Genomic DNA, 52,001 nt, shown 5'->3' on the forward strand with positions numbered 1-52,001 from the left:
GTCCGGAGGGGTGGGCGTGCGCGGGGACGCGACCGCCCCTCCTCCGGAGGAGGGGCGGTCGCGGGTCAGCCGCGCGGCGGGGGGCAGCCGGCGATCTCGCCGTGCGCGTTCGTCCCCCACGAGCTGAGCCATCCGTTCGTGCCCGAGGCGCGCTTGGTCAGCAGCTGCCGGGTCGGGTACGCCGCGGCGGCGCGCGCGCGGGCGCGGCTCAGCGGAGGGAGGGTCAGGGGCACCGCACCAGGGTACCGGTGGCACCCGCGAGGGGGCCGGGTGTGCACGAGCGCTCGGAGGAGGAGCCGTCTCTCCCGCTGCCGAGCCTCCCCGCCCCGTCCGCTCAGGGGACCTCGTGCCCCGGGCCCGACTGCCCGCCGAGCAGCGGGCGCAGCGCGGTCGCGACGGCGTCGGCGCGCTCCTCGCCGCCGAACCACGCGTTGCCGGCCCGCACGAGCGGGTAGGCGGCCGCGAGGAGGTCGCGCCCCGCCGGGGTCAGGGCGATCCGGGAGTGACGGCCGCGGCCGCGCTCGGCGCCCCGGTCGAGCAGGCCCCGCTCCGCCAGCCCGGCGACCAGGGCGGTCATGCTCTGCGGGCGGACGCCGACGGCGCGGGCGAGGTCGGCCTGCGTCAGCCCGTCGGCCGCCGAGAGCTGTGCCAGCACGCCGAACTCGACCGGGCTGAGCCCGACCGGCGCGAGCGCGTCGCCGACCCGCCTCGCCAGGTCGCGGGCGGCGCGGATGACCGTCCAGGCGGCGATCGCGTCGACGTCGTCGCGGGTCAGGGAGAACTCCGAGGACATGGACCGAGCGTAGCGGCGTAGTCTTCGAGTATCAGTTAGTTGATACCTAGGAGGAATCATGAGCGATGTGATCGCGATCACCGGAGTCACCGGCGACGTCGGCGGCAAGACCTTCGAGCGGCTCGTGGCGGCCGGCGCGCCCGTCCGCGCGATCGTCCGCCGGCCCGAGCAGGCGGCGGCCCTCGCGGCCCGCGGCCTCGACGCACGGATCGCCGACCTCGGCGACGGGGCCGCGCTGACCGCCGCCCTCCGGGGCGCCGACCAGCTCTTCCTGGTCACCGCCGCCACCCCGCGCCAGGCCGAGCACGGCGCCACCGCCGTCCGCGCCGCCCAGGAGGCGGGCGTCCGCGCGCTCGTGCAGCTCTCCGGCGGCGACGCGGCCGAGCACTCGCCGCTCCCCTGGGGCCGCGCGATCTGGCGGACCGACGAGCGGGTGCGCGCCTCCGGGCTGCCCGCGACGATCCTCCACGCCTCGGGCTTCCTGACGAACCTCGAGCCCTCGGCGCCCGCGATCTCGCGCGGTCTGCTCCCGCAGACGATGGGGCGCGGCGTCATCCCGTGGATCGACACCGCCGACATCGCCCGGGTCGCCGCGCACGTCCTCGAGGCGGGAGGGCACACCGGCGCCGAGCCCGTCCTCACCGGACCGGCCCTGCTCGACGGACCCGGCGCCGCCCGCGAGCTGACCGCGGGCCTGGGGCGGCGCGTCCGCTACCTGCACCTGCCCAGCCGCGTGTTCGCCGGGGTCCTGCGCCTCGCCGGCATGTCCGCGTGGCAGGCGGAGGGGCTCCGTCGGCAGTTCGGAGTCGTCGCCCGCCGCGGCCTGGACGGCGTCGACGTGCTCACCGACGAGGTCGAGCGGATCACGGGGACGCCGGCCCGCTCGACGGCCGACTGGGCGCGGTCCCGCCGCTCCGTGCTCCTCGGACGGGAGCAGCCGCGACCCCTGCACGCTCCACCCGGCACCGGTACCCCTACCCGTGGATCCGCCGCAGGCGCATCGTAGGGCTGTGAAGCAGATCCAGTACGCCGGCGCGACCTTCCAGGTGGGGGACGCGGTCGCCGACGCACTCGTCTCCTACGCCTCCGGGCTCGCCGCTCACGGCCGCACCGACAGTGTCGAGCTCCCCGTGCTCGGCGGCGACGGCCACGCGACGGTCGTGACGCTGCTGCTCAACTCCGCGACGAGCCTCTTCGTCTCCGGCGCCGCAGGCCTCCTGCCCGGGCTCGACGAGAAGGCCGTCGCCGCCGACCTCCGCCAGCGGACGCAGTGGCTGGACGCGGTCCCGGCGGTCACCGCCGTGGAGCCGAGCGCTCCGGAGGACCTGATCTGGCTCGAGTTCCCGGAGGTCGCGGCCCTGATGGATCCCGAGACCGGCGCCCGCTCCCCCGCGACGCTCCACCTCGTCGAGCACTCGCCGCGGCGCGACTCCCTCGTCTTCACCGTCGTCTACGTCAGCACCCTCGACCGCGACCTGGGCTCGGGGGAGATCCGCCGGCTGCTCGAGACGAGCCGCCGCAACAACGTCGAGCACGGCGTCTCGGGGATGCTCGTCTTCCGCGGCCGCCGCGTGATGCAGCTGCTCGAGGGCGAGGAGTCTGACGTGCGCTCGCTCTACGCGCGGATCCTCGCCGACCCGCGGCACGAGGGCATGGTCACCGTCTGGACCAGCGTGCACGAGCAGCGCCGCTTCCCGGACTGGTCGATGGGCTTCGACGAGCTCGACCTGCCCGTCGAGCGGCCCGCCTCCTGGCCCGAGCCGGACCTCCCCGAGCAGTCGATCGACGCCGTGGCGGACGACTACCTCCGCCGCCGGTCGGAGGCGCTGCGGAGCGCGCTGGTGAGCAGCGACCCCCTCGTCGCGAGCCTCGCCGTCATCCTGCACGGGCACCGCCCCGAGCGCGTCCTCGAGGGCGGCGCCGGAGTGCGGCTGCGCTGCGCCGAGTGCCGCGCCTTCGACGCCCACGACGGGTACGACTCCTACCCCTGCGCGACCGCGAGGACCGCGATCCAGGCGCTCGAGGCGGCCTGACGCGAGCCGGGCGGCCGTGCGGGATCACCGTCCCTGGGCCCTCCTAGCGCACCCCCCTTCCGCGGGTCTGCGCAAGCCCGTCCGCTCACCCCGGCGCGCCCCTAGGGTGAGGCCATGACCGATCCCGGCGCGGCCCGCCACGACGTCCTCATCATCGGCGGCGGCAACGCCGGACTCTCGACCGCGGGACGGCTGCGGCGCTCCGGAGTGGACGACGTCGCGGTGATCGAGCCCCGGTCGACCCACGTCTACCAGCCGATGCTCTCCCACGTCGCGGGCGGCACCGCACCCGCCTCCGCGGCGACCCGGCCCCAGGGCTCGGTGACGCCGAAGGGAGTCGTCTGGATCCAGGACCGCGTCGAGACGATCGACCCGGTCGCGCACACGGTCACCCTCCTCTCCGGCCGCACCGTCGGCTACGGGCAGCTCGTCGTCTGCCCCGGGATCCAGAAGGACTGGGCCGCGGTCCCCGGGCTCCAGGAGGCGATGGACTCGCCGTTCGGAGTGTCCAACTACGAGTACGAGTACGCCCGCAAGGCGTCGCAGGTGCTCCGCGAGGTCCGCTCCGGCACCGTCGTCTTCACGCAGCCCGGCGGCCCCGGCACCTGCTCCGGCGCCTCCCAGAAGCCGATGTACCTCGCCTGCGACTACTGGCGCGCGACCGGCGTCCTCGACCGCATCCGCGTCGTGCTCGTCGTGCCGACCCCCACGCTGTTCGGGATGCCGCTGATCGACTCCGAGCTCGAGCGGAAGGTGGCGGAGTACGGGATCGAGGTCCGCTACGGCCGCGAGCTGGTCGAGGTCGACGCGGCCGAGCGGCGGGTCGTCCTCGCCGTCGACGAGCGCGCGACCGCCCTCCCCGGCCCCGACCGCGCGCGGCGCTCGACCGACGGCCCGCGCGAGACGCTGTCGTACGACGTGCTGCACGCCGTGCCCCCGCAGTCGGCCCCCGACTGGCTGGCCGGCACCGGACTGGCCGCCGAGGGCGACGAGGGCGGCTTCGTCGAGGTCGACCCGCTGACCCTGCGGCACCCGCGGTTCCCCGACGTGTGGTCGCTCGGCGACGCGGCGGCCACGGTCAACTCGAAGTCCGGAGGAGCACTGCGCCAGCAGACCACCACGCTCGCGAAGAACCTCGTCGCCGCGCAGAAGGGCCGCCCGCTCCCCCGCGTGTACAACGGCTACTCCGTCTGCCCCTTCGTGGTCTCGCGGTCGAGCGTGGTGTTCGCCGAGTTCGACGACCGCTACCGCCCGAAGCCGACCGTCCCCTTCTGGACGGGCCTGGCGAAGGAGCGGCGCCTCACCTACCTCGCCGACCGCCGCGTCCTGCCGTGGGTGTACTGGAATCTGATCCTGCAGGGACGGGCCTGAGCGTCCTCTTCCGGACATGTCCGGAAGAGGCGCTTGCCGCTGCCGGAGGCGCTCCCGAGACTGAGGGGTCGGCACCACCGTCCGACGTGCCCCCTCGTCTCCTGGAGGACCCGATGCGGCCCAGCCCGACTCCCGACCGCTCCGGCACCGCGCGATGACGACCGCGCAGGACTGGGGGCCCTCGACCGACGCGGACTCCGCCGGCGGTCCGCCCGCGTCGCGGAGGCAGCGCGTGCGCGCCTGGATGCGCGGCGGCTCCTTCGGGCCGACCGGCCTCACCCGGCGCGGCTGCCTCCTGGTGCTGGCGTCGGTGCTCGTGGTGGCGGTGCCGGTCGTCGCGCTGACGCTCGCGCATGTCGATCCGCACGCGTCGCTCAAGGTCTGGATCCTGGCGATCACGCTGATCGCGCTGGTCGGAGCGCTGCTCCGGGTCGTCGCCGACGCCGGTCCGGACCCGCAGGCCGACCTCGACCGCGCGGGCAAGGCGGTCGGAGCAGTGGCCGCGGCCTACACGGCGCTGGCCGTGATCATCGACTGGGGGATGCTGCACCTCTGAGGCGCGGTCAGCGGGCCTCGTCGCGCGGGTCGTCCGTGCCGTCGGGAGCGCTGCCGATCACGTCCGGTGTGCCGCCGGTGCCGCCCTGCGCGCTCCCGGTCCCGCCCTGCGCCGCTCGCTCGTCCTCGCGCCGGCTGAGCCAGCCCGGGCCCTCGCGCCGCAGCCGCTCCGCCTCCGGACTCGGGACGGGCGGCGCCGCCGGCCGCCGCAGGAGCCGCACCTGCCGGACCGCACCGAGCACCACTCCGGCGCCGAACAGCGGCAGGCCGAGCAGGAGCACCAGCCACAGCGGCGCGTGCCGGCGTCCGCCGCCGACGACCGCGCCGAGATCCCAGCCCGCGTCCGCCGCCAGCCAGAGCATCCCCGCCACGAAGACGGCGCTCACCAGCGAGAGCGCCCAGGGCTGCGCGAGGAGGAGCGCCTGCGTGCGCTCCGTGCGGAAACCCTTCGCCATGCGCCGATCCTAGGCGGGCGTCAGCCGGCGAGGATCCGGTCGACCAGCCCCTGCGCGTCGCCCTCCGCGGGAACGATCTGCACGGTGTCGCCCTCGATCGGCTGCATCACGGAGAGCGCCGACTCGACCCGGTCGCCCACGCGGAGGAGGAGCCGGGCGTCGGCCCCCTCGTCGATGGCCGCCTGCGAGCCGCGACGCAGGAGGGCGGCGCCCGCCTCGTCGAACCGGACGTCGACGACTCCCGTGCTCGGATCGGCCTCGACCGCGGCGACGCCCGCGCGGGTGAAGTCCTCGGGATCGACGAGGACGTCCTGCCCGCCGACCGGGACGCACTGCGGATCGGAGCCGGGCTCGCAGAGCGCCGAGACGGCGACCCCGAGGCCGCCGACGGGCTCCGGAGTGGCGGACGGGGACGCCGCGGGCGACGACCCGGCGGAGCAGCCGGTCAGGGCGAGCAGGAGGAGCGCAGCGGCTCCGGGGGCGGTGCGGCGGATCACGGGATCTCCTCGGGTCGCGTCGGAGCGCGCCACGATACCGAGGCTCCGGCGCTGCGGCCACTCGGCGGCACGGCTCGGGCGGAGCAGCTGCGGGCGGAGCGGCCGGTCCGCGGCACGGCGGGGCAGGCGGCGGCGACCCGCCCCTCAGAGCCGGACGACCAGCTTCACCGCCGACACACCCTCGTGCAGCCGGTCGAGGGCGGGCTGGAGCGCGGCGAGCCCCTCACCCACCACCTCGGGCGCCGGGGCGCAGACGTGACGGCCCTCGGCGAGCGCCGCCGGCAGGTGGTCGCGCCACAGCATCGGCCCCACCTCGTTCGTCGTCAGCGAGCCGCCCCAGACGAAGCGGGCGCGGATGCCGCGGCGACGGGCCGCGATCTGCAGCGCCGCGGTGCCGCCGACCAGGCGCAGCATCGTCCGCACGAAGGCGGCGCTGACACCGCGCCGGCGCGGGAGCGAGCCGAACGAGACGGAGGGGCTGGCCAGGGCGACGCGTCGCGCTCCGGTGCCCGCGGCCACCGCCACCGACGGGGCACCGGAGCCCGTCCCGATCGCGAGCACCCCCGCGACCTCGTGGCCCGCGAGCGCCGCCACCAGGTCGGCGACGACGGTGGGGCTGCGGTAGTCGAGCACGATCTCGGCGCCCAGCTCGCGCATCCGATCGTGGTTGCGGGGGGACGCGGTCGTCGCCACGCGGTGCCCGGAGGCGACGGCGAGCTGGATCGCGTTGCTCCCCACGCTCGTCGTCCCGCCCCAGACCACGACCGTCCTGCCCGTCGGCCGGACCGGGACGCTCGGGTGCGGCAGGGCGAGGTGGTCCCGCTGGAACAGCGCCGTCGCCGCCGTCGAGACCGCGAGCGGCAGCACCGCCGCCTCCTCGAAGCCCAGCCGGTCGGGGATCGGCGCCGCCAGGTCCTCGCGCACGACCGTGTACTCCTGGAAGGCGCCCTCGTCGCGGTTCCGCCGCCCGCGCTCCATCCCGACCGCGTACGCGACGACCCGGTCGCCGACGGCGAAGCGCGTCACTCCAGGGCCGACCGCCTCGACCACTCCGGCCACGTCCTCCCCGAGCACCGCCGGGTACGGCACCCACCGGAACATCAGATCGCCCGTCCACTGCTTCATCTCGTCGACCGGATTCACGGCCAGGGCGCGGTTGCGCAGCAGGACCTCCCCCGGACCGGGGACGGGCATCGGAGCGGGGCGGACGACGAGGTCGGCCCGCGGGGCGGTCAGCAGGGCGGCGGCGTTCTCGGGCACGGGCGGCTCCAGTCGGAAGTGATGGCAGGACGTGTCGTCACACTACTCCCGATGACACGTCGTGTCGTCAGCTATCCTGGGCGGATGTCACGCTGGGCCCCCGACGCCGCCCTCCGCCTCGAGCAGGCGGCGATGGAGCTCTTCGCCGAGCACGGCTACGCGGGCACCACCGTCCCCGCGATCGCGGAGCGCGCCGGGCTCACCACCCGCACCTTCTTCCGCCACTTCGCCGACAAGCGCGACGTCCTCTTCCTCCGCGAGCGCGAGTTCCCCGAGATCGTCGGCCGCCTGCTCGCCGGCGCCCCCGCCGGCCTCGCGCCGATGGACCTCGTGATGCACGGCCTCGAGGCGGCCGCCTCGGGCGACCTCCAGACCTGGCGCGCTCCGATCGCCGCCCGCCGTGCCGTCGTGCGCTCCGAGTCGCAGCTGCGCGAGCGCGAGCTCCTGAAGTCGGCCGCCCTCGCCGAGAGCATGCGCGCCGCCCTCGTCGACGCCGGAGTCGCGCCGGAGGACGCGGCCCTCGCCGCCCTCGCGGCCTCCGCCCTCTTCGACCTCGCCCTGGAGCGCTGGCTCGCCGCGCCCGAGGGCTCCCTCCTGGTCGACGTCCTCCGCGCCGAGCGCGCACGCCTCGGCGCGCTGCTCGCGCGCTGACCCGCACGACGCTGTCGAGGCGTCGCGAACGGTCGTCCTCCGCGGCGGGAGGCGACCGTTCGCGACGCCTCGGACCGGCGAGCGGGGGACGATCCGCTCAGAGCGCCCAGGGGAAGGCGGGGGCGTTCGAGCGGGCGCCCTGCGCGGCCTTCGAGCGGCCGGGCTCGCCGAGCTCGGCGAGCAGCGCCTCCGACTCGCCGACGAGGACCGCGAGCGCGCCGGGCGTGAACCAGTCGGGGCGCAGGGCGAACAGGAGGTCCTCGGTCGCCGTGTTGCCGCTGGCGCCCGGTGCGAAGGGGCAGCCGCCGAGGCCGCCGAGCGCGCCGTCGACCACCGCGGCCCCGGCCTGCACGGCGGCGATCGCGTTCGCGACGCCCGAGCCCCAGGTGTCGTGGCCGTGGAACACGATCTCGCGGGGCGGGGTCTCCGCGGCCACGCGTGAGACGAGCGACGCCACCTGGCCGGCGTGCGCCTGACCGAGCGTGTCGCAGACGACCACGTCGGCCGCTCCCTCCGCTCGCGTGTCGCGCGCGATCGCGAGCACGCGCTCCGGATCGACCGGGCCCTCGAACGGGCAGGTGAAGGAGGTGGCGATGCACAGCTGGATCCGCCCGCCGACGCTCTCGGCGAGCGCGACCGCCTCCGGCATCGCGGCCATGCTCGCCTCGGTCGGCCTGCCGACGTTGGCGAGGTTGTGCGAGTCGGACGCCGAGAAGCAGTACTGGAAGCGGCGCGCCCCCGCGGCGGCCGCACGCTCGACGTGGCGCGGAGTCGCGACCCACACCCAGCACCGCTCCAGCTCCTCGGGAGTGAGCGCGGCGATCACGTCGAGGGTGTCGGCCATCGGAGGGACGAGGTCGCCGCGCGCGAGCGAGCCGATCTCGAGCTCGGGCACTCCCGCGGCGAGCAGCGTGCGCGCGAGGTCGACCTTGTGCTCGGTCGTCAGGAGCTTGCCGGTGAGCTGCAGGCCGTCGCGGAGGGTGACGTCGCGCAGGCGCGCGGAGGCGAGCGCGGTCACCGGCCGGCCTCCTCGGCAGCGGCGGCGGAGGGAGCAGCAGCGGCCCCGTCGGCGGAGGGAGCAGCGGGACCGGTGCGCCGGAGCATCCCCAGCACCTCCTCGGTGTCCTGGCCCAGGTCGGGCGCGAGCGAGCGGATGGGGAGGGAGCGGCCGCCGAGCACCGGCACGATCCCCGGGAAGCCCACGCCGCGCAGAGTGCGGCCGGCGTCCTCGACGTCGAAGGCCTGGATCATGTCGCGCGCCGCGTACTGCTCGCTCGCGCTGATGTCGGCGGCCGTGTAGATCGGGCCGGATGGGACGCCCTCGTCGTCGAGGACCGCGAGCGCCTCGGCGGCGGTGCGGCCCGCCGTCCACGCGCCGATCGCCGCGTCCAGCTCGTCGCGCCGGGCCCAGCGCTGCTCGTTCGAGGCGAGCGCCGGGTCCCCGCCCAGGTCGGCGCGGCCGATCACCGCCATCAGCCGCTGGAAGATCGCGTCCGCGTTCCCCGCGATCACGATGCTCGCCCCGTCGGCGCAGGTGTAGGCGTTGGTCGGGGCGATGCCCTCCATCCGCCCGCCGACGCGCTCCCGGACGATGCCGTGCGCCTGGAAGTCGGGGATCAGCGACTCCGTCATCGAGAACATCGCCTCGTGCAGCGCCACGTCGACGACCCGCTCCGCCAGCGGTGCCGGATCCAGCCCGGCGGAGCGGCGGGTCTCGCGCTGGAACAGCGCCATCATCACTCCGTAGCCCGCGTACAGCCCGGCGATCGAGTCGCCGATCGAGACGCCGACGCGCACGGGCGGCCGGTCCGGGTCGCCGACCAGCTCGCGGAACCCGCCCATCGCCTCCGCGACCGCCGCGAACCCGGGCCGGGCCGACAGCGGGCCGGTCTGCCCGAACGCGGAGATGCGGCCGATCACGATGCCGGGTCGGGCCTCGTCGAGCACGGCCGGCCCGATCCCCCAGCGCTCGAGCGTGCCGGGCCGGAAGTTCTCGAGCACCACGTCGCACTCGGCGACCAGGCGGCGGACGGCGTCGCGCCCCTCGTCCGTGCGCAGGTCGAGCGCGATCGAGCGCTTGTTGCGGTTGATCGTGTGGAAGAGGAGCGAGGTCTCGGACCCCTCGTGCAGCCGCCAGCGGCGCAGCTCGTCCCCCGTGCCGGGCCGCTCCACCTTGATCACCTCGGCGCCGAAGTCGGCGAGCAGCCTGCCCGCGGTGGGCGCCGCGATGAAGTTGCCGAGCTCGAGGACGCGGACGCCCGCGAGCGGGAGGGGTGCGGTCATGGCACGGCCTTTCGCTCCCGTCGAGGCTAGCGCGGAGGACGGCGCCACCCCCTGCCCTCACGCGGACGCCCGACCTACACTTGCCGGACATCATGCGCAGACACACCCTCACTCCGCGACCGGACTGGCGAGCCCGCTGCGACGAGATCGGCTTCAGCTTCTACGACCTCCCCTCCGAGGGCGGCCGCCCCTACTGGAACGAGTCCGCGGCCTACTCCTTCGAGCCCGCCGAGATCGACCTGCTCGAGCGCACGACCTCGGAGCTCTTCGACCTCTGCATGGAGGCGTGCGAGCTCGTGGTGCGGAAGGGCCGCTTCGCCGAGTTCGGCATCCCGCCCCGCTTCCACGACCTGGTGCGCACCTCGTGGGACGAGGACGACCCCACGGTCTACGGCCGCTTCGACCTCGCCTACGACGGCGCGGGCGCAGTGAAGCTGCTCGAGTTCAACGCCGACACCCCGACCTCGCTGGTCGAGACCGCCGCGGCCCAGTGGCAGTGGCTGGTCGAGACGAAGGGGCCCGACGCCGACCAGTTCAACAGCCTGCACGAGCAGCTCGTCGAGCAGTGGCGCCACCTCCGCCTCGAGCGCTGGAGCCTCGACGAGGGCGCCCGGCTGCACCTCGCGTCGCTGCACGACTCCGGAGACGGCGAGCTGATCGTCGAGGACGCCGACACCGTCGCCTACATGGCCGAGACCGCGGCGCAGGCCGGCTTCGACCCCAAGCTGATCTTCGTCGAGGACATCCGCTACGAGCTCGACGGCGCCGGCTTCCTCGACGGCGACGGCGAGCCGATCCGCCACGTCTTCAAGCTGTACCCATGGGAGTGGATGCTCGGCGAGCAGTTCGGCGGCCTGCTCCTCGACCGGCGCGAGCGCACCCGCTGGGTCGAGCCGGCGTGGAAGCTCCTGCTCAGCAACAAGCAGCTGCTGGTGGTGCTGTGGGAGATGTTCCGCGGCCACCCGAACCTGCTGCCCGCCTCCGTGCATCCGCTGCCCGGCACCGCCCAGGTGCGCAAGCCGCGCCTGGGCCGGGAGGGCGCCAACGTGACGGTCCTCGACGCCGACGGCTCGGTCGTCGCCGAGAACGGCGGGAGCTACGGCGCCGAGGGCTTCATCCACCAGGAGCGCGCCGAGCTGGCCCGGGTCGACGGGAAGACCGTCGTCATCGGCAGCTGGATCGTCGGCGAGACCCCGGCCGGCATCGACGTGCGCGAGACGAGCGGCCTGATCACCGGCGACCTGGCGGAGTTCGTCCCCCACTACATCGAGGGCGGACGGAGCGACGGGGCCGCGACGGACGCGGACGCCGCGTCGGCCGCCTCCCACCCCGAGCACGGCGCCGCCCCCGCCTACGGCGCTCCCGCGCCCGGCACCCCCGCGCCCGAGTACGGCGCCCCCGAGCACGACCGGCCGCAGGACACCCGCGCGGCCCGCCCGCAGGACGAGGAGACCCGATGACGGACGACGACCGCACCCCCGGCGATTCCGGGACGCCGAGCTCCGGGAACGACTGGGGCAGCCGCGAGCCCGCGGCGGGCTCCGGCACGCCGAGCGGCGGAACGAGCGGCGGCACCGGCCGAGGCGACGGCTCCACCCGCACTGCTCCCCACCGCTCCCGGAGCGTCGGCATCAGCGGCATCGCGAAGAACCGCCGCGGCCTGCTCATCGGCGGCGCGGTGGCGGTCGGCGCGGTCGGACTCGCCGTCGCCCTCGCGAACGGCGGCCCCTCGACCGACGGCGTCGTCGCCACGGGAGCCGACGGCCAGGACTACGTCATCCCCGAGAACGCCGAGCGCCCCGTCTACGCGAGTCGTGAGGACTGCCTCGCCGACGTGCGGGAGCAGATCGCCCAGCTCCAGGCGCAGGGCGAGGAGGTCGGCGACGACCCCGAGCAGCTGTGCGAGGCGACCGACGAGTACCGCGGGCACTACGCCGGCGGCTTCTGGCTCGGCCCGCTGATCTTCGCGTCCTCGCGCTGGAACTCGACGCGGGCGACCAGCTGGGCGCCCGTCGCGTCCGGCGGCTTCGCGGCCCGCGGAGCGACCCAGCCCGACGTCGTGCAGCGCGCGCCGGCCGGCTCGACCGTCGGCTCGAAGGCGACCCTCTCCGGCGGCTTCGGCTCCTCCGGCAAGTCCGGCTTCGGCTCCACCGTCGGCGGCTGACCGCGGCGCACCTCGGCCCTCGCGCCCGAGACGCGCGGCGAGGCGTCCGTGTGTCGCCGAGACACCGCTCGCAGGCCGGCGTCTTGACGATCACGGGGACGGCTCGCCGCCGCTCCCGCTCTCAGGAGGAGGGCGTCGCGCTCGGGAAGAAGTGCCGCTCGACGGGATCGCCGTCGGCGTGGGTCAGCGCCGCCGCGCGGATCTCGCGGTCGCGGCCGGTGAGCCGCTGGGTCTCCTGCCGCCGGAACTCGCCCCACGAGGGCACCATGAACGTCTCCAGCTGCACGTCGGCCTCCTCCCCGCTCCGGTAGAGCGCCCACCGCGAGGCGCCGGTCCGGCGGCGGGAGCTCTCCAGCAGCCGCATGGCCGATCGGAAGTCCGCGAGGGAGTCGGGGCGGACCGTCCACGAGATCTGCACCATCACCGGCCCGTCCGTCGGCTCCGGCTCGAACACCAGCGTGGGCGTGGGCCACGACATCGAGATGCTGCGGTCGACGGTGCCCGTCCCCGGCAGCAGGGGCAGCACCCGCACGCTGGCCGCCACGAGGAGGAGCAGAGCGGCCGCCGCGGCGTACGCGGGCGCGGTGCCGAGCACCTGCGCGGCCAGGCCCCAGCCGATCGAGCCGACCGCCATGGTCCCCATGAAGACCAGGATGTAGATCGAGGCTCCGCGGGACCGCACCCACTGCGGCAGTGTGAGCTGCAGTGCCGCGTTCAGCACGGTGAGGGTGCCGATCCAGGCCAGCCCCGCGAGGACCAGCAGCAGCAGCGCCGGGACGAGGGGCAGGAAGGCCGCCGCGAGCGTCCCCGCCGCGAACAGCACGGCGCTCGCCCCGATGACGACGTCGTCCGAGAGCTTCCGGCGGGCGAGCGGCAGGGCGAAGACGCCGAGCACGGCACCCGCACCGAGGGCACCGAGGAGGAAGCCGTAGCCGCTGGAGTCGAGCTGGAGGCGCTTCGCGGTGAGCGGCAGCAGCGCCCAGAGCGCACTGGCCGGCAGGGCGAAGAGCGCGGAGCGGAGGAGGATCCGGCGGACGAGGTGCGCGGAGGCGACGTACCTGATCCCTCCCTTCAGCGCGGCGCCGAACTGCTCGCGGTCGTCGAGGCCGGTCTGCGCCGGCCGCTTCCACCAGAGCAGGGCGAGCACGGCGCCGATGAAGCTCAGGGCGTTGATGCCGAAGACCACCGGAGCGCCGAACGCCGAGAGGACGACTCCCGCCAGGGCCGGGCCGACCGCGCGGGCGCCGTTCACCGTCACGCCGCCGAGTGCCGACGACGCCGCGATCAGGTTCCGGGGCACGAGCTCCGGCTGGATCGCCTGCCAGGCCGGCGAGGTCAGGGTGGAGGTGATGCCGAGGAGGAAGGTGAAGGCCAGGATCGTCCACGGCGTCAGCGCGCCGACCGCCGCCACGACCGTCAGAGCGGCCGCCAGCAGCGCGCTGGCCGACGACCCCCAGATGAGCAGCCGCCGCCGGTCGAGCGAGTCGGCCAGCACGCCCGCGGGGAGGGCGACGAGGATCGAGGGCGCCAGGCTCGCCGTCTGCACGAGCGCGACGACCGCCGCGCCCGCGGCCGCCTCGACCAGGTACCACTGGGCTCCGACGGTCTGCATCCAGGTGCCGATGTTGCTGCCCAGCTGGGCGAACCACAGCACGCGGAAGGCGGTGATCGCCATGGGCGCCCAGGCCGACGGCTGCGCCGGCGCGGACGTCTGCGCCGGGGCGGCGGGAGCCGGAGCGACGTCCTCAGTCACGGGACACGGCCTGCCGCACCGAGAAGAGGTTGCCGAACGGGTCCAGCAGCTGGCACAGCCGCTCCCCCGTGAACACCGTCTTCGGACCGCGGTGGGCGACGGCGCCGTTCGCCGTCCAGTCGGCGACGACGGCGTCGACGTCGGGGACCGTCCAGTACGGGCTCGTGCCGTCGGGTCCGGGCCGGTTCAGCTCGTCCCGCTCGTGCAGCGTCAGGCGGGTGCCGTCCAGGTCGTAGGCCACGAGCGCCCCGCCGCGGACGACGGGCTCGCGCCCGAGCCGCGCCGAGTACCAGGCGATCGCGGCGTCGAGGTCGTCGACGAAGTAGAAGACGTTTCCGACTCCGGCGAACTCCGTCGTCGTCATGCTCGGGCCGGCGGGAGGGCGTCGCGGAGGAAGGCGAGCGAGGGGCCGATGGCCGCCTCCGTGTACCCCTCGGCGTGACGGGTGCCCGGGATCAGCTGCAGCGTGCTGGCGACTCCGACCGCGGAGAGCGCCGCCTGCATGGCCTGCGCGTCGCTCACGGGGACGAACTCGCCGAGCGAGTTGGCCAGGAACACCGGCCCGCCGTCCGGCGAGGCGTGGCGCGTCGTGGAGGCGGCGGTGAGCAGTTCGCGGTCGCCCCCGACCTCGTTGAGGATCGTCCAGCGCAGGAAGGCGTCGTTCCGGCCGGTCTGATTGATGTCGGCGCTCTTCATGGCGTCGAGATCCTGCGTCGTCGGCGTGGCCGGGAGGTCGTCGGTCGCCTCGACGATGCCGAGGAGGTCGAACATCCCCGACCAGCTGACGGCGGGCCGGCCGGTGGCGATCGCGGCCTCCACGACCAGGTTCCCGCCCGCCGATCCGCCGAAGAACGCCAGCCTGCTCCGGTCGAACGCCCACTCGGACGCGACCGCCCACCGCTCCGCGGCGAGCACGTCGTCCCTGCTGGCCGGGAGGACCGAGTCCGGAGCCTCGCGGTAGTCCGCCGCGAACACGAGGTAGCCGGCGTCGACCAGCATCGTCGCGAGCGCCCGCTCCTTGCTCTTGTCCCCCCGGAACCACCCGCCGCCGTGGATCAGCACGACGGCCGGCCGAGCAGCGTCCTCGGCCGGGGAGACCGACCTGCTGTACACGTCCAGCACCTGCGGCGACGACCCCCCTTCGACGTACGGAACCCCGATGCTCACTGACGGCTCGTCCGACACGGTGACCCCCTCCGGTCCAGATTCTCGACTGCAGTCAGACCGTAGGAGCCGGGGGCGGCGCGAGCCAGGCCCTGCCGGGGTCACCCAGGAGGGCGCCCGCAGGCCCGCCTCCCGCGGCGGCGCCGATCGCGACTAGCCTCGGAGGGTGTTCCTGACCGAGCCGTACGGCTTCCGCGACCGCTCCGCCCTCGACGAGCGCCGGGCCCTGCTCGAGGACGAGCCCTCGGTGCAGCCCCTCCGGGCGTTCCGCGAGGAGCTCCTCGCCCGGCGCATGCGCAGGCATCCGGGTGCCGTGGTGCCCGACTTCGACCCGGCCGAGGCCGGCGTCGAGGCGCGTGCGCTCATCGTGCTGGAGGCCCCGGGACCGATGTCGACCGGCCCCGACGGCTCCGGCTTCGTCTCGGTCGACAACGACGACGCGACCGCCGCCTCGACCTGGACCCTCCGCGACGAGGTCGGACTGCACGCCCGCACCCTGGTCTGGAACATCGTGCCGTGGCAGCTCGACGGCGCCCCCGACGCGGACGAGGTGCGGCAGGGCGCGATGGAGCTGCGCCGGCTCCTGCCGCTGCTCCCCGACCTGCGGGTCGTCGTCAACGCCGGGACCGCGCCGACCAGCGGCTGGAAGAAGAACATCGAGCCGTACCTGGTCGACGGCCCGACGGTCATCGACTCGTGGAGCCCCGGCCAGCGGGCGATGAGCCAGCCCCGCAAGCGCGACGAGCTGAAGCGCGCCTTCGAGCGCGCGACGCACCTGGTCGGCTGAGCCCCCGGGGCTCCGAGGCGTCACGAACGGTCGTCATCCGAGCCGGGAGGCGGCCCTTCGCGACGCCTCGACCGCCGGCGGGCGGTCCGCTCAGGCCGAGCGGGCGTCCCGCAGCGCGTCGGCCGACTGCTGCGCGGCGCGGCGGACGTCGCGGTCCGGGTCGCGGAGCATGCCCGTCAGGACGGCCTCGACGCTCGCCGCGAACTCGCCCTTCGCGTCGCGACCGGAGGAGATCCCCGCCAGAGCGGCCGCCACGAGAGCGCGCGCTCCTGCCGCGCGGACCCGGGGGTGCTCGTCGGTGGTCAGGCGGGACAGCTTCTTCTGCCCGCCCAGCACGCGCTCGGCGCAGACGCGGGCGCACATCTCGCGGACGCGCCAGGAGGGGTTCGCGAGTCCGGCGGTCACCGCGTCGGCGGCGTCGTCGTCCCAGACGTAGAGGAGCGCGCGGGCACCCCAGAGCTCGGGCCAGTAGAGGGAGGGCGCTCCCTTGAGGATCCCGTCGGCGTGCTCGCCGCCCACGGTGAGGAGGAAGGACTCGCCCTCGTACCCGCCGGTGAGCAGGGCCGCGGATCGCAGAGCGACGTTGCGCTCCCCCTCGCGGGCGACCTGCGCGCGCAGGCGCTCCTCGAGCGGATCGGTGAGGGTGACGGTCGGTTCGTTGTCGCGTGCCATGAGGCTCCCGAGAGTACCCGCCCGCCCCGCGCCTTCGAAGACCCGCAGCGTTCGGCGCCGCAGCGGTCGGCCCTCTCCGTCCTGCGGCGATGGTCCGATCAGCACTCGTGCCACCTGCTGGTCGAGTGGCGCCGCAGGGACCACGGCTGAGGGACGCCTGGTAGATTCGATCCGATCGACCCCCTCCCAAGCCTCTCCGCGATGCTCACATGGGAGGGGCCTTTTTCTTCGGCACCGAGGTACTGCGATGGCACGGAAACCGAGCCTGTCGTGGAAGCAGCAGGTCCAGCTCCTCCGTGACCGCGGGCTCGGCATCGCCGACGGGGAGGCCTGCACGAGCTACCTGGCCGCGCAGAACTACTACCGCTTCTCCGGGTACGCCCGCTACTTCCAGCGGGCTCCGCACGACGGGGACGACTCGTTCGCGGACGGAGTCTCGTTCGAGGACGTCCGAGCGGTCTGCGACGCAGATGAAGCGCTGCGGCAGAGCCTGCGTGCTCGACTGGCCCGTGCCGAGATCCTTCTCCGCAGCCGTACGGCTCATGTCATCGCTCGTGAGCACGGCCCGTACGAGTGCTCTCTCGAGAAGAGCTTCTACTCCGAGTCTCCGAACGCGGAGTCGACAGTCGATTCGTGCCTCCGCGACATCGAGCGCAGCAGGGAACGGCATGTCCTCCGCTTCACGGAGCTCCCCGGCGGCAGGGGCGCGGCCGCCTTCGGCGAGCTACCGGTGTGGTCGGCCGTCGAGGCCTGGTCCTTCGGAACTCTGTCGAGATGCATCGAGCGAGGGGCACGAGGATCGCTTGCGGGGGACGTCGCGTCCGGTCTGGGAGTCGCCCGAGCCGGTTTCGCCTACCGGGTCCGCGCACTCGTCTACCTGCGCAACCGGTGCGCTCACCACAGCCGGCTCTGGAACCACTCCGTGATCGATGCGGGCCCGACGCCCAACAACGTCCGCGCGAAGGCGAAACGTCTCGCCGGGCAGTTCACTCCGCGCTCGGTCGTGGACGTCATCGCTTCGTTGGACGACATCCTCCTACGAGGAGCGGACGCGGCCCCGATCCTTCCGGAGCTCGTCGCCGAGCATTCCCTGCACGACGTGTTCTGGCGAGGGCTCACGACGCCCCGGAGCCCCCTCGATCATCGAGGACCGCGGTGAGAGCGACGCGACCGGGACGGTCCCGCCCGCCCCGCGCCACGGCCGATCCGGCAGCGGAACGGACGATGCCCGCCCGCTCAGGAGGCGCCCACCGGGAGGTCGGCCCCGCCTGACTATGCTGGTGCCACCCCCGGCAGCCGAGCCCTCTGAGCCTCGTCCGCGCCGGGGTGGCGCGGCTCACCCGCCCGGGGAGCGGAGGAGGTCCTCTCATGGCCGATCGGCCGAACCTCCGCCATGTCGCGGCGGTCGCGGGCGTCTCGCACATGACCGTGTCGCGCGTGCTCAGCGGGCACCCCAACATCAAGGAGTCGACCCGCCAGAAGGTCCTCGAGGCGGTCGACGAGCTCAACTACCGGCCGAACATCGCCGCCCGCTCCCTCGTCACGCAGCGCACCGACCGCATCGGCGTGATGATCGAGAGCGGCGCCGAGTACGGGCCGTCGAGCACCCTCCGCGCGATCGAGCGCGCCGCCCGCGAGAAGGGGTACTCGATCACCTCCGTCGCGCTGCGGCCGGACCTCGAGATGACCCCCACCGACGCGATCGCCCACCTGATGGGCCTCGGGATCGACGCGCTCTGCGTGATCGCGCCGCGCTCCTCCTCCGTGGCGACCCTCCGCACCGTCGAGATCGGCGTGCCGACGCTCGTGGTGAAGAGCGACAAGGATCCGAGCTTCCTCACCGTCTCGGTCGACCAGCAGGCCGGCATGTTCCAGGCCGTCGACCACCTGGGCAACCTCGGCCACCGCGACGTGCTGCACCTCTCCGGCCCCCTCGACTGGCTCGACGCGCGCGCCCGCGAGCGCGCCTTCCACAGCCGCGCGAAGTCGTGGGGGATGCACGAGCGCCCCATCGTCATCGGCGACTGGACCCCGGACTCCGGGTACGACTTCGCCGCGAGCCTGCAGTCGGTGCCCGACTTCACCGCGATGGTCGTCGCGAACGACGAGATGGCGCTCGGAGTGATCCACGGCCTCGTCGAGCGCGGGATCCGCGTGCCCGAGGACATGAGCATCGTCGGCTTCGACGACCTGCCCACCGCCCGCCACTTCCTCCCGCCGCTGACGACGGTCCGCCAGGACTTCGACAAGCTCGGGACGACGGTCGCCGAGGTGATCCACGCGAGGATCCGCGGCCAGGAGATCCCGCAGCGCACCCGGATCCCCACGGAGCTGGTGATCCGCTCCTCCACGGCCGCTCCCCGATCGTGACCCTCCTGTTCCCGTCCCGCCGCATGCGCTCGCGTATCATCGGCGGCAGCCCCTGGCACGCCGGACCCTGACGGCGCGCCGCACACGAACCGAGGACGGCACGTGGCGATCTCATCGAGGACGACCCGGAGCTCCGCGGCACCCGTCGTCGAGATGACCGGCATCCGCGTCTCCTTCGCCTCCGGACCCGCTCTGAAGGACGGGAACCTGCGGCTGGTGCCGGGCGAGATCCACGGACTGATGGGCGAGAACGGCGCGGGCAAGTCCACGCTGATCAAGACGCTCACCGGCATCCACCAGCCCGACGCGGGCGAGATCCTCGTCGACGGCGTCGCCCGGCGCTTCAGCGGCCCGGCGGAGGCGAAGGCAGCGGGCATCACGGCCGTGTTCCAGGACGAGCGCCTCACCGACAACCTCAGCATCGGCGAGAACGTGATGCTCGGCCACGAGGTCCGCGGCCGCTTCGGCATCTCCTGGTCGCGCACCCACCACCGCGCGGCCGAGATGCTCGCCGAGCTGGGCCTGGAGGACCTCGATCCGCACCTGCCGCTGCGCTCGCTCTCGCCGGCGATCCGCCAGCTGGTCGCGATCAGCCGCGCGATGGTCGACCGTCCGCGCGTGCTCGTGCTCGACGAGCCCACCTCCAGCCTCGACCTCAGCGACGTGGCCCGCCTCTTCACGGTGCTGCGGAGGCTGCGCGACCAGGGCGTCGCGATCCTGTTCGTCTCGCACTTCCTCGAGCAGGTCCTCACCCTCAGCGACCGGCTGACGGTGCTCCGCGACGGCGGCACCGTCGGCGAGTACCCGGCGCACACCATGGACCGCGCCGAGCTGATCGCGAAGATGATCGGCAAGGACATCGACGCGCTGCGGCAGATCGGCTCCGACCGCCGCGAGCACCGCCGCCAGCCGGTCGGCCCGGCGATCTACCGCGCGCACGGGATCGGCCGCCGCGGCGCCGTGGGCCCGACCGATCTGGAGCTGCACCGCGGCGAGATCGTGGGCTTCGCGGGCCTGCGCGGCTCGGGGCGCACCGAGCTGGCGTCGCTGGTGAGCGGGGTCGAGAAGCCGGACACCGGCGAGGTGCTGATCGACGGCGAGCCCGCCCGCATCTCCGACCCGGTGTCGGGCCTGCGCCACCGCATCGCCCACTCGAGCGAGAACCGCCGCGAGGACGGGATCATCGGCGACCTCTCCCTCCGCGAGAACCTCGTGCTGGGCCTGCAGGCTCTGCGCGGCTGGGCGCACCCGCTGTCGGCCGCCGAGACCGACACCCTGGTGCGCACCTACGTCGAGGCGCTGAACATCTCGCCGGCCGACCCGGACATCCCGGTGAAGTACCTCTCCGGAGGCAACCAGCAGAAGGTGGTCCTCGCGCGGTGGCTCGCGACCCGTCCGCGGCTGCTCGTGCTCGACGAGCCGGCGCGCGGGATCGACGTGGCGTCGAAGGTCGAGATCCAGGCGCACATCGCGCAGCTCGCGAAGGAGGGGGTGACCGTCGTCTACATCTCGTCCGAGCTGGAGGAGGTGGTGCGCCTCAGCGACCGCATCGTCGTCTTCAAGGACCGCGAGAAGATCGGCGAGGTCAGCAACGGCCCCTGGCTCACCGTCGACACGATCGTCGAGATGATCGCCGCCGACCGCGACGACGACCTCGACGACGACGACGACTGACCTCCCCCGCCGGCCGAGCGGCCGCACCGTCCACCGGGTCTCGATGAGCCGTCCGGGCTGCTCGACCGCCAGGACCTCGACGCGCCGGCGGGTCCCGCTCGGGCGCCGGGCCTGCGAGGATCCGGGGGTGGACGATCAGCGACCGGACGAGCTCGCGGAGCTGCAGCGGCGCGCCTACGGCCGAGGCTCCGACATCGAGCGGGACCCCGGCGCGCTCGCCCGACTCTCCGCGCTCGAGGCCCGCGTCCGCCCCGCCCTCGGCACCGCGCTGCCGGACGCGGTGGTTCCCGCGGTCTCCGGGGACGCGGCGCCGGAGGACGCGGCACCTTCCGCGGACGCCTCCGCCGACGAGGAGTCCGACCCTTTCGGCCACGTCCCGCCCCGCCGCTCCCGTCGGCGCGGCCTCCTCCTCCTCGCCGCGCTGGCCGCGACGGCCGCCGTCGCCGCGGGGGCCACCCTCCTCGCCACCGCCGGGGACGGACAGCCCGGCCGCGAGGTCGCCGTGCTGCCGCTGTCGAACGGCACCGACCTCCCCGGCTGGGAGGGACTGGGGTTCGACGGATCGGTCACCACCGAGGACTTCGGCGGGCTCACCGTCGTGCGGCAGAGCCTGCCCGCCGACACGGGGCTCACCGTCGTCCGGCAGCGCCGCTCCTCGAGCGCCGGCTCGTGCCTCTCCATCGTGCGGACCGCCGAGCCGCAGGACGGCCTGTTCTTCCAGGGCTGCACGGCCGGAGCGTTCCCCGCGGTCGCGCAGTTCACCGTGACGTCGGCGGCGCCGGAGGCCCTGCGCGAGCGGTTCCCGATCGGCACGTCCCTGCGGTTCGCCCTCGAGGGCGACGAGATTCGCGTCCGATCCGACGCCCCCTGACCGCTCAGATCCCCGTCCGCCCGTGCGGGTCGCCCACCTTCTTCGACTCGCTCGACCCGCGCTCGCGCAGGAACACGGCGAGCGCCGCCATGCTGCCCACCGCGAGGAACTCCGACTGCCAGTTCTGGAGCGTCCGGTTCCAGAAGTCGGCGGAGGAGACGTAGCCGAGCCAGTCGACGGGCGCTTCCAGGCTCGTCAGCTGCTCCTCGTTGTAGGCCACGACGCCCGTCACCGACTGCGCCGCCCAGGACAGCAGGAACACCACCCCCATCACCAGCAGCAGCGAGTGCGAGAACAGCGCCTGCCGCACGCCGCCGGCGGACGCCGAGGGCGGCGAGTCGTCCTCCGCGGACGCCCCCGCCTTCTGCTGCTCGTCGGTCTCGAGGCCCTCCTCGCCCACCCGCTTCGACTCGGGCGAGCCGCGCTGCACGAGCCAGACGGTCGCGCCGATGTAGAGGAAGAACTGGAGGTACTCCGACTGCCAGTTCTCGGCGACGTCGATCGCGAAGTCGGAGGAGGTGACGAAGCGCCAGTAGCCGACCTCCCGCAGCCCCTCCGCGACCTGGGTGTCGTTGTAGGCGGCGAGCTCGGCGAAGGACTGCCCGAGGAGAGCGAGCAGGAAGATCGCGAGGAAGAACAGCGAGAGTCCGTTCTCGCGCAGGAAGCGGCGCATCCGGCTCACCTCCCGAGGATCCCGACGGCGAAGAACCCGATCAGGCCGAGCACGATCACGGCGTAGTACAGGGCGGAAGCGGTGCGCACGTCAGCTCCCGTCCAGGACGCAGTCGAAGGGCGCGTCCGCCACCGGCGTGCACCCCGCCGCGCGCACCAGCCAGCCGTCGTCGCCCGGGGTGAGGAACACCGCGCTGCCGCCGGAGCGCACGATCGCCGCCCGGCCGTAGACCTCGGCGTCCCCTGCTCCGTCTTCCGCGATCCCGAGCTCCAGCACGCCGCCGGGGCAGTCGCCCTACCGGTCCTCCACGGCCTCGCGGGCGGAATCGGTGAGCAGCGCGCACGCCGCGCGGCCGTCGCCGTCGGCGAGCGCGGAGAGGAAGGCGTCGGCCGCGCGGCGGGCCGCCGTGCCGTCCGCGGAGCATCCGCAGAGCGCGAGCACGAGGGCCGCCGTCGCGGCCGTCGCGGGGACGGAGCGCGATCGAGGGAGCATCATGGCCAGGGAAGCTACTCCCGGGCCCGACCACCGGGCAGAGGGTTGCCATCGGGCCCTGCGGGCCCCGCGACCGGATCGTTACCGAAGCGCACCGCCGTGCTGTTGCGTCACAAGAATTGTTCACGGTAACATTTCGACGTGGCGCTGCTTCGGCCGGCGCCCACTGCACATCCTGCACTCACCGCACCTCGGGCCGCTAGGCCCGCATTCGAGGCCCTTCGGGGTCCACCATCTCGGGCACTCTCTTCGTGCCCGCGATCTCAAGGAGGAGATCTATGTCCAAGACGAGGCGTATCGGCCAGTTCCTGGGTTTCGCAGCAGTCGGCGCACTCGCGTTCGGACTCGCGGGCTGCTCGGGCGGTTCCGGCACCGATTCGGGCTCCGGCTCGAGCGGTGACCTCACCACCATCGGCTTCGTGGCCGTCGGCCCCGAGGGCGCGTGGCGCCAGGCGAACGAGACCAACATCGAGGACACGTTCACCAAGGACGCCGGCTTCGACCTGAAGTACGCACCCGCCACCAACGGAGACCAGAAGTCGCAGATCGACTCCTTCACCTCCTTCGTGGACGAGGGCGTCGACATCATCCTGCTCTCCGCCACGGAGGGCTCCGGCTGGGAGGACTCGCTCGAGCGCGCCCAGGAGGCCGAGATCCCGGTCATCCTGATCGACCGCGGCATCGAGCCGGACAACACCGACCTCTACGTGACCCGCATCGCGCCGGACAACATCGCGGTCAGCACCTCGGTCGCCGACTGGGCCAAGACCACCTTCCCGAGCGGCGCGAAGTACTTCACGCTCGAGGGCCCCGCGGGCGTCTCGGTCGTCAACGAGCGCAACGAAGGCTGGGACGAGGTCATCGGCGCCGACTCGAAGTTCACCAAGATCGGCGCGCAGACCGCGAACTGGTCCACCGAAGAGGCCAAGAGCGTCTTCGAGACCGTCCTGAAGTCGAACAACAACGACGTCCAGCTGGTCTTCGCACAGAACGACGAGATGGGCCTCGGCGCTGTCCAGGCCGTCCAGGAGGCCGGCCTCACCCCCGGCACCGACGTCAAGATCGCCACGATCGACGGCACCAAGAACGCCCTGCAGGCGCTGGCCGACGGCGAGCTGAGCTTCGTCGCCGAGTACAACCCGCTGTTCGGCGAGACCGCCCTCGACGCGGTCGAGAAGACCCTGGCCGGCGAGACGGTCGAGTCCTCGATCGTCGTCCCGAGCGAGACCTTCGACTCGCCCGAGGCCGCCACCACCGCGCTGCCCGACCGCAAGTTCTAGTCGCTCAGCACCACCGGTCGCCCGGCGTCGTCCTCGACGCGGCACCACTCCCCCGGAGCGACCGGGGCCGGCTCTCCGCCGGCCCCGGTCGCTCCGACCCTTCGGCGCACCTGTTCGGCTGCGCCCCGCTCGAGAACGGAACGACGCGACATGACAGGTTCGCCTCCGATCGTCGAGATGAAGAACATCTCGATCAGCTTCCCCGGCGTGAAAGCCCTCGACGGCGTCGACTTCCGCCTGTTCCCGGGCGAGGTCCACACCCTCATGGGTGAGAACGGCGCCGGCAAGTCCACGCTCATCAAGGCCCTCACCGGCGTCTACCGCATCGACAGCGGAGACATCGTGATCGACGGGGAGACCCGTCGCCTGACCGGCACCGCCGACTCGCAGGCCGCGGGCATCTCCACCGTGTACCAGGAGGTCAACCTGGTCACGAACCTCTCCATCGGAGAGAACGTGATGCTCGGCTACGAGGTCCGCGGACCATTCGGCATCAACTGGAAGGCCACGCACCAGGCCGCGAAGGTCGCGCTCGAGAAGCTCGGCCTCGGCCACCTCAACACGCGCCAGTCGCTCGCCTCGCTCTCGATCGCGATGCAGCAGCTGGTCGCGATCAGCCGCTCGACGGTGAGCGACTCCAAGGTGCTCATCCTCGACGAGCCGACCTCGAGCCTGGACGCGAACGAGGTCGAGAACCTCTTCGTGGTCATCCGCCGCCTCCGCGCGGAGGGCGTCGCGATCCTCTTCGTCTCGCACTTCCTCGACCAGGTCTACGCGATCAGCGACCGCCTGACGGTGCTGCGCAACGGCACCTTCGTCGGCGAGTACCTGACCCACGAGCTCGACCGCACCTCGCTGATCTCGAAGATGATCGGCAAGGACATCGCGGCGCTGCGCTCCCTCGACTCCGAGCGCGAGAGCCAGGACCACCTCTACCGCGACGCCCCGCTCTACACCGCGAAGGGCATCGGCAAGAAGGGCTCCATCGAGAGCACCGACCTGACGCTGCACCGCGGCGAGGTCGTCGGCTTCGCCGGGCTCCTCGGCTCCGGCCGCACCGAGCTCGCGCGCCTGATCTACGGCGTCGACAAGCCCGACACCGGCGAGATCACGATGCACGGCAAGAAGATCGACGTCCCGACGCCGACCGCCGGCCTCGCCCACAAGATCGCGTTCTCGAGCGAGAACCGCCGCGACGAGGGCATCATCCGCGACCTCTCGGTCCGCGAGAACCTCATCCTCGGCGTGCAGGCCAAGCGCGGCTGGGCCCGCCCCCTCTCCAAGAAGGAGAAGGACGAGATCGTCGGCAAGTACCTCGTCGAGCTCAACGTGCGCCCGGCCGACCCCGACCGCCCGATCAGCAAGCTCTCCGGCGGCAACCAGCAGAAGGTCCTCCTCGGCCGCTGGCTCGCCACCGCCCCCGAGATCCTCATCCTCGACGAGCCGACCCGCGGCATCGACGTCGGAGCGAAGGCCGAGATCCAGGAGAAGGTCGTCGCCCTCGCCGGCGAGGGCGTCGCCGTGGTCTTCATCTCGTCCGAGCTCGACGAGGTCGTCCGCCTCAGCGACCGCATCATCGTCCTGAAGGACCACCGCGTGATCGCGGAGATCCTCAACGGTCCCGCTGTCACTGCGGAGTCGATCGTCACTACCATCGCCGCAGAGGGAGTCGTCGACGAGGACGTCGTCGTCCTCGAGAGCGCCACGCAGGAGGCCGCATCATGAGCAGCGACACCCGACCCGCCCGGGGATCCGTCCTCGGCGGGATCATCCGCCGCCAGTACTTCTGGGGAGTCGTGGCGATCGCCCTGCTCCTCCTCGTCAACGTCGTCAAGGACCCGGGCTACCTGGCCGTCTCGGTCAGCCCCACCACCGGCTACCTCGTCGGCAACGTCATCGACATCGCCCGCGCCGCCGCTCCGATCCTGATGATCGCCGTCGGCATGTGCCTGGTCGTCGCGACCGGGGGCATCGACCTCTCGGTCGGCTCGATCATGGTCGTCGCCGGCGCCGTCTCGATGGAGTTCCTCAACTCCGCGGGAGCGCCCGACTCGCTCGGCGCGGCAGCGGGAGCCTTCGCGGTCGCCCTCCTCGTGGCCGCCGTGCTCGGAGCCGTGAACGGCGTCCTGGTCTCGGTGGTGGGCCTCCAGCCCTTCATCAGCACGCTGGTCGTGATGCTCGCGGGCCGCGGCCTGGCGAAGGTCATCACCGGCGGCCAGAACACCGCCGCCACCAACGAGCCCTTCCGCTGGCTCGCGAACGGGTACGTCTTCGGGCTCCCGGTCGTGTTCCTCCTCGCCATCGCCATCGTCGTGGTCGTCGGAGTCCTGGTGCGCCGCAGCGCCCTCGGCCTGATGATCGAGGCCATCGGCATGGACCCGAAGGCGGCCCGCCTCGCAGGCATCAACCGCCGGGGCCTGCTGATGACCGCCTACATCGGCAGCGGCATCCTCGCCGGAGTCGCGGGCGTGTTCGCCACGGCGAGCGTGATGACGGTCGACGTCTCGCGCACCGGCTACCAGCTCGAGCTCGACGCGATCCTCGCGGTCGTCATCGGCGGCACCTCGCTCGCCGGCGGCAAGTTCAACATCACCGGTGCCGCCGTGGGCGCGATCCTGATCGCCACCCTCGACAAGACCGTCGTGTTCCTCGGAGTCTCGTCCTCCGCGACGCCCGCCTTCAAGGCGATCGTCATCGTCGCGCTCTGCCTCCTGCAGTCCGAGCGCGTCCGCTCCGCCTTCAAGTCCCGTCGCGAGGCGCGCCGCAGCGTCCCGCAGAAAGAGGCGATCCCCGCATGAGTGCCGTGATGACCCGCTCCGCCCCTCCGGCGAGCACCAAGCGCACCTCCGGGGCGCGCGGCTGGCTGAGCCAGCACCTGGACAAGCTGCCCACCCTGGCCGCGCTGATCATCTTCTTCGGGATGATCGTCTACGGCGAGGCCGCCTACGGCCGGATCCTTCAGGCGAGCACGATCTCGAACCTGCTGGTCAACAACGCGCACCTGATCATCCTCGCCGTGGGCCTCACCTTCGTGATCCTCACCGGCGGCATCGACCTCTCGGTCGGCGCGGTGATCGCGTTCAGCAGCGTGAGCGGCGTGCTCCTGATCAACGCCGGCTGGAACCCCTGGCTCGTGATGGTCCTGATGGTCGTGATCGGCGCCCTGTTCGGCGTGATCTCCGGCGTCCTGATCCAGTACTTCAACGTGCAGCCGTTCATCGCGACGCTCGCGATGATGTTCCTGGCCCGCGGTCTCGCCTCCATGCTGAGCACCGTCCCGGAGCGCCTCCCCGAGGACTCGGCCGTGCTGAGCCTGGCCACGCCGATCAAGCTGATCGACGGCCCGAAGGTCAACGACTTCGTCATCAGCCCCGGCGTGATCATCGCAATCCTCGTCGTGGCCGGCGCGTTCTTCGTGCTGCACCGCACCCGCCTGGGCCGCACGGTCTACGCGATGGGCGGCTCCGAGCAGTCGGCGGCCCTGATGGGCCTCCCGGTTGTGCGGACCAAGCTGTTCATCTACATCATCAGCGGCACGCTCGCCGGTCTCGCCGGTGTGGTCTACACCGCCCGCCTCGGCAGCGCGCAGAACATCACCGGCACCGGCTGGGAGCTCGACGCCATCGCGGCGACCGTCATCGGCGGCACGCTGCTCACCGGCGGCGTCGGGTTCGTGCTCGGCTCGGTGGTCGGCGCCCTGGTGCTCGGACTGATGAACGTCCTGATCACCCGCGACGGCGGCATCCCGCCGGAGGCGACCACGATCATCACCGGAGGCATCCTCCTGGTCTTCGTCCTCCTCCAGCGCGCCGTCATGGCCCGCAGCAAGACCTGACCGGGCTCCCGCCCGATCTCCCCCGGCGCCCCCTCGTCCCTCCGCGGACGAGGGGGCGCCGTCGTGTCCGGGGCGCTCCGCCGGCCTCAGGAGGCGGAGCGGCTGAGCGTCAGCGCGGCCTGCTCGCGGGTGGCGTAGCCGCATTCCTCGGCGAGGCGGGCGAAGTCGGCAGGGCCCCGCCGCCGCAGGCCGATCCGGCGCCGGAGGGTGCCCGCCCGGCGCGTCTCGATCTCCTCCGCCGGCGTGCGGCCGAGGAACGCGAAAGCCTGCGCGAGCATGCGGGGGCAGACGAGCAGCTCCCGGGCGAGCACCGCGGCGGAGAACGCCGGGTCGCGGTGGCGCGCCTCGATCACCGGGATCGCCTCCGCGTAGACCTGGTCGGCGCTCCGGGTCCGGACCCGCGGAGCGCTGTGCTCGACGATCCCCTCCAGCAGCAGTTCGCTCGCCCGCCTCACGCCGGCGGCCCCGAGCACGGCCGGATCGCCCTCGATCAGACTGTTGGCGAGGGCACGGGCAGGCGTCCAGACCGACTCGCGCACCGGCACGACCTCGTTGATCCGCTCGCGGACCCACCGGTGCTCGAGCACGGCGGCGTCGAAGCTCCAGGTGTACGAGAGGGTGGGCCGCCGGTAGTCGATGCGCACCGGGACCCTGGCGTCGAGGAGCAGGACGCTGTTCGGCGTCGCCTCGAGCACGCCCTCGTCGAGGACGACCTCGCCCCCGCCCTCGACGATCAGGGAGATGTGAACGCCCACCGGCCTGTCCGCCCTGTCGACCGACGGCGAGAGGGCGACCCTGATCCCGTTCGGCCCCCACACCCGCGTCAGCGCGAGTCCCGGTCCGTCCGCTGCGTCCATCCGCAGACCGGGAGCGCCCGTCCCGCGCTCGTCCCCTGCGCGAGCGAACGCCTGCATCCGCTCCTCTGCGGCCCCCATCTCCCGCCTCCTCCGCGTCGAACGAACAGAATCCCTCATCTGTCGATCACCGCCGGACGTTCGCACGGATCTCCCAGGCCTCCGCGCCTCGCGCTCGGAATCCGGCCGCACGCCGTCGCCGGACCGGGAGGACGGCCACGGGGACCGTCGCGGTCAGCGGCGCTGGGAGAGCCGCCACAGCGCGCGGCGAGCGCTCCCCTCGGAGGCGAAGCCCGCCTCCTCGGCCGAGCGCGCGAAGTCGGCCGTCGCCAGGGACCGCCCGCCGATCAGGAGCAGGAGGGTGCCCGCCCGGCGCCGCTCGAGCTCGTCGTCGGCCGTCCGCCCGAGGAAGGAGAACGCGCGAGCCAGCGTCAGCTCCGACACCAGGAGCTCGCGGGCGAGCCGGGCGGCGGTGAAGGCGGGATCGCGGTGGCGCTCCTCGATCAGGGCCATGGCCTCCCCGTAGACGTCCTCGGCGCGGGGACGCCTGCGCGGTGCGGAGCCCTCGACCAGCTCCTTCAGGAAGGCCTCGCCCGCCCGGGCGACGGCGGGCTGCTCCGCCAGAGCGGGGTCGCCGTCGAGGAGACCGTTCATCAGCGCCCGCGCCGGGGCCAGGAAGCAGCCGGCGACGGGCAGGACCTCGCCGAAGCGCTCCGTGATCCAGCGCTGCTCCAGCGCCCGCTCGCCGAGCACCCAGGCGTAGATCACGGTCGAGCGGGGGAAGCGCGCCCCGGTCCGCGGCTCCGCGTCGATGACCACCAGATCACCACTGCCGCACTCGAGCATCCGTCCGTCCTGTCGGATGCGTCCTCCGCCCTCGACGACCAGCAGCAGATGCGCGCCCGGCGGGCAGCGCGACTGCGGCTTCTGCTCGAGAACGCAGCCACCGGGAATCCACAGTCTGGCGATCTCGAAGCCGAGCGAGCCCGTCGCCTCGACCCGCAGTCCAGAACGGGCCTCCACGCCGTTCCAGTGCTCGGCCATCCGCCGGTACATCTCGGCCGATCTCGACCTCATCGGGCGCCCCCTCCTCGCGGGCACGCTGACGCCTCACCACAGGAGTGATTCGCAGCCCGCGCGTGCTCCGTTTGTCACAGGACCGGTCACAGCGGACGGCGACGCTCCCGCTCACCGCGCCGGCGGCGCCCCGGCGGCAGCGTGCGACCGAGGGGATCACCGGGTCAGGAGGGCGATCGCGACTCGGGACGGCGCCGGAGCCCACCACTCCCTCCTCACGGCGGCGCCACTTCCTCCTCACCTGCCCCCGAGCGCTTGGGCCGACCGCCCGCCCGCGGGAAGACTCCCCAGCGGTACGGCGCCCGTCGTACCCGCCGAAGCGCCCGAGCGGACGACGACCGTCCTCCGAGCAGGCCGCCGGCGAGAAGACAGACCGAGGAGCTTCACTGTGACTTCCGACAACTCTCCCGCTGAGCAGGGTCCGCTGAGGCGACGCACCGTCGTCGCCGGCGCCACCTGGTCCCTGCCCGTGATCGCCGCAGCGACGGCCACCCCGGCCGCCGCCGCCTCTGCCACGCAGACCCTCGTGTTCAGCTCCATCCCGACCATGATCGCGTGCATGCCCAACACGGCGCCGATCACGCTGACCCTCACCGGCGGCAACGTCGCGAACGTCCCCGTGCGGGTGAACACCCCGCCCGGCTTCCGCTTCGGAGGGAGCGGGACCGACACCTTCGTGACCGACGCGAACGGAGTCGCCACCATCCCGGTCGGCGGCGTCATCGCGGGCCCCTCGACCGGCTCGGCCCTCGCCTTCGGCGGCTCGGCGAAGACGAACGCCCCGTTCCCGGTCCGCCAGACCGGCGACCTGCAGTACAGCACGGGCCTCGCCACTGTTCCCGAGAACTCCGGATTCATCCACACCTCCTCGCAGGGTGTGAACGGCAACGTCTCCGTCAAGGCGAACGGCGACATCTGGCAGTACCGGCGGTCGGACGGCTGGCAGAAGCTCGGCACGGGCGCCTCCACGGAGCCCAGCACATCCGGGCTCACGCAGCAGCCGGACGGAACCTACAACGCGCACTGGATCAAGGACGGAGTCCTCCAGTACGGCAAGGCGCTCGCGACCGTTCCGAGCAACTCCGGATTCGTCCGCACCTACGGTCAGGGCGCGGACGGGAACGTCTCCATCAAGTCGAACGGCGACGTCTGGCGGTACAACCGCCAGACCGACGAGTGGACCCTTCTGGGCACCGGCGCCAGCACCGAGCCGAGCGCGGCCGGCATCTCCGCGAACCCGGCCGGGACCCTGAACGTCCACTGGATCAAGAACGGAGTCCTGCAGTACGGCACCGCAGCGGCCACCGTGCCGACCAACTCCGGATTCGTCCGCGTCTACGGCCTCGGCACCCGCGGCACGATCGCCGTGAAGTCGAACGGCGACATCTGGCGGTACACCCCGCAGGGCAACGTGTGGGACCTCGTCGGCACCGGAGCCAGCACCGAGCCGAGCGCCGCCGGACTGACCCAGCGGCCGGGCGGGACGTTCGAGATCCACTGGATCAAGGACGGGGTCCTGCAGTACGGCACCCGGCTCGCGACCGTTCCGGAGAACTCCGGGTTCGTCCGCACCTACGGTCAGGGAGCGGATGGGAACGTCTCCGTGAAGGCGAACGGCGACATCTGGTACTACAGCACGGCGCAGAACACGTGGACCAAGATCGGCTCCGGTGCCAGCACCGGCCCCGATGCGGCCGGGATCACCGCCCAGGGAGACGGCGCGCTGAACCCCCACTGGATCAAGGCGAGAACCGACTGCCGCTGATCCGCGCCCGGCGGCCCTCTCCGCCCGCGTCCTGCCGGACCGCGGGCGAGGAGGGCCGCCTCCGCCCTCCCGCCGAGGACGGGCGCCTCGTCCGAGGAGGAACGCGCCACCCCGTCTCGGCGCCCCTCCCCCGGCCTAACGTGGTCACCGCCCGCGCACCCCGTCCCCGCTGCGAAGGAGCCCGGTGACCGCTTCCGAGCAGCCGGCCGCCCCGCGCGGTCTCGTCGAGACGCTGCAGCTGAGCGGTCCCCGCGTGGAGGCGTGGCTGAGGAGCCTCGGCTGGGCGAGCGACGGAGCTCCGCCCCTGCACCTCGCCGGGGACGTGCTCGCCGTCGACGGCTTCCGGCTGAGCCGCCTCTGGCACACACCCGGCACGCTCCGGACCGACCCGCCCCTCCCCGCCCCCGACCGGGCCGAGGTCGACCTCATCGTCCCGGTCGCCGGCGAGATCGTCGTCGACGGCCCTCTCGAGGCCGCTCGTCTGCGGCCCGGCGGGCTCGCCCTCCTCCGACGCGACGACTCCGCTCGGTTCCGGGCGGAGGAGGACTCCGCCTGGCTGGCGCTGAGGACGTCCTGGGGCAGGCTCGGCCTCACGAGCGCACAGTCCGACGGGCCGTCCTGCACCCTGCTCGCCGCCGACAGCTACAGCGGCGCCTTCGTCTCCCTCGTCAACGCGACCCTCAACGCGGACCTCGCGGCGGGCGATCCCGGCTTCAGCGAGCTGCGCCGGGCGCTCGAGGCGACCGCGTCGGCCCTGATCAAGCAGAGCCTGCCGCCCGCCCGTCCGGAGGACGGACTCGAGGGCGTCCTCCTCCGCGCGATCGCCGTCATCGATGCGGAGGCGGGTGACGCGGACTTCACCGCCGGCGTTCTCGCGATGCGGCTCCGCGTCTCGCGGGCGACGCTGGACCGCGCCTTCCACCGCCGGGGCACGACCGTGGCCGCGACCCTCCGCGAGCGGCGCGTGCACCTCGCCGCGTCGCTGCTCGCCGCGAGCCCGTCGCTCTCGCCCTCGGCTCGCGCGGCCGTGGCCGAGCGGGCCGGCTTCCGGACGCTGAGGGCGATGGACCGCGCGCTGAGCCGTTCGCGCGACGTCGACCGCGGCTGATCCGACCGGACATCGGCGTACGCGTCGCTCCAGGATGCACTCGGGATTCGTCGAACCGGTTCGCCTCTCCTCTGGAGTGTCGGGAAATGATCCGGTTAGGCTCTTCACGTTGTCGTCAACATAGTGTTACCGTGAACATTGCCGCGTACGAAGCCGGCACACTCCCTCCCCTCAGCAATGGTGCCGACCCTGGAGCAAAGCGCGATGAAGCCTTTCCTGCGACCACTCGTCCTCGTGACGGCCGTGGCCCTCACCGTCCCCCTTCTGACGGCCCAGTCGGCGAGCGCAGCTCCCTCCGACAGCCTCGTCCTGCGCTACGCGCTCGACGAGACGAGCGGCACGACCGTCGCCGACAGCTCGGGCAAGGGCCGCACCGGCACGCTCGTCAACGGAGCCGCTCCTCGCGGAGCCGCGGGCGTCGCCCTCGACGGGACCGACGACTACGTCAAGCTGCCCGACGACCTGCTCGCGGGCCTGAACTCGATCACGGTCAGCACCGAGGTCCTGGTGAACGCGAACCAGGGCACGCCCTACTTCATCTGGGGCCTCGGCAACACGACGAACGGCGCCGGGAACGGCTACCTCTACACGACGGGCAACGGCTACAAGGCCTCGATCGCCACCGGCAACTGGACCACCGAGCAGACCGTCAACTCCAACGCGAACCTCGCGCGCAGCGTCTGGAAGACCCTCACCTACACGCTCGACGACGCGAGCGACACCGCACGCCTCTACCTCGACGGCACCCAGGTCGCGCAGCAGACAGGAGTGACCATCACTCCCGCCGCGATCGGCAACGGCACCACCACCGCGAACGCGATCGGCCGCTCCGTCTACACGGCGGACAAGACCCTCGCCGGCTCGGTCCGCGACTTCCGCGTCTACAGCACGGCGCTCAGCGCGGCCGACGTCGCGACCCTCCAGGCCCCGGACAGCACGCGCGTCTCCCGCGACTCCGCCGCCCTGGACCTCGGGAGCCTCTCCTCGGTCTCCGCGAACCTCACCCTCCCGACGACCGGCCCCAACGGCTCCGCCATCGCCTGGGCCTCGAGCAACTCCGCGGTCGTCTCGACCAGCGGAGTCGTCACGCCGCCCGCGACCGGGGTCGCCTCGGTCGAGCTGACCGCCACGACCACCCGCGGCTCGGCCACGGCCACCCGCACCTTCACCGCCACCGTGCCCGCCAAGGACGTGAACGCCGACGCCCAGAAGGCGCTCGACGCCCTCTCGATCGTCAACTCCGGCGACGTCCGCGGCAACGTGACGCTGCCCGCGAAGGCCGGCTCCTACGACGTCGCCTGGTCCTCCTCGAACACGGCCGTGCTCAGCACGACCGGCGTCGTGAAGCGCCGGTCCGCCGCCACGCCCGTCACACTCACCGCGACGATCGCCGGCACGACCGCGACCCGGCAGCTGCCCGTCACGGTGACCGCGGCTCCCGCGGACCTCGACACCGAGTACGACGCGGGCTACCTCTGGACCCACTTCGCCTCGACCGACTACGAGAAGATCTACTTCGGCTCCAGCACCGACGGTCTGCACTGGTCGAAGCTCAACAACGACAAGGCCGTGCTCGCCAACCTCGGCGGCACCCTCGGCGTCCGCGATCCGCACCTCGTGCGCTCCCCCACCGGCGACGAGTACTGGATCATCGGCACCGACCTGCACGCCGAGGGCACCGCTCCCGGCGGCACCTGGGACCAGACCAACGCGAGCAAGAACCTCGTCGTCTGGCGCTCGACGGACCTCGTGAACTGGAGCGATCAGAGCATCGTCTTCGCCGGCTTCCCCGACGCGGGCAACGTCTGGGCTCCTGAGGCGATCTGGGACGACGCGACCGGCCAGTACTACGTCTACTGGGCCGCCCGCGACAAGACGCTGACCGGCGGGGCCTCCGCCCAGCGCGTCTACGTCTCGACCACGCGCGACTTCGTCGGCTTCTCCACCCCGAAGGTCTGGCTGGACGAGAACCCCGCCGCCGGCGGCGGGAGCCGCGGCAGCATCATCGACACGACCATCGCGAAGGAGGGGGACACGTACTACCGCTTCTCCACCGCCGACTGGCGCACGGTCGTCGACAAGGCCCCGAGTCTCGCCGGCCCCTGGACCCGCGTGATCGGCTTCGGCGAGGAGAAGTCCCGCGGCCTCTCCGACCACCTCGAGGGCCTCACCGTCTACCAGCTGCCCGACGGCCGCTGGGTCGTCATGGGCGACTCGTTCGGCTACTCCGCCTACGTCACCGACACCCTCGCGGACATGCGGTTCACGGCGCTTCCTGTCGGCACCACCGGCGCGAACACGTACTCGTTCTCGAAGCCCTTCCGCCACGGCTCGGTGCTCCGCCTCTCGAGCGCTGAGGAGGCGCGCCTGACGGCCGCCTACGGCACCAGCAGCACCGGCCCCGCCGCGAAGCCGATCAACGCGGCCGGCGAGATCCTCCGCTACACCTTCGACGGCGGCTCGGGCACCACGGTGCGCGACAGCTCGGGCAACAACCAGAACGGCACGCTGCCCTCGGGTGGCACCTGGAAGGACGGCGCCCTGCAGCTCGACGGCACCGACGACTACGTCAAGCTGCCGAACGACCTGCTCGCCGGAGTGACGGACCTCACCATCCAGTCCGACGTCTGGATCGACCCCGCGCAGGGCGGCGCCTACTTCCTCTACGGCCTGGGCAACACCACGAACGGCGCCGGCGACGGCTACCTCTTCACCTCGGGCAACAACTACCGCACCAGCATCGCGACCGGGAACTACACCACCGAGCAGACCGTCGCCGGCGGCTCGGCCCTCCCCCGCGGCACCTGGGCGCACCTGACGTACACGCTCTCCGGCACCACCGGCACGATCTACCTCGACGGAGTGAAGGTCGCCAGCGGCACCGTCACGACCGACCCGAAGGACATCGGCGGCGGCTCCACCTCGGCGAACTACATCGGGCGCTCGAACTACGACGCCGACAACCGCTTCCGCGGCCAGATCCGCGAGTTCTCGGTCTACAACCGGGCCCTCAGCGCCTCCGAGGTGCTCGCCGCCTCCGGCAACACGTCGGCCCTGGTCGACCTGTCGCTCAGCGGCGACGTCCTGAAGACGGCCCCGATCGTCGACTCGGCGAGCAGGACGGTCACCTTCCCGGTGAAGCCGGGGACCGACCTGACGAAGCTCACCCCGACCTTCTCCACCGCGGCCGGCGTCACGGCGAGCCCCGCCTCCGGCACCGTCCGCGACCTCTCCACCCCGCAGACGGTCGTGCTCACGCCCGCCGCCGGCGGCACCGCGACCACCTGGACCCTGAAGGCCGTCGTCATGAAGTCCCCGGTCCTCGCAGGCCTGAACGCCGACCCGAACATCGCGGTCTTCGGCGACACCTACTACCTGTACGCGACCTCGGACGGCTTCGCCGGCTGGGGCGGCAAGACCTTCTACGCCTGGTCCTCGAAGAACCTCATCGACTGGACCCGCTCGGAGCAGCCCTTCCTGACGCTCGACGGCGCGAACGGCAACGTGCCGTGGGCGACCGGCAACGCCTGGGCGCCGACGATCATCGAGAAGAACGGGAAGTACTACTTCTACTTCTCCGGCGAGAACTCCTCGCTGAACCGCAAGACGATCGGAGTCGCCGTCTCGGACAGCCCGATGGGCCCGTTCACGGCGCAGCCGACCGCGATGATCACCAACGGCGAGTCCGTGCGGTCCGGCCAGGCGATCGACCCCGCCGCGTTCACCGACCCGAAGACCGGCAAGAGCTACCTCTTCTGGGGCAACGGCGACCCGCTCTACGGGGAGCTGTCCGACGACATGCTCTCGATCAAGACCGGCACGATCAAGAAGATCAGCGGTCTGACCGACTTCCGCGAGGGTGCGTTCCTGAACTACCGCGACGGTCTGTACCACCTCACCTACTCGATCGACGACACCGGCTCGGAGAACTACAAGGTCGGCTACGCCACCTCGACGAGCGTCGACGGACCGTGGACCTACCGCGGCGTGGTCCTCGAGAAGGACACCTCGCAGGGCATCCTCGCCACGGGCCACAACTCGATCGTCAACGTGCCCGGCACGGACGACTGGTACATCGCCTACCACCGCTTCGCCATCCCCGGCGGAGACGGCCAGCACCGCGAGACGACGATCGACCGGGTGACCTTCGACAAGACGACCGGGCTCATGCAGAAGGTCGTCCCGACCCTCACCAGCGTCGCCGCGCAGACGATCGTCGACACCGCGCCGCTCGCAGCCTCGATCACGGGGAAGGCGACGGTGGGCAGCACGCTGACCGCCTCCGCCTCCTCCCCGTGGACGGCGACCGGCTTCCAGTGGAAGCGCGGTGGGACCGCGATCAGCGGGGCGACGGCGTCGAGCTACACGCTCACCGCCGCCGACCGCGGAGCGACGATCTCGGTGGCCGTGACCGCCGCGAAGCCGCAGTGGACGCCGGCGACGGCCTCCGCCTCCGTCGGTCCCGTGACCGACTCGGCACCCGCGATCGCCGTGACCACGACCTCCACGACGCGCTGCGCCGCCGGGAAGATCGTCGTCACCGCGACCGCCACGAACCCGAACGCCTTCGCCGCGAAGATCGTGATCGGCACGACGTGGGGCTCCAAGAGCTTCGCCGACGTCGCTCCCGGCGCCACCGTCTCGGCCGCCTTCACCACCCGGGCGACGAGCGTGACCGACGGATCCGCGACCGCCACGGCGACCGCGTTCATCAGCGGGAAGCCGGCCACGGCCTCCGCGACCGCCCCCTACTCCGCGGCCAGCTGCAGCTGATCCGCGGGCACGACCCACACCCATTGAGATCGAGCCGGCGACGACGCCGGCCGGAGAACGGAGAACACCCGACATGAACACCCGATCCCTTCTGATCCGCGGAGCCGCTGGACTGGCCGGAGGCGTCCTCCTGCTCGGAGTCGCCGGAACGGCGTTCGCCGCCGAGGTCAACTACGGCAACGACGACGTCGACATCAACGTCGAGATCGCCGACCTCCCCGGGACCGGCGCCCTCTCGATGACCGTCGCCGCGGACTCGACGACGCTGACCGAGACCGGCTCGGACAACGTCCGCCGCCAGTTCACCGGCACCCTGCCCACCGTCACGGTCACCGACACCCGTGACGCCGCGGACGTCTCCCCCGACTCCGCGTGGTACGTCATCGGCACGGCGAGCGACTTCACGTCGGCCGACGGCTCGACCATCGGCGCCGAGAACCTCGGCTGGACCCCGGACCTGGTCGACGGTGGAGACCTCGGCGAGGTCGCCGCGGGCGATGAGGTCGGCACCGCCATCGACGGCGGCGCCAACGGCGTCGGCCTGAAGGGCAAGGAGCTGCTCGCGATCGTCGCCAGCAACTCCCAGCAGGTCAACCCCGAGGGCTCCTGGAGCGCCGACGCCGACCTCTTCCTCCGCACCCCCGTGAACGTGGACGCCGGCGCGTACTCGTCCACCATCACCCTGTCGCTCTTCGAGTGACCCGTCGCGGCCGGGGGACGCACTCCCTCGGCCGCGATCCCACCACGGCCGACGCGGCCGGGCCCGCCCGCCCGGCCGCGTCGTGCTTCCCCCGTGCGACCATGAGGTTCTGATGACTGCTCCGCGCCGCTCCGCCGCTCCCCGCCGCCCGCTCCTCCCCGCGCTGCTCGCGCTGATCGTCGCCCTCCTCGGCGCGGGGGTCGCTCCGGCGGCCGTCGCGGCCGACGGAGCGATCACCTGGGCGGTCAGCCCCTCCACCGACGGCGTCCCCGACAAGCGCGCGTGGGTCGAGCTCGAGCTCGCCCCCGGCGCGAGCGCCTCGGACGAGGCGGTCGTGCGGAACCTCAGCGACCAGCCCGTGACCTTCAGCATCACCAGCGCCGACGGCTACTTCACCGACACCGGCCGCTTCAACATGCTCAACTCGGACCAGGAGTCGGTCGACGCCGGGCTGTGGATCTCCGCCCCCGAGACCGTGACCGTCGATCCGGGCAGCAGCGGCGTGGTGCCGTTCACCGTGACGGTCCCCGACAACGCCACCCCCGGCGACCACGCCGCCGGCATCGCCGCCTCCGTGCTCTCGCAGGGCACCGAGGCGGGAGGCGCGAACGTCGGAGTGGAGAGCCGCATCGGCTTCCGCGTGATGACCCGCGTGACCGGCGAGGTGACCCCCTCCTTCTCCGTCGAGGACCTGGCCAGCGACTACCGCCTCTCCTGGAACCCGTTCCAGCCCGGCTCCCTCTCGCTCGTCGCCGACGTGGTGAACACTGGCAACGTGCGCCTGCTGCTCGACGGCACGGCGAGCGCCCAGGGCGCCACCGCCCCCGTCGTCGCGGCCGACGCGCCCCAGCAGGAGCTGCTGCCCGGCGACCGGCGCAGCGTCTCGGTGCAGCTCGACGGCATCTGGCCCCTCTTCGGGGTCGGCGCCGACCTGACCATCGCACCGACCGTCGCCGCCGCCGATCAGGAGCCGGTCGCCACCGCTCCCGTGACGGAGTCGATCACGGTCGCCGCCGTGCCGGTCCCGCAGCTGCTCGTGATCCTCGGGGTCGCCCTCATCCTCGCGGCGCTGCTCGCCGGGCGCTCGCGCTCGCGCCGCCGCATCGCCGCCCTGGTGCAGCAGGCCAAGGAGGAGGGCCTGCGCGAGGGCGCGCGCGTCTCCTCCTGAGCACCCCCTCCGCACGCTCCCTCCCCCCTCCCTGCCGCCGAGGGGCCCCGGGCCGTCGAGGGGACCCGCTACACCGGGTTCCCCCGACGGTCCAGGGTTCGCTCACCGCGCGGCCATGCGTCAGAGTGAGCGGATGACCACCACCTCCCTGGAGGCGCCGACTCGGCGTCTCGGCCTCATCGCGCTCATCGCGACCCTCGGCGGCCTCCTCTTCGGCTACGACACCGGCGTCATCAACGGCGCCCTGGAGCCGATGTCGGCCGAGCTGGGCCTCACCGCGCTGACAGAGGGGGTCGTCACCAGCTCGCTCCTCTTCGCCGCCGCGATCGGCGCGATCTCGGGCGGACGCCTCGCCGACGCCCTCGGGAGGCGGACCACGATCCGCCTGCTCGCCGTGCTCTTCCTCGTCGGCGCCCTCGTCTGCGTGGTGGCGCCGGGCTTCGGCGTGATGGTCCTCGGGCGGGCGGTCCTCGGACTGGCCGTCGGCGGCGCCTCGGTGGTCGTGCCGATCTACCTCTCCGAGATCTCCCCCTCCGAGATCCGCGGCTCGCTCGCCGGCCGCAACGAGCTGATGATCGTGATCGGCCAGCTCGCCGCCTTCGTGGCCAACGCCGTCATCGGCACCGTCTGGGGCGAGCTGCCCGGCGTCTGGCGGATCATGCTCGCCGTCGCCGCGCTCCCCGCCGCCGCGCTCCTGCTCGGCATGACCCGGGTCCCGGAGTCGCCGCGCTGGCTGATCGCGCACGGCCGCCGCGACGAGGCGCTCGACGTGCTCACCACCATCCGGACGCCCGACCGGGCCCATGCGGAGGCGGAGACCATCGCCCGCTCGATCGGCGCGAAGGACGGCCCGAGGATCCCCCTGCTGCAGGCGCTGCGCGAGCGCTGGGCGGTGCGCATCCTGCTGGTCGGCATCGGGATCGGAGTCGCCCAGCAGCTCACCGGCATCAACTCGATCATGTACTACGGCCAGTCGGTGCTGAAGGAGGCGGGCTTCGACCACGACGGCGCGCTCGTCGCCAACATCGCGCCCGGGGCGATCGCCGTGATCGGCGGCCTGATCGGGCTGCGGCTCATGCAGACGATGAACCGCCGCACGACCCTCCTGCTCGGCTACTCCCTGACCACCGCGATGCACTTCCTGATCGGCATCGCCTCCGTCGCGCTCCCCGTGGGGAACCCGGCGCGGCCGTACGTGATCCTGGTGCTGGTCGTCGCGTTCGTGGGGAGCATGCAGACGTTCCTCAACATCGTCACCTGGGTGATGCTGTCCGAGATCTTCCCGCTGCGGATCCGCGGCGTCGGCGTCGGCATCGCGATCTTCTGCCACTGGATCACGAACGCGGTGCTCGGCCTGTTCTTCCCCACCCTCGTCTCCGGCGTCGGCATCACCGGAACGTTCTTCCTGTTCGGCGCCGTCGGCCTGCTCGCGCTCGTCTTCATCTGGAAGCGCGTGCCCGAGACCCGCGGCCGCGCCCTCGAGGAGGTCGAGGCGGGCGTCGTCTCCGGCGAGCTCCTGCGCCGCTGACGCCCCTCCCCGGGATCCGCCTACTGGTAGGTGACGAGGTCGGGGAGGGGGCGCACCTCGGCCATGGTCTCGGCGGGGGTGAGCATGGGCGCGTCCTCGTCGTAGAAGTTCTTCCAGCCCCAGCCGATGCCCTCGGGGGCGCCCTCGTGCAGCGCGTCCCAGGTCGCCTGCTTGTCGGGCTGGGAGCCCTGGCCGTCGACGTGGATGAGGAACTCCAGCTCGGGCCGGTCGCGGCGGATGCTGTCGCGGTCCTGCAGCATCGACAGCCGGAACTGGTGCAGCACGAACATCTTCGGCGGCAGCCCCTCGCTCTGCACCAGGTCGGCCAGCCACTCCGACACGCTGTCGACCTCGGCGGCCGAGACGCGCCCGATCTGCTGCAGCGGCTTCTGGCCGGGCAGCAGGCGCCACTCCGGGTCGAGCGCGAGGCCGACGTTGGGCAGCGACAGGAGGTCCGCGTACTGCTTCGCCTGGGTGAGGAAGTCGGTCAGCCCCGACTGCAGGTCGAGCACCACGTACATCCCCGCCGCCTGCGCCGCGTCGATGTAGGGGCGGATGTCGGCGGCGTCGAGCTCGTTGGAGTAGTCGCCGTCCTTGCCGGGGTCGCCCGCCGCGACCGTGGTGATGATCTCGAGGCTCGGCACGACCTGCTTGTCGGTGAGCGCCCGGTACGGCTCGGCCACCGCCTCCGCCCGCGCGATCGTGGGCTCGAGGCCCTGCTCCCCCAGCACGCCGAGGACGGGAGCGCCCGGAGTGCCGTAGATCGCGACGAAGAGGTGCCCGCCGAACATCCGCTGGCCGCCGCCCGGCAGCTGCCAGCCGCTCGCGGCCGCGCGCACGGCCCACTCGGGCTCGGGCTGGGCGGCGAGCACGGGGCCGAGCAGCAGCGTGCAGGAGGCGTCGGCCTCGGCGATCGCGGTCACGGCTCCGCCCGAGGCGAGCAGGTCGTCGCCGTCGACCACGGTGACGGGCACGTCGGCCGCGCGGGCGGTCGCCAGTGCGGCGACGTCGGCGTCCTGCGCGCGGGCGAGAGCGTGCAGGCCGGTCAGGGCGTCGGCCCGGGCCGGGAGAGCGCCGAAGGGAGCGTCGGAGGCGGTGGACGGCGCCGCGGCGGCGAGGTCGGCGAGCGCCAGGTCGGTCACGGTCACGCCGGACGCGGTGCTGAGGGCGGCCGCGTCGGAGGCGGAGGCGACGACGTCGACGCCCTCGGGCGCGGTGACGTCGCCGATCGCGAGCACGCGGGTCACGCCGAGGCGGGCGAACTCGGCGGCGAGGGCGTCGGAGGTCGGAGCGGTGGAGGACGGTGTGGCGGACGGGGTGGCGGATCCGGTCGCGGAGTCGGACGGGCCCCCCGGATCGGACGGCGTCTCGGAAGCCGTGGATCCCGCGGCCGCGGCGTCCGCGGTCGGGGCGGCCGTCGCTCCGGATCCCGCCGAGCCGACCAGCAGCGGCACGCCCCAGGCGATGCTCACCTGGGCGGCGCGCAGGCGCGACTCGGCGACGTCCTCGACCAGGACGACCAGCGGAGCCGAGGCGAACAGGGCCGCACTCGCGGCGAGCGCGTCCGGGGCGAGCGCCACCGGCCCGCTCGGAGCCGCGGTGCGGGTGCGGGGCGCCTCCTGCTGAGCGTCGTCCGGAGCGGAGGAGTCGGGCGTGCAGGCGCTGAGCAGCGGGAGCACCGCGAGACCGCCGATCACGACGCTGCGGCGCGAGAGCCCGGAGCGGGAGGGGACGGAACGGGGTGTCGAGGGCATGGCAGGCCTCTCCTCTCGGAGCCCGATCGGGGCTCTCTGGTGCGTGGCTGGTCCTCTCGACTATCGCAGGCCCGGCGGCGGCGAGCGCCGAGGGAGCCGTCCCGGGCGCGCCTCCGACGCCGTCCGGACATGCAGAAGGGGAGCGGCGCCGCAGCTCCGCTCCCCTCCGAGTGGCTGGATCAGACCGTGCGGGGAGCCTTCGCGAGGTTGGCCTCGAGCTCCTCGCGGTTCTGCCGCACCACGTAGGCGGGGCGGTCGCGCTCGACGCGCCACGACTCGCTCAGCGGCGTGATCGCGACGGTGTCGAAGCCGATCCGGTCGTAGAGGTCGGTCACGAAGTGGATCGCCTCGGGGTAGTCGCTCGACGTCGCGAGGGCACGGCGGTCGGGCGTGCCGACCGGGGTGCCGTCGGTGGTGATGTCGGCGGCCATGATGTGGTTGAACGCCTTGACGACCTTCGACTCCGGGAGGTGCTGCTGGAGCATCTCGCTGGTCGTGGTCTCGCCCTTGTCGAGCGCCTCGATGCGGCCGTCGCGCTCGAAGTAGTAGTTGTTCGTGTCGAGGACGATCTTGCCGGCGAGCGGGGCGACCGGCACCTCCTCGAGGTTCTTCAACGGCACCGTCACCACGGCGATCTCGGCGGCCTCGGCCGCCTCCTGAGCCGTGGCGGCGCGGGCCTTCGGGCCGAGCTCCGCGATGAGGTCGGCGAGGGTCTCGGGGCCGCGCGAGTTCGCGATGACCACCTCGTCCCCGAGGGCGATGACCGCCCGTGCGACCTGGCTGCCGATGTTGCCTGCTCCGATGATTCCGTACGTCGTCATGCTGAGGAGAACGCGGAGGATGCCCCGGCATTCCGCTCTGCGGCGTTCTCCCACGCCGCACCCAGGTGGGCCCGTGCCTCCAGTAGCCTCGGTCCTCGGGCGCCGCTGCCCGAGAAGGAGTCCGTGATGCCGCAGTACGACCTCCCGCTCGACCTCCTCGAGCAGTACGCCCCCGAGATCGCCGAGCCCGCCGGGTTCGCCGAGTTCTGGCGCGACACGATCGCCGAGGCGAGGGCCGTCGCGACCGAGCCGCGCCTCGAGCGGGTCGACGCCGGCTTCGGACTGCTCGACACCTTCGACGTCACCTACTCCGGCTTCGGCGGCCACCCGATCCGCGCGTGGCTGATCCTCCCCCGCGGCGTCGAGGGCCCCCTCCCCGGGCTCGTGACCTTCATCGGCTACGGAGGCGGCCGCGGGCAGCTCGCGGAGTGGACCGCGATGTCGGCCGCCGGCTACGCGCACCTGGTCATGGACACCCGCGGCCAGGGGTCCGGGCACCGCTCCGGAGCGACGCCCGACCCGGTGGGCAGCGGGCCGCACGTCTCCGGCTTCATGACGCAGGGCATCGAGTCGCCCGCGGAGCACTTCTACCGCCGCGTCTTCACCGACGCCGTCCGAGCGCTCGACGTGCTGCGCGCGCACCCCGCGGTCGACGCCTCCCGCGTGGCCGTCTCGGGCGGCAGCCAGGGAGGCGAGATCGCTCTCGCCGTCACCGGGATCCTGGGCCTGCTCGGCGAGTCGGAGTCGGCGCGCGCCGCGATCGTCGACGTGCCGTTCCTCTCCCACATCCCGCACGCCGTCCGGCTGGTCGACACGATGCCGTACGGCGAGATCGTGCAGTACCTGCACACCCACCGCGGCGCCGAGGCGCGCGTGTTCGACACCCTCTCGTACTTCGACGGCACCTCCTTCGCCCCCTACGCGCAGTCCCCCGCGCTGTTCTCAGTCGCGCTCCGCGACGACATCTGCCCGCCGTCCACCGTCTACGCCTCCTACAACCGCTATGCCGGACCCCGCGAGATCCGCGTCTACCCCTTCAACGGCCACGAGGGCGGCGAGGCGTTCCAGATCGGCGAGCACGTGCGCTTCCTGGGGCGCGAGCTGGCGTAGGAGGAGGAGCCGCCCGGTCGGCGGACGGGGGCGGTGCGCCCCGGCGCATCACCCGTTCCGACTCTCGATCGTCGCGCTGCCGATGCGGTCCTCGAGGTCGGCCGGCTCGTCGAGGACGTCGCCGACCACCCAGACCTGCCGGGCGCCTCGACGGGCGTCGCATTGTGACGCCGTGCGTCGCGCTCGGTACCCGTTCGCTGCTCTTCTGGGCACTATCGACTCCATGACCCGCCAGATCCGCTTCAACGCCTTCGACATGAACTGCGTCGCCCATCAGTCCTCGGGCATGTGGCGCCACCCCCAGGACCAGTCCTGGCGCTACAAGGACCTCTCGTACTGGACCGACCTGGCGAAGCTGCTCGAGCGCGGCACGTTCGACGGCATCTTCATCGCCGACGTGCTCGGCACCTACGACGTCTACGGCGGCTCGAACGAGGCGGCGATCCGCCACGGCGCGCAGGTCCCCGTCAACGACCCGATCCTCCTCGTCTCGGCGATGGCCGCCGCGACCGAGCACCTCGGCTTCGGCATCACCGCGGGCACCGCCTACGAGCATCCGTACCCGTTCGCGCGGCGCATGTCGACGCTCGACCACCTGACGAAGGGCCGCGTGGGCTGGAACGTCGTCACCGGCTACCTCCCCAGCGCCGCCCGCAACATGGGCCACGAGGACCAGCTCGAGCACGACGACCGCTACGACGTCGCCGACGAGTACCTCGAGGTGCTCTACAAGCTGTGGGAGGGGTCGTGGGAGGACGACGCGGTCGTCCGCGACCGCGAGTCGGGCGTCTTCACCGACCCGGCGAAGGTGCACGAGATCGGGCACCGCGGCAAGAACTTCACCGTCCCCGGCATCCACCTCTCGGAGCCGTCGGTGCAGCGGACCCCCGTCATCTACCAGGCGGGAGCGTCGCCGCGCGGCATCCGCTTCGCGGCGGGCAACGCGGAGGCGATCTTCGTCGCGTCCTCGACGAAGGCCGGCCTGAAGGCGACCGTCTCGCGCATCCGCGACGCCCTCGAGGCGGCCGGCCGCGACCGCTACTCCGCGAAGATCTACACGCTGCTGACGATCATCACCGCCGAGACCAGCGAGGCCGCGCACGAGAAGCACCGCGACTACCTCTCCTACGGGAGCGAGGAGGGGGCGCTGGTCTTCATGTCGGGCTGGATGGGCATCGACCTGTCGCAGTACGACCTCGACGAGCCGATCGGCAACGTGAAGAGCAACGCGATCCAGTCGGCCGTCGCCAACTTCCAGGAGGCGAACGAGGACGGCTCGGAGTGGAAGGTCCGCGACATCGCCAAGCTCAGCGTTATCGGCGGGCTCGGCCCGTTCGTCGTCGGCTCGCCCGCGGAGGTCGCCGACCACCTCCAGGAGTGGGTCGAGGAGACCGACGTGGACGGGTTCAACCTCGCCTACGCGATCACGCCCGGCACCTTCGAGGACGTGGTGGAGTTCATCGTGCCGGAGCTGCGCCGCCGCGGTGCGTACCCGGAGGAGTACGTCGAGGGGAGCCTCCGCCAGAAGCTGCACGGCCGCGGCGACCGGCTGCCGGAGGAGCACCTCGGCGCCGGCTTCCGCTACGCGCCGGCGGCGGTCTGACGACAGGGGGCGCCGGGCGGCCGGTGGGGGCGGGGGTCTCGATACGCCGCTCCGCGGCCGCGCCGGACGCACGAGCACCCCGCCGCGATGCGCGACGGGGTGCTTGTGACGTGCGGAGGGGCTCAGCCCTCGAAGGTGGCGTCGAGCGTGATGTCGACTCCGGTGAGCGCCTTGCTGACGGGACAGGTCTCCTTGGCCTCGTCGGCGGCCTTGAGGAAGGCGGCCTCGTCGATGCCGGAGACCTCGCCGCTCACGATGAGCTTGATGCCGGTGAGCTTGAATCCGCCGGCCGAGTCCGGGCCGAGCGAGACGTCGGCGCGGACGTCGAGCGCCTCGACGGTGCCGCCGGCCTGGCCGAGGACGGCCGAGAACTGCATCGCGTAGCAGGCGGAGTGGGCGGCCGCGAGGAGCTCCTCGGGGCTGGTCGAGCCGTTGGCGTCGTCGGCGGCGCGCTTGGGGAACGAGACGTCGTAGGTGCCGATCTTCGAGCTCGAGAGCTCGACCTGGCCCTCGCCGGTCTCGAGCGAGCCGTTCCAGGCGGTGCGTGCGGTACGAGTGGGCATGAGTCCTCCTTGGGGGGGCGGGGAGAACCGTAGAACGATCGTTCTCCCCTGATGCGCCGAGCCTAGGTGGAACGCGCGGCGTCCTGCAACCACCGGCCTCGGACCCTCGGCGAGATGCCAGTCCGGTGCGCCTCCGTCGGCGTGTCGCGTACGGGAGCGGCTCTCGCGGAGGAGAGGACGGGGGCCTCGGTTCAGTGCACGAGCTTCAGGCCGACGACGCAGCCGACGATCCCGAGGACCAGCAGCGTGCGCACGAGCGAGAAGCCCTCGCCGCCGAAGAACATGCCGTAGAGCACGGTCAGCGAAGCGCCGATCCCGACCCAGACCGCGTACGCGGTGCCGGTGGGCAGCTCGCGCATCGCGTAGGCGAGGCCGGCCATGCTCGCGACGACGCCGACGCCGAAGACGACCGACGGGCCGAGCCGGGTGAATCCCTCCGACTTGCCGAGGGCGGTGGCCCACACGGCCTCGAGGACACCGGAGAGGATGAGGACGATCCAGGACATGACAGCTCCTACGAGTCAGTCTTGTCGCGTTCCGGGTACTGCTCCCTCGTCCGGTCGCCGTCATCGGCTCCGGACAGTCTGCCCGTGCGCGCTGGGCAGGCCCTGGGCAGCGCGCGGCGGGGGCGGAGCCGCCGCGACCGCGGCTCCGCCCGCCGCCCTCAGCGCGGCTGAGCCGGGTTCGTCGGCACTCCGTGCGAGGGCGGATTGATCGCCGGACCGGACGTCGCCGGCGAGACCGGCGATCCGGACGACGAGCGGGACACCTCGGGCAGCGACTCCGGCACGCTGCCTGCCGGCTCCGCTCCCCCGCGCAGCTGCTCGAGACGCGAGTGCAGGATCGTCGTCACCGGCAGGCGGTGCCCGTGCGCCTCCTCGTAGGCGAGCAGCACGCCGAGGCCGGCCTCGTCGAGCGGGCGGATGCGCTCCGCGAGCGTGCCGAGCGGGATGTCGTTCCAGTCGGGGAGCGGCAGCTCCTCGCGGGAGGGTGTGTCGGTCATTCGTGCTCCTTCCGTTCCCTCCATCCCACGCCTCGGACGGCCGTCCGCCCAGGGGCTTGACCGGTCGCGGGGAGAGCGCGGCGGTCGGGAGGGACGGTCCGGCGGAGCGGCGGCCCCGCCGGGACCGTCAGCGGATCAGGCGGTGCGGCGGGACGAACGACGGGTCGCCAGGTGCACGAGGACTCCGACCACGAGGAGGATCCCCGCGTAGAGCCAGACGATCGGGTCCTGCTGGCTGAGGAGCAGCACGCACGAGGCGACGCCGAGCACGGGGATCGCCGTCCACACGCGGAAGTGGTCGTGCTCGACCTTGTCGCGCCGCAGCACGAGCACCGAGACGTTCGTGCTGATGAACACCAGCAGGAGGAGCAGCACCACGGTCTCGGCGAGGGTCGCCAGATCGCCGACCAGAGTCAGGAGGCACGCCGCCAGCGTGGTCACCGCGATGGCCACCCACGGCGTCCGGCGCTTCGGCAGCACGAGGCCGAGCACGTCCGGGAGGAGGCCGTCCTTCGCCATGCCGTAGGTGACGCGGCTCGCCATGATCATGGTCAGCAGCGCTCCGTTGGCGACCGCGACGAGCGCGATCAGGCTGAACAGCCATGCCGGCACCCCGGCTCCGCTCGCCGTCACGACGTCGAGCAGCGGGGCGGAGGATCCGGACAGCTCGTCGGCGGGCAGCGCGATCGAGCTCGCGAGGCCGACCAGGACGTACACCGCGCCGGCCGTCAGCAGCGAGCCGAACAGCGCGCGCGGGTAGACGCGGCTGGGGTCGCGGATCTCCTCGGCGATGTTGGCCGAGGTCTCGAAGCCGACGAAGGAGTAGTACGCGATGATCGCCGCGCCGAGCACCGCCAGCGCCGGCGCCTGCTCGGAGCTGAGCTCGACCGTGCGGGCGAGGTCGCCGCCTCCGCCCGCCACCAGCAGCGCGACGCATCCGATCACGATCAGCAGGCCGCCGACCTCGATCACGGTCATCACCGTGTTGCTGAGCAGCGACTCCGCGACGCCCCGCGCGTTGAGGCACGCGACGAGGATCAGGAAGACGATGGCCGTCGGCACGGTCGGCACGTCGAGGAAGGTGCCGAGGTAGTCGCCGGCGAACGCGAGCGACAGACCGGCCGCGCTGGTCACTCCGGCCGCGAGCATGGCGAAGCCGACCAGGAACGAGACGATCGGGCGCTTGAACGCCCGCTGCGCGAACACCGCCGCGCCTCCCGCCTTCGGGTACTTCGTCACCAGCTCGGCGTAGGAGCCGGCGGTCAGCAGCGCGAGGCCGAGCGCGAGCAGGAGGGGCATCCAGACGGCACCGCCGACCTCCGCCGAGAGCGTGCCCATGAGGGCGTAGATGCCCGCGCCGAGGACGTCGCCGAGGATGAAGAAGTAGAGCAGCGGGCCGGTGATGCGGCGGCGCAGGGAGGTGCCGCCGGCCTCTCCGGTCGCGGGGGCGTCGCTCGTGGTGGCCATATCGTCCTCTCGTCGCGCGCTCGGGAGCGAGCACGACGGGCCACGCTAGAGAGGAGGGGGCCGGGAGGTCGAGAAGGTTGACCAGGCGGGGTCGAGGGCGCTACACCCGCGGGACGGGGCGTCTGCGGAGCGGGCGCCTGCGGGCCGGACGCGTCCCCGGCCGGGCACGGCATGCCGCGCCCCGCGCCGGCCGTCAGCCGAGGACGACGTGCTCCCCGCCGCGCTGCTCGGCGATCTCCTCGCCGACCTCCTCCGCCTCCTGACGCGACTCGTGGTGGCTCAGCGGGACCCGGGCGTGGGCGATGCGGTTGTGCCAGCCCTGCTCGTCGGAGTAGGTCTCGATGGGGAGGACGGTCGTGGTGCTCATGGTGCTCCTTCGTAGTGGTCCCTCCATGGCACCTCGCGCCCCCCGCCGCTCGGGAGAGGGTTGACGCGAGCCCGTGTCTCGAGCAGGACCAAGGCGTCTCGGCGGCCCAGCAGCGAGCGGCGGCGGCGCGGCGGGTCAGGGCGAGACCATGCCGCCGTTCACGTTGAGGGTCTCGCCGGCGACGAAGCTCGACTCGGCGGACGCCAGGAACACGTAGGCCGGGGCCTGCTCGGCGGGCTGCGCGGCACGGCCCATCGGCGACTCGCTGGAGCCGAAGTCGGGCAGGCTCTCGGGGTCGACGCCGCCGCTCACCTGCAGGGCGGTCCACGTCGGGCCGGGCGCCACGACGTTCACGCGGATGCCCTTCGCGGCGAGCTGCTGCGCGAGGCCCTTCGAGAGGTTGTTGATCGCGCCCTTCGTCATCGCGTAATCGAGGCGGTCGGGGGCGGGCTTGTGCGCCTCCGCCGACGCCGTGTTGATGATGGTGGCGCCCGCGGGCAGGTGCGGGAGGGCCGCGCGGATGATCCGGAACGGAGCGAAGACGTTGACCGCGAAGGTCGCCTCGAACTGCTCGTCGGTGATGTCGAGCAGGTCCTCCTTCCAGATCTGCTTCCCGGCCACGTTGACCACCGCGTCGAGCCCGCCGAGGCCCTCGACCGCCTCCGCCACGAGCCGCGTGCAGTACTCGGCACTCGTGAGATCGCCGGGGATCGGCACGGCGGTGCGCCCCTCCGCGCGGATCAGCCCGATCACGTGCTGCGCGTCCTCCTCCTCGCTCGGGAGGTAGGCGAGGGCGACGTCGGCCCCCTCGCGGGCGAAGGCGATGGCCACGGCTGCGCCGATCCCGGAGTCGGCTCCCGTGATGAGCGCGCGGCGGCCCGCGAGCCTGCCGGTGCCGCGGTAGCTCTCCTCGCCGAGGTCCGGCACCGGGGTCATCCGCGACTGCAGCCCGGGCTCGGGCTGCTGCTGGACCGGCGGAGTCACGTCCGGGTACTGGGTGGCGGGGTTCGTGAACGTGTACTGGTCGGGCATGGCTCCTCCGTCCGCGGCACCCGGATCGGGCCGCTCCCCTCCATCCCAGGCGAGCCGCGCCTCCGGGGCCACCCCGTGCACGGGCGGGCGGCGCTGTGGTAGCCGGCGCCGCGGACCAGGAGCCGCCTCCGGTGAGGCCGCCCGTGCCGTGCCGTGCCGACCGCTGACGGTGCGTCTGGGCCTCGAGTGGCGGGACGTCAGCCGCACCAGGCAGGAGCAGGAGGTCGTCCGCCTCAGCAGCGGACCGGTGTCCTGTTGCGGACATGTCCACCCTCGGACACGGCCTGAGACCTACCTTTCGTTCATGATCGAATCCTCGAAGAAGTCCCGCCGGCGTGGACTGAAGAACGCCGGAATCGCCGTCGCCGTCGCCTTGGCGGTCGTCGCCGGCGGGAGCGCCGCGGCATCCGCTGCGACGACGACGTCGCCCGCCTACTACGGATGCCTGCAGCAGGGCCTCCTCTTCAAGGTCGGCACGACCTCGCCGACGTGCCCGAAGGGCGCCACCACGGCCAGCTGGAACCTGCAGGGACCGGTCGGCAAGACGGGGCCGGCGGGCGTTCCCGGAGCAGTGGGACAGGTCGGCAGGACCGGCGCCACGGGCGCGGTGGGCTCTACGGGTCCTGCCGGAGCAGTGGGGCCGATCGGTTCTCCGGGAGCGGACGGGGCGGACGGGGCGCCTGGTCCCGCCGGAGCGGACGGAGAGATCGGCGCGACGGGAGCGGACGGAGCCGCCGGCCTCCCCGGAGCAGACGGAGCCCCCGGCCTCCCCGGAGCAGACGGAGCCCCCGGCCTCCCCGGAGCAGACGGAGCCCCCGGGCTCCCCGGAGCAGACGGAGCCCCCGGGCCGATCGGAGAGATCGGAGCCACCGGAATGGACGGAGAGACCGGGCCCGCAGGGCCTCCCGGAGCGGATGGAGCGGCCGGACCCGCCGGACCCGCGGGCGGAGGCGCCACATACGCCACAGTCACCGCGACCAGGACTGGAATCTACGCGAACAACGTGCAGACACTCTCCGCCACCTGCACCGGCGCGACGCCGAATGTCATCGGAGGCGGTTTCTCCTGGACCGAGGTCGACGGCAGCAGCCCCTACAAGTCGGAGGTCTCCACGAGCGCTCCGGTCGGATCCGGTACATGGACCGTCACCGGGTCCGCCTACGCCGTCAACGGCACGCTGACCCTCAGCGTCTACGCACTCTGCGCGTCGTGACCACGGTCTGAGGCGCGGACTCCGGGGCCGTCGAGAGGGGGCGGCCCGACCCTCGGTCGCGGCCGCCCCTCGCGATGCGCCCGGCCGACGCCGCCGTGCGCTCGCCTGGGCTCGGACGGAGACGACCGCGGCCGGGCGGTCGGGCCTCGCTGAGGTGACGGCGAGGCGGGCGGAGTGCGGCTCGCCCGTGCGGAGCAGGAGGAGCGAGGAACCCGGCTCGCCCGTGCGGGGCGGGTGGAGCACGGAGCCGTAGGAGTGTGCAGCGGCAGAGTGGACGGACCAGCCGCTGACCCGGACGGAGGAGCCTTCGACAGGGCGGTCGAGCCGGTCCGGACCCGAGGAGAGCGCCGACGACGACGACCCCGCGCGCCGACGCCGTGCGGGCGTGCGAGGCTTGATGGTCGTCCCCCTCCCGCCCGCACGGCGTCGGCGCGCGGGGTCGTCGTCGTCGGCGCTCTCCTC

At 72.9% G+C, this 52,001-nt stretch carries 49 protein-coding genes and 1 riboswitch; of the genes, 25 read left to right on the top strand and 24 right to left on the bottom strand.

Going from position 1 to position 52,001, the window contains the following annotated elements:
• Window positions 1–65 precede the first annotated feature (65 nt).
• A complete protein-coding gene (locus C5C57_RS18195; protein ID WP_181027217.1) occupies window positions 66–233 on the bottom strand; it encodes a hypothetical protein in 168 nt (55 codons plus the stop codon).
• Between the two features lie 101 nt (window positions 234–334).
• On the bottom strand, window positions 335–793 hold the full coding sequence (locus C5C57_RS13895) for a MarR family winged helix-turn-helix transcriptional regulator (protein WP_181027218.1): 459 nt from the start codon (window positions 791–793) through the stop codon (window positions 335–337).
• A 58-nt stretch (window positions 794–851) separates the two neighbouring features.
• Here C5C57_RS13895 and C5C57_RS13900 point away from each other — a divergent pair, with 58 nt between their 5' ends.
• From C5C57_RS13900 to C5C57_RS13915, 4 genes are all read left to right on the top strand, one after another.
• The gene (locus C5C57_RS13900) at window positions 852–1,799 is read left to right on the top strand and encodes an NAD(P)H-binding protein (protein ID WP_104222415.1); all 948 of its coding nucleotides are present in this window, start codon (window positions 852–854) and stop codon (window positions 1,797–1,799) included.
• A 4-nt stretch (window positions 1,800–1,803) separates the two neighbouring features.
• Window positions 1,804–2,826 carry a BLUF domain-containing protein gene (locus tag C5C57_RS13905; protein ID WP_104297747.1) on the top strand — a complete coding sequence of 341 codons (1,023 nt, stop codon included), beginning with the start codon at window positions 1,804–1,806 and terminating at the stop codon, window positions 2,824–2,826.
• A 114-nt stretch (window positions 2,827–2,940) separates the two neighbouring features.
• Window positions 2,941–4,197: an NAD(P)/FAD-dependent oxidoreductase gene (locus C5C57_RS13910; protein ID WP_104247792.1), complete on the top strand. Its 1,257-nt coding sequence runs from the start codon at window positions 2,941–2,943 to the stop codon at window positions 4,195–4,197.
• Window positions 4,198–4,351: 154 nt separating this feature from the next.
• A complete protein-coding gene (locus C5C57_RS13915) occupies window positions 4,352–4,753 on the top strand; it encodes a hypothetical protein (RefSeq protein ID WP_104226999.1) in 402 nt (133 codons plus the stop codon).
• 7 nt (window positions 4,754–4,760) lie between these two features.
• Here C5C57_RS13915 and C5C57_RS13920 read toward each other — a convergent pair whose 3' ends face one another.
• From C5C57_RS13920 to C5C57_RS13930, 3 genes are all read right to left on the bottom strand, one after another.
• The gene (locus C5C57_RS13920) at window positions 4,761–5,207 is read right to left on the bottom strand and encodes a hypothetical protein (RefSeq protein WP_104247793.1); all 447 of its coding nucleotides are present in this window, start codon (window positions 5,205–5,207) and stop codon (window positions 4,761–4,763) included.
• Window positions 5,208–5,227: 20 nt separating this feature from the next.
• Entirely contained in the window at window positions 5,228–5,704 is a 477-nt protein-coding gene (locus C5C57_RS13925; protein ID WP_104234350.1) for a hypothetical protein, read from the bottom strand.
• A gap of 144 nt (window positions 5,705–5,848) precedes the next feature.
• Window positions 5,849–6,964, bottom strand: a complete 1,116-nt coding sequence (locus tag C5C57_RS13930; RefSeq protein ID WP_104247794.1) for a zinc-binding alcohol dehydrogenase family protein — start codon at window positions 6,962–6,964, stop codon at window positions 5,849–5,851.
• Window positions 6,965–7,048: 84 nt separating this feature from the next.
• Here C5C57_RS13930 and C5C57_RS13935 point away from each other — a divergent pair, with 84 nt between their 5' ends.
• Entirely contained in the window at window positions 7,049–7,615 is a 567-nt protein-coding gene (locus tag C5C57_RS13935) for a TetR/AcrR family transcriptional regulator (protein ID WP_181027219.1), read from the top strand.
• A gap of 97 nt (window positions 7,616–7,712) precedes the next feature.
• Here C5C57_RS13935 and C5C57_RS13940 read toward each other — a convergent pair whose 3' ends face one another.
• A complete protein-coding gene (locus C5C57_RS13940) occupies window positions 7,713–8,633 on the bottom strand; it encodes a hydroxymethylglutaryl-CoA lyase (RefSeq protein WP_181027220.1) in 921 nt (306 codons plus the stop codon).
• The gene (locus C5C57_RS13945) at window positions 8,630–9,898 is read right to left on the bottom strand and encodes a CaiB/BaiF CoA-transferase family protein (RefSeq protein WP_104247796.1); all 1,269 of its coding nucleotides are present in this window, start codon (window positions 9,896–9,898) and stop codon (window positions 8,630–8,632) included. The genes C5C57_RS13940 and C5C57_RS13945 overlap by 4 nt, the downstream gene beginning before the upstream one ends.
• A 92-nt stretch (window positions 9,899–9,990) precedes the next feature.
• Between C5C57_RS13945 and C5C57_RS13950 the strand changes: the two genes are divergently transcribed.
• Both C5C57_RS13950 and C5C57_RS13955 read left to right on the top strand, forming a co-directional pair.
• Entirely contained in the window at window positions 9,991–11,358 is a 1,368-nt protein-coding gene (locus C5C57_RS13950; RefSeq protein WP_160035592.1) for a glutathionylspermidine synthase family protein, read from the top strand.
• Window positions 11,355–12,062: a hypothetical protein gene (locus C5C57_RS13955; protein ID WP_104234344.1), complete on the top strand. Its 708-nt coding sequence runs from the start codon at window positions 11,355–11,357 to the stop codon at window positions 12,060–12,062. The genes C5C57_RS13950 and C5C57_RS13955 overlap by 4 nt, the downstream gene beginning before the upstream one ends.
• Window positions 12,063–12,183: 121 nt before the next feature.
• Here C5C57_RS13955 and C5C57_RS13960 read toward each other — a convergent pair whose 3' ends face one another.
• The 3 genes from C5C57_RS13960 to C5C57_RS13970 are packed head-to-tail and all read right to left on the bottom strand — an operon-like array spanning window position 12,184 to window position 14,928.
• Window positions 12,184–13,815, bottom strand: coding sequence for an MFS transporter (locus tag C5C57_RS13960; RefSeq protein ID WP_244230571.1), 1,632 nt, complete (start codon window positions 13,813–13,815; stop codon window positions 12,184–12,186).
• Window positions 13,808–14,179, bottom strand: coding sequence for a VOC family protein (locus tag C5C57_RS13965; protein ID WP_104247797.1), 372 nt, complete (start codon window positions 14,177–14,179; stop codon window positions 13,808–13,810). Before C5C57_RS13965 ends, C5C57_RS13960 begins: the two co-directional genes overlap by 8 nt.
• On the bottom strand, window positions 14,176–14,928 hold the full coding sequence (locus tag C5C57_RS13970) for an alpha/beta hydrolase (protein ID WP_181069220.1): 753 nt from the start codon (window positions 14,926–14,928) through the stop codon (window positions 14,176–14,178). Before C5C57_RS13970 ends, C5C57_RS13965 begins: the two co-directional genes overlap by 4 nt.
• 217 nt (window positions 14,929–15,145) lie before the next feature.
• Here C5C57_RS13970 and C5C57_RS13975 point away from each other — a divergent pair, with 217 nt between their 5' ends.
• The gene (locus C5C57_RS13975) at window positions 15,146–15,766 is read left to right on the top strand and encodes a hypothetical protein (RefSeq protein ID WP_104227008.1); all 621 of its coding nucleotides are present in this window, start codon (window positions 15,146–15,148) and stop codon (window positions 15,764–15,766) included.
• A 90-nt stretch (window positions 15,767–15,856) separates the two neighbouring features.
• On the opposite strand, the gene C5C57_RS13980 is transcribed toward C5C57_RS13975, so the two are convergent.
• Window positions 15,857–16,438, bottom strand: coding sequence for a HEAT repeat domain-containing protein (locus C5C57_RS13980; RefSeq protein ID WP_244230570.1), 582 nt, complete (start codon window positions 16,436–16,438; stop codon window positions 15,857–15,859).
• Window positions 16,439–16,685: 247 nt separating this feature from the next.
• Between C5C57_RS13980 and C5C57_RS13985 the strand changes: the two genes are divergently transcribed.
• From C5C57_RS13985 to C5C57_RS14000, 4 genes are all read left to right on the top strand, one after another.
• Window positions 16,686–17,597 (top strand): Abi family protein, encoded by a 912-nt coding sequence (locus C5C57_RS13985; RefSeq protein ID WP_104247799.1) that lies wholly within the window; start codon window positions 16,686–16,688, stop codon window positions 17,595–17,597.
• A 209-nt stretch (window positions 17,598–17,806) separates the two neighbouring features.
• Window positions 17,807–18,808 carry a LacI family DNA-binding transcriptional regulator gene (locus C5C57_RS13990; RefSeq protein WP_104222399.1) on the top strand — a complete coding sequence of 334 codons (1,002 nt, stop codon included), beginning with the start codon at window positions 17,807–17,809 and terminating at the stop codon, window positions 18,806–18,808.
• Between the two features lie 153 nt (window positions 18,809–18,961).
• Window positions 18,962–20,482: a sugar ABC transporter ATP-binding protein gene (locus C5C57_RS13995; RefSeq protein WP_104255631.1), complete on the top strand. Its 1,521-nt coding sequence runs from the start codon at window positions 18,962–18,964 to the stop codon at window positions 20,480–20,482.
• A 127-nt stretch (window positions 20,483–20,609) separates the two neighbouring features.
• Entirely contained in the window at window positions 20,610–21,353 is a 744-nt protein-coding gene (locus C5C57_RS14000; RefSeq protein WP_104247800.1) for a hypothetical protein, read from the top strand.
• 4 nt (window positions 21,354–21,357) lie between these two features.
• Here C5C57_RS14000 and C5C57_RS14005 read toward each other — a convergent pair whose 3' ends face one another.
• The 3 genes from C5C57_RS14005 to C5C57_RS14015 all read right to left on the bottom strand — a co-directional run bounded on the left by C5C57_RS14005 (window position 21,358) and on the right by C5C57_RS14015 (window position 22,521).
• Window positions 21,358–22,026 carry a DUF6766 family protein gene (locus C5C57_RS14005; protein ID WP_104297750.1) on the bottom strand — a complete coding sequence of 223 codons (669 nt, stop codon included), beginning with the start codon at window positions 22,024–22,026 and terminating at the stop codon, window positions 21,358–21,360.
• A 90-nt stretch (window positions 22,027–22,116) separates the two neighbouring features.
• Window positions 22,117–22,302, bottom strand: a complete 186-nt coding sequence (locus C5C57_RS14010) for a hypothetical protein (RefSeq protein WP_104222396.1) — start codon at window positions 22,300–22,302, stop codon at window positions 22,117–22,119.
• Between the two features lie 18 nt (window positions 22,303–22,320).
• Window positions 22,321–22,521, bottom strand: a complete 201-nt coding sequence (locus tag C5C57_RS14015) for a hypothetical protein (protein WP_104222395.1) — start codon at window positions 22,519–22,521, stop codon at window positions 22,321–22,323.
• Window positions 22,522–22,796: 275 nt separating this feature from the next.
• Between C5C57_RS14015 and C5C57_RS14020 the strand changes: the two genes are divergently transcribed.
• The 4 genes from C5C57_RS14020 (at window position 22,797) to C5C57_RS14035 (ending at window position 27,633) form a co-directional block, all read left to right on the top strand.
• Window positions 22,797–23,798, top strand: coding sequence for an ABC transporter substrate-binding protein (locus tag C5C57_RS14020; RefSeq protein WP_104247802.1), 1,002 nt, complete (start codon window positions 22,797–22,799; stop codon window positions 23,796–23,798).
• Between the two features lie 150 nt (window positions 23,799–23,948).
• Entirely contained in the window at window positions 23,949–25,523 is a 1,575-nt protein-coding gene (locus tag C5C57_RS14025; RefSeq protein ID WP_104222393.1) for a sugar ABC transporter ATP-binding protein, read from the top strand.
• On the top strand, window positions 25,520–26,596 hold the full coding sequence (locus C5C57_RS14030) for an ABC transporter permease (RefSeq protein ID WP_104238658.1): 1,077 nt from the start codon (window positions 25,520–25,522) through the stop codon (window positions 26,594–26,596). The genes C5C57_RS14025 and C5C57_RS14030 overlap by 4 nt, the downstream gene beginning before the upstream one ends.
• Window positions 26,593–27,633, top strand: coding sequence for a sugar ABC transporter permease (locus C5C57_RS14035; RefSeq protein WP_104222391.1), 1,041 nt, complete (start codon window positions 26,593–26,595; stop codon window positions 27,631–27,633). The genes C5C57_RS14030 and C5C57_RS14035 overlap by 4 nt, the downstream gene beginning before the upstream one ends.
• A gap of 86 nt (window positions 27,634–27,719) precedes the next feature.
• Here C5C57_RS14035 and C5C57_RS14040 read toward each other — a convergent pair whose 3' ends face one another.
• The gene (locus C5C57_RS14040; RefSeq protein ID WP_104261072.1) at window positions 27,720–28,568 is read right to left on the bottom strand and encodes a hypothetical protein; all 849 of its coding nucleotides are present in this window, start codon (window positions 28,566–28,568) and stop codon (window positions 27,720–27,722) included.
• 153 nt (window positions 28,569–28,721) lie between these two features.
• On the bottom strand, window positions 28,722–29,564 hold the full coding sequence (locus tag C5C57_RS14045; RefSeq protein ID WP_104269278.1) for a hypothetical protein: 843 nt from the start codon (window positions 29,562–29,564) through the stop codon (window positions 28,722–28,724).
• Between the two features lie 388 nt (window positions 29,565–29,952).
• Between C5C57_RS14045 and C5C57_RS14050 the strand changes: the two genes are divergently transcribed.
• From C5C57_RS14050 to C5C57_RS14075, 6 genes are all read left to right on the top strand, one after another.
• Window positions 29,953–31,329, top strand: a complete 1,377-nt coding sequence (locus C5C57_RS14050) for a hypothetical protein (RefSeq protein ID WP_104261070.1) — start codon at window positions 29,953–29,955, stop codon at window positions 31,327–31,329.
• 184 nt (window positions 31,330–31,513) lie between these two features.
• Window positions 31,514–32,437, top strand: coding sequence for a helix-turn-helix domain-containing protein (locus C5C57_RS14055; RefSeq protein ID WP_104222387.1), 924 nt, complete (start codon window positions 31,514–31,516; stop codon window positions 32,435–32,437).
• Window positions 32,438–32,641: 204 nt separating this feature from the next.
• Complete coding sequence (locus C5C57_RS14060; protein ID WP_181069222.1) at window positions 32,642–37,210, top strand: family 43 glycosylhydrolase; 4,569 nt, start codon at window positions 32,642–32,644, stop codon at window positions 37,208–37,210.
• A gap of 73 nt (window positions 37,211–37,283) precedes the next feature.
• Window positions 37,284–37,910 carry a hypothetical protein gene (locus C5C57_RS14065; RefSeq protein ID WP_104227017.1) on the top strand — a complete coding sequence of 209 codons (627 nt, stop codon included), beginning with the start codon at window positions 37,284–37,286 and terminating at the stop codon, window positions 37,908–37,910.
• Window positions 37,911–38,022: 112 nt separating this feature from the next.
• Window positions 38,023–39,078 (top strand): WxL protein peptidoglycan domain-containing protein, encoded by a 1,056-nt coding sequence (locus C5C57_RS14070; protein ID WP_104222384.1) that lies wholly within the window; start codon window positions 38,023–38,025, stop codon window positions 39,076–39,078.
• A 133-nt stretch (window positions 39,079–39,211) separates the two neighbouring features.
• Complete coding sequence (locus C5C57_RS14075; RefSeq protein WP_258060020.1) at window positions 39,212–40,606, top strand: sugar porter family MFS transporter; 1,395 nt, start codon at window positions 39,212–39,214, stop codon at window positions 40,604–40,606.
• Window positions 40,607–40,626: 20 nt separating this feature from the next.
• On the opposite strand, the gene C5C57_RS14080 is transcribed toward C5C57_RS14075, so the two are convergent.
• Both C5C57_RS14080 and C5C57_RS14085 read right to left on the bottom strand, forming a co-directional pair.
• The gene (locus C5C57_RS14080) at window positions 40,627–42,360 is read right to left on the bottom strand and encodes a hypothetical protein (RefSeq protein WP_104297752.1); all 1,734 of its coding nucleotides are present in this window, start codon (window positions 42,358–42,360) and stop codon (window positions 40,627–40,629) included.
• Window positions 42,361–42,539: 179 nt separating this feature from the next.
• Window positions 42,540–43,181 carry an NADPH-dependent F420 reductase gene (locus tag C5C57_RS14085; protein ID WP_104222381.1) on the bottom strand — a complete coding sequence of 214 codons (642 nt, stop codon included), beginning with the start codon at window positions 43,179–43,181 and terminating at the stop codon, window positions 42,540–42,542.
• Window positions 43,182–43,307: 126 nt separating this feature from the next.
• Here C5C57_RS14085 and C5C57_RS14090 point away from each other — a divergent pair, with 126 nt between their 5' ends.
• Window positions 43,308–44,291 (top strand): acetylxylan esterase, encoded by a 984-nt coding sequence (locus C5C57_RS14090; RefSeq protein ID WP_104297753.1) that lies wholly within the window; start codon window positions 43,308–43,310, stop codon window positions 44,289–44,291.
• A 223-nt stretch (window positions 44,292–44,514) separates the two neighbouring features.
• Complete coding sequence (locus tag C5C57_RS14095) at window positions 44,515–45,894, top strand: LLM class flavin-dependent oxidoreductase (protein ID WP_104247810.1); 1,380 nt, start codon at window positions 44,515–44,517, stop codon at window positions 45,892–45,894.
• A 122-nt stretch (window positions 45,895–46,016) separates the two neighbouring features.
• Here the strand turns inward: C5C57_RS14095 and C5C57_RS14100 are convergent, their stop codons facing one another.
• The 6 genes from C5C57_RS14100 to C5C57_RS14125 form a co-directional block, all read right to left on the bottom strand.
• Window positions 46,017–46,457, bottom strand: a complete 441-nt coding sequence (locus C5C57_RS14100; RefSeq protein ID WP_104222378.1) for an OsmC family peroxiredoxin — start codon at window positions 46,455–46,457, stop codon at window positions 46,017–46,019.
• A gap of 191 nt (window positions 46,458–46,648) precedes the next feature.
• Window positions 46,649–46,963: a multidrug efflux SMR transporter gene (locus C5C57_RS14105; RefSeq protein ID WP_104222377.1), complete on the bottom strand. Its 315-nt coding sequence runs from the start codon at window positions 46,961–46,963 to the stop codon at window positions 46,649–46,651.
• A gap of 9 nt (window positions 46,964–46,972) precedes the next feature.
• A riboswitch (guanidine-III (ykkC-III) riboswitch) is annotated at window positions 46,973–47,036 on the bottom strand.
• Between the two features lie 85 nt (window positions 47,037–47,121).
• The gene (locus C5C57_RS14110) at window positions 47,122–47,460 is read right to left on the bottom strand and encodes a hypothetical protein (protein WP_104227024.1); all 339 of its coding nucleotides are present in this window, start codon (window positions 47,458–47,460) and stop codon (window positions 47,122–47,124) included.
• A gap of 135 nt (window positions 47,461–47,595) precedes the next feature.
• Window positions 47,596–48,927, bottom strand: a complete 1,332-nt coding sequence (locus C5C57_RS14115) for an APC family permease (protein ID WP_104297754.1) — start codon at window positions 48,925–48,927, stop codon at window positions 47,596–47,598.
• 193 nt (window positions 48,928–49,120) lie between these two features.
• On the bottom strand, window positions 49,121–49,294 hold the full coding sequence (locus C5C57_RS14120; RefSeq protein ID WP_159940661.1) for a DUF2188 domain-containing protein: 174 nt from the start codon (window positions 49,292–49,294) through the stop codon (window positions 49,121–49,123).
• A 135-nt stretch (window positions 49,295–49,429) separates the two neighbouring features.
• The gene (locus tag C5C57_RS14125; protein WP_104227027.1) at window positions 49,430–50,326 is read right to left on the bottom strand and encodes an SDR family oxidoreductase; all 897 of its coding nucleotides are present in this window, start codon (window positions 50,324–50,326) and stop codon (window positions 49,430–49,432) included.
• Window positions 50,327–51,329: 1,003 nt separating this feature from the next.
• Here C5C57_RS14125 and C5C57_RS18365 point away from each other — a divergent pair.
• Complete coding sequence (locus tag C5C57_RS18365; RefSeq protein WP_146086531.1) at window positions 51,330–51,539, top strand: hypothetical protein; 210 nt, start codon at window positions 51,330–51,332, stop codon at window positions 51,537–51,539.
• Window positions 51,540–52,001: the final 462 nt, after the last annotated feature.

It is taken from the genome of Rathayibacter sp. AY1C5, assembly GCF_002931705.1.
In the GTDB taxonomy this organism is placed as follows: domain Bacteria; phylum Actinomycetota; class Actinomycetes; order Actinomycetales; family Microbacteriaceae; genus Rathayibacter.

What these genes read in the sequence shown, in the direction of transcription:
- C5C57_RS13895 (WP_181027218.1), bottom strand. Translation starts at nt 793, where the DNA reads ATGTCCTCGGAGTTCTCCCTGACCCGCGACGACGTCGACGCGATCGCC.
- C5C57_RS13900 (WP_104222415.1), top strand. Translation starts at nt 852, where the DNA reads ATGAGCGATGTGATCGCGATCACCGGAGTCACCGGCGACGTCGGCGGC.
- C5C57_RS13910 (WP_104247792.1), top strand. Translation starts at nt 2,941, where the DNA reads ATGACCGATCCCGGCGCGGCCCGCCACGACGTCCTCATCATCGGCGGC.
- C5C57_RS13915 (WP_104226999.1), top strand. Translation starts at nt 4,352, where the DNA reads ATGACGACCGCGCAGGACTGGGGGCCCTCGACCGACGCGGACTCCGCC.
- C5C57_RS13920 (WP_104247793.1), bottom strand. Translation starts at nt 5,207, where the DNA reads ATGGCGAAGGGTTTCCGCACGGAGCGCACGCAGGCGCTCCTCCTCGCG.
- C5C57_RS13935 (WP_181027219.1), top strand. Translation starts at nt 7,049, where the DNA reads ATGTCACGCTGGGCCCCCGACGCCGCCCTCCGCCTCGAGCAGGCGGCG.
- C5C57_RS13945 (WP_104247796.1), bottom strand. Translation starts at nt 9,898, where the DNA reads ATGACCGCACCCCTCCCGCTCGCGGGCGTCCGCGTCCTCGAGCTCGGC.
- C5C57_RS13950 (WP_160035592.1), top strand. Translation starts at nt 9,991, where the DNA reads ATGCGCAGACACACCCTCACTCCGCGACCGGACTGGCGAGCCCGCTGC.
- C5C57_RS13955 (WP_104234344.1), top strand. Translation starts at nt 11,355, where the DNA reads ATGACGGACGACGACCGCACCCCCGGCGATTCCGGGACGCCGAGCTCC.
- C5C57_RS13965 (WP_104247797.1), bottom strand. Translation starts at nt 14,179, where the DNA reads ATGACGACGACGGAGTTCGCCGGAGTCGGAAACGTCTTCTACTTCGTC.
- C5C57_RS13980 (WP_244230570.1), bottom strand. Translation starts at nt 16,438, where the DNA reads ATGGCACGCGACAACGAACCGACCGTCACCCTCACCGATCCGCTCGAG.
- C5C57_RS13985 (WP_104247799.1), top strand. Translation starts at nt 16,686, where the DNA reads ATGGCACGGAAACCGAGCCTGTCGTGGAAGCAGCAGGTCCAGCTCCTC.
- C5C57_RS13990 (WP_104222399.1), top strand. Translation starts at nt 17,807, where the DNA reads ATGGCCGATCGGCCGAACCTCCGCCATGTCGCGGCGGTCGCGGGCGTC.
- C5C57_RS13995 (WP_104255631.1), top strand. Translation starts at nt 18,962, where the DNA reads ATGACCGGCATCCGCGTCTCCTTCGCCTCCGGACCCGCTCTGAAGGAC.
- C5C57_RS14005 (WP_104297750.1), bottom strand. Translation starts at nt 22,026, where the DNA reads ATGCGCCGCTTCCTGCGCGAGAACGGACTCTCGCTGTTCTTCCTCGCG.
- C5C57_RS14015 (WP_104222395.1), bottom strand. Translation starts at nt 22,521, where the DNA reads ATGATGCTCCCTCGATCGCGCTCCGTCCCCGCGACGGCCGCGACGGCG.
- C5C57_RS14020 (WP_104247802.1), top strand. Translation starts at nt 22,797, where the DNA reads ATGTCCAAGACGAGGCGTATCGGCCAGTTCCTGGGTTTCGCAGCAGTC.
- C5C57_RS14025 (WP_104222393.1), top strand. Translation starts at nt 23,949, where the DNA reads ATGACAGGTTCGCCTCCGATCGTCGAGATGAAGAACATCTCGATCAGC.
- C5C57_RS14030 (WP_104238658.1), top strand. Translation starts at nt 25,520, where the DNA reads ATGAGCAGCGACACCCGACCCGCCCGGGGATCCGTCCTCGGCGGGATC.
- C5C57_RS14035 (WP_104222391.1), top strand. Translation starts at nt 26,593, where the DNA reads ATGAGTGCCGTGATGACCCGCTCCGCCCCTCCGGCGAGCACCAAGCGC.
- C5C57_RS14040 (WP_104261072.1), bottom strand. Translation starts at nt 28,568, where the DNA reads ATGGGGGCCGCAGAGGAGCGGATGCAGGCGTTCGCTCGCGCAGGGGAC.
- C5C57_RS14045 (WP_104269278.1), bottom strand. Translation starts at nt 29,564, where the DNA reads ATGAGGTCGAGATCGGCCGAGATGTACCGGCGGATGGCCGAGCACTGG.
- C5C57_RS14060 (WP_181069222.1), top strand. Translation starts at nt 32,642, where the DNA reads ATGAAGCCTTTCCTGCGACCACTCGTCCTCGTGACGGCCGTGGCCCTC.
- C5C57_RS14065 (WP_104227017.1), top strand. Translation starts at nt 37,284, where the DNA reads ATGAACACCCGATCCCTTCTGATCCGCGGAGCCGCTGGACTGGCCGGA.
- C5C57_RS14070 (WP_104222384.1), top strand. Translation starts at nt 38,023, where the DNA reads ATGACTGCTCCGCGCCGCTCCGCCGCTCCCCGCCGCCCGCTCCTCCCC.
- C5C57_RS14075 (WP_258060020.1), top strand. Translation starts at nt 39,212, where the DNA reads ATGACCACCACCTCCCTGGAGGCGCCGACTCGGCGTCTCGGCCTCATC.
- C5C57_RS14080 (WP_104297752.1), bottom strand. Translation starts at nt 42,360, where the DNA reads ATGCCCTCGACACCCCGTTCCGTCCCCTCCCGCTCCGGGCTCTCGCGC.
- C5C57_RS14085 (WP_104222381.1), bottom strand. Translation starts at nt 43,181, where the DNA reads ATGACGACGTACGGAATCATCGGAGCAGGCAACATCGGCAGCCAGGTC.
- C5C57_RS14090 (WP_104297753.1), top strand. Translation starts at nt 43,308, where the DNA reads ATGCCGCAGTACGACCTCCCGCTCGACCTCCTCGAGCAGTACGCCCCC.
- C5C57_RS14095 (WP_104247810.1), top strand. Translation starts at nt 44,515, where the DNA reads ATGACCCGCCAGATCCGCTTCAACGCCTTCGACATGAACTGCGTCGCC.
- C5C57_RS14100 (WP_104222378.1), bottom strand. Translation starts at nt 46,457, where the DNA reads ATGCCCACTCGTACCGCACGCACCGCCTGGAACGGCTCGCTCGAGACC.
- C5C57_RS14105 (WP_104222377.1), bottom strand. Translation starts at nt 46,963, where the DNA reads ATGTCCTGGATCGTCCTCATCCTCTCCGGTGTCCTCGAGGCCGTGTGG.
- C5C57_RS14110 (WP_104227024.1), bottom strand. Translation starts at nt 47,460, where the DNA reads ATGACCGACACACCCTCCCGCGAGGAGCTGCCGCTCCCCGACTGGAAC.
- C5C57_RS14115 (WP_104297754.1), bottom strand. Translation starts at nt 48,927, where the DNA reads ATGGCCACCACGAGCGACGCCCCCGCGACCGGAGAGGCCGGCGGCACC.
- C5C57_RS14120 (WP_159940661.1), bottom strand. Translation starts at nt 49,294, where the DNA reads ATGAGCACCACGACCGTCCTCCCCATCGAGACCTACTCCGACGAGCAG.
- C5C57_RS14125 (WP_104227027.1), bottom strand. Translation starts at nt 50,326, where the DNA reads ATGCCCGACCAGTACACGTTCACGAACCCCGCCACCCAGTACCCGGAC.